Origin of the sequence: Streptacidiphilus sp. EB103A (genome assembly GCF_041261405.1) — a bacterium.
Taxonomy (GTDB): Bacteria; Actinomycetota; Actinomycetes; order Streptomycetales; family Streptomycetaceae; genus Streptacidiphilus.
In genome coordinates this window covers 625428-680776 of record NZ_JBGCAQ010000001.1, presented here as the reverse complement: position 1 = coordinate 680776, position 55349 = coordinate 625428, and the positions used below count along the sequence as shown (strand labels likewise).

The following is a 55349-nucleotide window of genomic DNA, read 5'->3' as shown; positions in this document are numbered from 1 at the left end:
CAGGTTGGGACCGAGCCGCTCCAGCAGCCCCCGCTCCAGCGCGGTGTGCACGTCCTCGTCGGCGACCGTCCCGGTGAAGGCTCTTGACCGGACGTCGGCCAGCAGTGTCTCCAACCCGTCCAGCATCCGCTGGAGTTCGTCCGCGCTGAGGTGCCCGGCCCGGTGCAGCACCTTGGCGTGGGCCCGGGAGCCGGCGATGTCGTAGGGCGCGAGCCGCCAGTCGAAGTGCACGGAGGCGCTCAGCGCCGCCAGCGCCTCGGACGGGCCGTCGGCGAAGCGGGCTCCCCAGAGCCGTACGTTGTCGTTGTTGCTCATGGTGGTAGTCCCCTCAGCGCCATGCATTGCTTAGAATAATTATGCATGCTGCCGTATGGAAATCAAACACGCCGGGGACGGGCGGGCGAGCGCTGTTCAGCCGATGTGCCATACGGCGCGGCAGGCCGCAGCGGCGAAGCCGGGCCCGAGACCGATCAGTACCCCGGAGGCGCCAGGGCCGGGCGGAGTCGCATAGAGGCGGTCGAGGACGTCGAGAACGGCCACCCCGCCGAGGTTGCCGCGCTCGCGGAGGCTCTCCCAGGAGTGCTGCAGCAGCTTGCGGTCGCAGCCCACGCCGTCCTCCAGATCGCTGAGGATGCGCGGCCCTCCCGTGTGTGCCACCCAGAAGTCGGGGGTGTCCTGTCCCGCTGAGCGCCGGTACCAGTCGAGCAGCGGAGACACCAGCTCGCCCATGGACTTCAAGGCGTCCGCGGTGGAGTCGAAGTGCTGGCCGAGGTCGTCGAGCCGGAGGCGTTGGCGTTCTGTGGTGTTGCGGAGGGTGAACTCCCAGGTGTCCTCCACCACCAGACCGGTGCCCAGCGGGGCGTCACTGACCAGGACGGCCCCGCCGGAGTCGCCGAACAGCACCTTGTAGATCATGGCTTCGATGCTGTCGTCGGAGTGCTGGTAGACCGTGCTGAGCGCTTCGGCGACGACCACCAGCACCCTGCTCCCCGGACGGGCACGCACCTGCTCCGCCGCCCGGACCAGGGCCAGGGCACCGCCGGTGCACCCGAGTTGGGTCATGGGTATGCGTCGGACGTCGGGGCGCAGCCCCAGGGCGTTGAACAGGTGCACATCCAGCCCGGGGATGGCGACCCCGGTGCTGTGGCTGGTCACGACACAGTCCACCTGGGTTGGTTCGACGCCCTGCTCGGCCAGCACCGCACGGGCGGCCTCGGCGCCGAGCGCGCAGACGTCCGCGAAGGTGCGCCGGTTGCGCGGTTCGATGGACTCGCGCCTGCCGACCTCGTCCAACGGTCGGGTGAAGCGTCGGCTCCGCACACCGGTACGACCGACGATGCGCAGGATCCGCCGCAGTTCCGCATGGTCCGCGTGGTGAGTCTGGATGTCGGCGAGGATCTGGTCGAGTTCCACCTCGTACGGAGGGAAGACGACTGCGGGTCTGCTCACGTGAACAGGCATTTCGGCCCTTCGGTCGGGGCGTCGGGAGTGGCCTTCGCAACAGCCGTGGACGCTGATTGTGCCCACAGACGCTGCCGGTTCGGCGGGCGTCCGTCGGTCACAAGGCGGCGAATCTCGGCCTTTCTCGGAGTTTCCCGGAGTCTCCGATCGATCGCGCCGCCCCGCATCACCTGCACGACGCGGGGTGGGGGCCGCCGCCACGGCCCCCACCTGCGGCTATGACGACTTGACGGTGCAGGCGGTGCCGTTGAGGGTGGCTGCGGCCGGTGGGGCGTCGGCCGTGGTCCAGCTCCCGTTGAAGCCGAAGGAGACCGATCCGCCCACGGCGATCGTCGCGTTGTAGGACAGGTTGGTCACCGTGACGGCGGAGCCGGTCTGTGCGTAGGAGCCGTTCCAGAGCTGGGTGATCTTCTGCCCGTCCGGGAAGGTCCAGACGACGGTCCAACCGTTGACGGTGCCGGTGCCGCGGTTCAGCAGCGTGACATTGGCGCCGAAGCCGCCGCTCCACTGGCTGCTGAGGCTGTAGTCGACCTCGCATGCGCCGGCCGAGGCGGTGGTGGTCGGCGTGGGAGTGGCAGTCGGGGTCGGGGCAGGCGTGGCCGTGGGAGTCGGGGTCGGGGTGGGGGTTCCTCCGGCGATGTCGCCGTACAGGATTCCCCGCCCGTTGCTGCTCACGTACACCCGGCCGTAGGTGCGCATGTCGCCGGTGATCGCCGCGCCGGTCCACCCCCACTGGTGCTGGTCGTCGTTGATCCGCACCCAGGTCGCTCCGGCATCGTCCGAGCGGAAGAGCCCGCGGACGCCGCCGACCTGCGCGCTGCTGTACAGCGCGGGGTAACTGCTGCCCGGGGCCGCCTTGCCGAAGCCGATGCTGTCGGCCTGGTCCACGGCGCCGACCCGGGTGAAGCTCGCGCCGCCGTTGGTCGAGTGCCAGAGGCCGTAAGTGCCGCCGCTCGCACCGCCGGCGAACCACAGGTCGCCCTTGACCCCCGGCAGGGCCTTGAAACGGACGTTGCCCGCGCTCGGCAGCCCGGTCCCCGCAGTCGCGGTGAAGGTGGCCCCGGCGTCGGTGCTGACGTAGAAGGTCCCGCCGGAGTAGCCGTAGAAGGTCTTGGGATCGGAGCGGTCGGAGACGACCGTGGCGCCGGCCGCGATGCCCGTCGAAGCGCTCCACGTGTTGCCGTAGCCGGTCGCGTGGTAGACCCCGGTCCCGGCCGGGCTCCACACCGTCGCGCTGCCGTCCGCGGCCAGCGCCACGGTGCCGCCGCCGGTCACCCCGCTCGGCTCGGAGGAGGCCGCGAACCAGTCCGCGCCGTCGTCGGTGGAGTAGCCGATGTGCTTCTCCGTCGAACCTGACGCGGTGTCACCGACCCGCACGATCACGCTCGGACTGGTTTCGGCGTAGTCGATCCCGGTGGAGCTGGTGAAGTTGGGCGAGGAGAAGGTCCTGGCGGGGACGGTGGTGACGTCCGTGTGCCGGAAGCCGTTGAGGTCGCCGAGGGCACTGAGCAGCGGAGCCCCGGTCGGCGGGCTGATCAGCCCGTTGACCGCGGTCTCCTCCAGGCCCTGGACCACCGGGGCGATGGTGATCTTCTTTCCGGCGTCGAAGTCGGTCAGGTCGGAGCTGCCGAACAGGGTGGCCCCGGTCCCGTACATCATCCGGTTGGAGTTGAACGGGTCGATGGCCAGGGACTCGGTCATCCAGCCGAGTTTGGGGGCCTCCTCGGGCGGCGAGGGATTGGCGTTCATGGTCAGCCAGGGCACCGAGCTCAGGTCGACGGTGTACTGGTCGACCCGGGTCGGGTAACTGGTGTAGGCCCAGAACGGCTTCCAGGTCGCGCCGCTGTCGGTGCTGCGCCAGATCTGGGTGTCCGGCCACCACGAGCTGTAGGCGGTGACCATCAGGGTGCCCGGGTGCTCCCGGTCCACGGTCAGGCCGCTGTAGCCGAAGTAGTCGTTGCTGGTGTCCGTGGACGGCACCGGGCTGACGTTGGACCAGGTCCCGGTCCCGGTGGCGTACTTCCAGACGTCGCCGTGCGCGCCGTCGTACGGGCCGCCGGTGTCGCTGTAGGTGATGAAGAGGTTCCCGCCGGAGGCGTCCAGCACCGCCTTGTGCGGGATCATGCCGGTCGGCTGCCCGGTGACGGCCGTCCAGGTCGAACCGCCGTCGTCGGAGCGGTAGATGCTGTGCGCCTTGTCGGCGACGCCGACGTACACGGTCTTCGTCACCGCGCCGACGGTGCCGCTGCCCTTGTCGAAGACCTCCCAGAGCACGCCCTCGGGGTCGCTCTGGTAGCCGGTGGTGTCGCTGGGAAGGGGCGCGTAGGGCCCGGTGTCGGGGAAGGCGCTGACCTTGGCCCAGGTCACGCCGTAGTCGGCGCTGCGCCACAGGCCGTTGCCGCTCTCGGCGCCGAAGTACAGCACCTTGTCGTTGTTGGGGTCGATGCCGAGGCGCTCGCCCATGCCGCGGCCCGGCATGTTGCCGCCGACCTTGAACGGCAGCACCGTGCGCTGCCAGGTGGCGCCCTGGTCGGCGGAGCGCAGGATGGCGCCGTCGTTGGGGTCCCAGCTGTTGGTGTAGCTGCCCGCGGCCAGGTAGACCCGCTTGGGGTCGGCGGCGTCGGTGGCCAGGCTGGCCACGCCGCTGAGGTTCCAGTCGCTCCAGCCGACCGAGTCCAGCAGCGGGATCCACCTCCCGGTCGCCGGGTCCTGCCGGTAGGCGCCGCCGACGTCGGTGCGCGCGTACACCAGTCCGGCGCGGCCCTCGTTGAAGACGATGCCGGGGACGAAACCGCCCCCGCCGATCTGCACGTTGTTCCAGCTGTACGCCTGGCCGGCGGCCGTTGCGTCGACCGCCTCCGTCCGGGCCGGGAGCGCTCCCGGCAGCAGGCCGACGACAGCCACGGCGGCGGCGGAGGTCAGCACGGTGAGCATGGATCTGGCCTTGGTGCGGAGGTGGCGCATCGGGCGGCTCCTAGGGTGCGCTGGGGTGGCCCGCCCATGAACGCAGTCGCCTGACGGTTCGTCAATCCGACGTATGGGACAAGCAAGCGCTTCGCCGCACACCAGCGGTCGAGCCGACCGGCGGACATGAAAGCTACATCGGCGGAGATTCAGGCCGACTCGCGCAGTACCAGCGTCGTCTCCATCACGACCTGCCCCTCGGCCCGCCCCAGCAGCTCCGCGACGGCCCGGGCGCCCATCTCCTCGACCGGCTGCCGCACCGTGGTGAGCAGGGGCCGGATCCGGCAGGCGACCGCGTCGTCGTCGAAGCCCACCAGGGCGACCTCCTCCGGCACCCGGATGCGCAGCCGCTGCAGGGCCCGGAGCGCCCCAGCGGCCATCAGGTCCGAGGCGGCGAAGACCGCGTCAAGACCGGGCCGCAGCTCCAGCAGCCGGATCATGGCGTGCTCCCCCGAGGCGACGGTGAAGTCCCCGTACGCGACCGTCTCCCGCCCCGGCCCGTCGGCGTCGCGCACCGCGCGGAAGTAGCCGCGCAACCGGTCGGCGCCGACCGACATGTCGGGCGGCCCGGCGATGGTGGCCACGGTGCGTCGCCCGGACCGGAAGAGGTGTCCCACCGCCCCGGCCGCACCGCCGAGGTTGTCAGCGTCCACGAACGGCAGATCCCCGGGGGCCATCGGACGTCCCAGCGACACCACCGGCACGCCGGCGGCCCGGATCAGCCGCGGAAGCGAGTCGTCGCCTCGCGGCCCCACCAGCAGCACCCCGTCCACGTGGCCCCCGCACAGATAGCGGAGCAGTGAGGGCCGCCGGGCCCGCCGGGACGCGGTCAGCACCACCAGTTCCTGCTCACCGGGGTGGAGCGCGCGCTCCACCCCGACCAGGAGCCGGGAGTAGAAGACGTCCGACCAGTAGTGGATCATGTCCTCGAAGACCACGACGGCGACGGCCCCGGTCGCCCGCGCCCCGGCGCTCTGCGCCCGCCGGCGCACATAGCCCAGCTCCTGCACCGCCGACTCCACCCGCGCCAGCGCGTCCTCGCTCACCGGCGCGGACCGGTTCAGCACCCGGGAGGCCGTGGCCATGGAAACCCCCGCCCGCTGTGCCACTTCCGCGAGGGTGGGTCGCGGGGCGGCCGGGGCGGCGGGAGAAGCAACCATCTCCGGTCCCTTCGACTGTCGGCCGCCTGTCAGGCACCCGTCACCGCGCAGTACGGAGCGTCGGGCACTGCCGACCCACTGTCAAGACTCCTGCACGGCAAGACCGTTGGCCCCACATCCGGCATCGCATCCGATTCCTGGCCGGGGCCATTCATTTCGCGACAACGAAATTCCGCCGACGCATTGGAGCAGAGATATCTATTCGCCGGCGCGAACTGACTGTCCGTGGAATTCACCGTCCGCCGGGAGCGCGCGTGACGGTCCGAGGAGGCGCCCATGGTTCTTCGTCGGCTCGACGACCCCGGGCTCAAACGGGATGATCATGAGGACGGCCCGCGACCCGAGGTGCGCCGGACACATGCTCACCATCCCCTCCCCCAGGACCTCGTGGCGCAGGGGACGCCGGTCTCCGTCATTGGTCGTGTACTCCCGGTCCCGGTTCCGGTAGATGGGGCCCGTGTCCGGGTCCGCGAGGATCTCGGCCTCCAGGCGCTTCAGTTCCTGGGACTGCGGATGCTGGCGCACCGTCGCCCTGAGCTGCGCCAGCGCGTACGGGGCCCATGCCTTGTCCCAGTCCAGGAGGATCTCCCGGGCCTGGGCGCTCAGCATCATCCAGCGCAGGATGTTCTCCGGCGGGTTCGGCGGTTCGGGCTCGGCCGAGAACAGGCCCGGAAAGTGCTTGTTCCACCTGAGCAGCCGCCAGGACGGATCGGTGATGTACGCCATGTGCTCGATGCCGTCCAACGCGGCCTGCCAGTGGCGCCCCACCCGCACCGGGGCCTGCGGGTCGAACGGCTGAAGGCCCCGCTCGACCCCGGCGTACAGGTAGAGGCAGGTCCACTCGTGCTGGTCGAGGCCCAGGAGGGTGGCGATGTCGTCCAGCAGCGCTGGTGACGGGCTGTCCATCCGGCCCCGCTCCAACCGACCGAACGTCCCGCTCGGCCAGGACCGGCTGCTGGACCACGAGCGTTGAACGAGCAGGTGGTCGACCTGGCCCTGGGACAGGCCGGTCACCCGACGCCCGCGCCGCTCCTCCCGGGGCGGGAAGCCCCAGTCGCCCGGGTCGATCCTGCTGCGCGCCCCCTTCAAAAGCCTTCCGAGCTCCCCGGCGTCCATACAGCGACAAACCCCCTCATAGCTCCGGGGTTCGTGGCGGCCCGGTCCAGTACTCAGCTTTTTATATGCAGGTAATTACATGTAAAAACCAGCACTGGAAAGATACCCGAGAATCGGACAGACTCTCCGCCGGAACTGGCACCGACCAATTCCGGAGCGACAGAAGGGGAACGCAGCCGATGAGCCAGCGACACATCCGCCGCGGGCCCCGCCGATGCGCTCAGGACTGCGCCAGCTCCAGGAGGCGGTCGGCCAGGGCGTTGCCGCCGGCCGGGTCGCGGGAGATGAGGAGGACGGTGTCGTCGCCGGCGATGGTGCCGATGATCTCGTGGATGCCGGACTGGTCGATGGCGGAGGCCAGGAACTGGGCGGCGCCTGGCGGGGTGCGCACCACCACGAGGTTGCCGGAGGCGGTGGCGGAGACCATGAGCTCGGAGGCCAGCCGGGCCAGTCGGCCCTCGTTGCCGAACTCGCCGCCGGCGGCCTGCGGGGTGCGGTCGCCGCCCTCGGCGGGGACGGCGTAGACCAGGGTGCCGTACTGGTTGCGGATCTTGACCGCGCCCAGCTCGTCCAGGTCACGGGAGAGCGTGGCCTGGGTGACCGCGAGGCCGTCGTCCGCGAGCAGCTTCGCCAACTGGCTCTGCGAGCGGATGGGCTGACGGGTCAGCAGGTCCACGATGCGCCGGTGCCGCGCGGTCCGCGTCTGCGGAAGCTGGGACACCGGCCCGGTGGCGGCCTGGTCGGGCTGGACGTCTTCGGCCATGGGTCAGTCAGCCTCTCGTACGGAGCGCAGGATGCCGGGGAGCACGGCGAGGAAGGTGTCCGCATCGCGCTCGGTGAGGATCAGCGGCGGGGCCAGCCGGACGGTGTCCGGCACGGCGGCGTTGACCAGGAAGCCGGCCCGCTGGGCGGCGGCCTGGATCTGCGCGGAGACCGGCCGACTGAGGACGATGCCGAGCAGCAGGCCCGCGCCCCGGACGTGGTCCACCAGAGGATCGCCTATCGCCTCGATGCCGTTGCGCAGCCGCTCCCCCACCTTGGTGACCTGGTCCAGCAGCCCCTCGGCCTCGATGGTGTCGAGGACCGCGTTGGCCGCGGCGCAGACCACCGGGTTGCCGGAGAAGGTCGAGCCGTGGTGGCCCGGGTGCAGCAGTTCCGCCGCGTCGCCGAAGGCCAGCGTGGCGCCGAGGGGCAGGCCGCCGCCGATGCCCTTGGCGAGGGTGACGACGTCCGGGTCGACGCCCTCGAAGGCCTGGTGGGCGAACCAGTGCCCGGTGCGTCCGATGCCGGTCTGGATCTCGTCCAGGACCAGCAGGGTGCCGGTGGCGCGGGTGATCTCGCGGGCCGCGACCAGGTAGTCGGCGGGCGGGACCACCACGCCGTTCTCGCCCTGGATCGGCTCCAGCATCACCAGGGCGGTGTCGGTGCTGACGGCCGCGCGCAGCGCCTCGACGTCGCCGAAGGGGACGTGGCTGACGTCGCCCGGCAGCGGCCGGAACGGGTCCTGCTTGGCGGGCTGGGCGGTGAGCGACAGGGCGCCCATGGTCCGGCCGTGGAAGCCGCCGTGGGCGGAGACCATGTGGGTGCGCCCGGTCAGCCGCCCGATCTTGAAGGCCGCCTCGTTGGCCTCGGCGCCGGAGTTGGAGAAGTAGACGCGTCCGGGCATGGGGTGGTCGGCTAGCGCGACCAGCCGCTCGGCGAGCCGGACGGTGGGCTCGGCCAGGAAGAAGTTGGAGATGTGGCCGAGGGTGCCGATCTGCTCGGTGACCGCCGCCACGATCGCCGGGTGGGCGGTGCCGAGGGCGTTGACGGCGATGCCGCCGAGGAAGTCGGTGTAGCGCTTGCCGTCGGCGTCCCACAGGTGCACGCCCTCGCCGCGTACCAGCGGGATGCGCGGGGTGCCGAAGTTGTTCATCAGGGTGTGCTGCCACCGCTGGGTCAGTTCCGCGTTGCTCATGCCAGTCCCCCAGTGATCACGGTCTCGGTCTCGGTCTCGGCGTCGGGCACGACCATGGTGCCGATGCCCTCGTCGGTGAAGATCTCCAGCAGCAGGCTGTGCTGCACCCTGCCGTCCAGCACACGGGCGGTGCCGACGCCCTCGCGCACGGCGCGCAGGCAGCCCTCCATCTTCGGCAGCATCCCGCTGGCCAGTGTCGGCAGCAGCTTCTCCAGCTCGTTGGCGCTGAGCTGGCTGATCACGTCGTCGCTGGCCGGCCAGTCGGCGTAGAGGCCCTCGACGTCGGTGAGCACCACCAGCATCTCGGCGTTCAGCGCGACCGCCATCGCGGCGGCGGCGGTGTCGGCGTTGATGTTGTAGACATGGCCGTCGGCGCCGCGGGCGATCGAGGAGATGATCGGGATGCGGCCGTTGTCCAGCAGCGCGTTGACCGCCCCGGGTTCGACATGGGCGATGTCGCCGACCAGGCCGATGTCCACCTGGGCGCCGTCCACCTCGGCGTAGCGCTTGACGGCGGTCATGGTGTGGGCGTCCTCGCCGGTCATGCCGACGGCGAACGGGCCGTGGTCGTTGAGCAGCCCGACCAGCTCGCGCTGGACCTGTCCGGACAGCACCATCCGGACCACGTCCATGGTCTCCGGGGTGGTGACCCGCAGGCCGGCGGTGAAGTGCGAGTCGATGCCCAGCTTCTCCAGCTGGGCGCTGATCTGCGGGCCGCCGCCGTGGACGATGACCGGGCGCAGCCCGGCGTAGCGCAGGAAGACCACGTCCTGGGCGAAGGCCGCCTTCAGCGACTCGTCGACCATGGCGTTGCCGCCGAACTTGATGACCACGGTCTTGCCGTGGAAGCGCTCTAGCCAGGGCAGCGCCTCGATAAGGGTGAGCGCCTTGGGCAGCGCGGTGTTGTTGCGGGCCTGTTCGCCCTTGGGTGCGATCTGCACGGCCGTCAGGCCCCTTCAGCTGGAGTAGGCGCTGTTCTCGTGGACGTACTCGGCGGTGAGGTCGTTGGTCCAGACCGTGGCGGTGGCCGCGCCGGCGTGCAGGTCGGCGGTGATGACGACCTGACGGTCCTTCATGCTGACCAGGTCGCGGTCCTCGCCGACGCCGCCCGACTTGCACACCCAGACTCCGTTGATGGCCACGTCCAGCGCGTCGGGATCGAAGACGGCGGTGGTGGTGCCGATCGCGGACAGCACCCGGCCCCAGTTGGGGTCCTCGCCGTGGACGGCGCACTTGAGCAGGTTGTTGCGGGCGATGGTGCGGGCCACGTCGACGGCCTCGGTCTCGGTGGCGGCGTTGACGACGTCGATGCGGATGTCCTTGCTGGCGCCCTCGGCGTCGCCGACCAGCTGCAGCGCGAGGTCGGCGCAGACGGCCCGGACCGCCTCCGCGAACGCGGCCTGATCCGGCGTCACCCCGCTTGCCCCTGAGGCCAGCAGCAGCACGGTGTCGTTGGTGGACATGCAGCCGTCGGAGTCGACCCGGTCGAAGGTGGTACGGGTGGCCGCGCGCAGGGCGGTGTCCAGCCGCTGCGCGTCCACGACGGCGTCGGTGGTGAGCACCACCAGCATGGTGGCCAGGCCCGGGGCGAGCATGCCGGCGCCCTTGGCCATGCCGCCCACGGTCCAGCCGTCGGCGTGGGTGACGACAGCGGTCTTGTGGACGGTGTCGGTGGTCTTGATGGCGACGGCAGCGGCCTCGCCGCCGTCCGCGCTGAGGGCCGCGGCGGCGGTGTCCACGCCGGGGAGCAGCTTGTCCATCGGCAGCCGGACGCCGATCAGCCCGGTGGACGCGACGGCGACCTCGGCGGCGTTGAGGCCGAGGACCTCGGCGGTGCGCTCCGCGGTGGCGTGGGTGTCCTGGAAGCCGAGCGGTCCGGTGCAGGCGTTGGCGCCACCGGAGTTGAGGATCACGGCGGAGACGGTGCCGCCCTTGACGACCTGCTCGGACCAGTGCACGGGGGCGGCCTTGACCCGGTTGGAGGTGAAGACCCCGGCGGCGGCGAGCGTGGGCCCGTCGTTGACGACCAGGGCCAGGTCCGGGGTGCCGGAGGCCTTGATGCCCGCGGTGATCCCGGCCGCGCGGAAGCCCTTCGCCGCGGTGACGCCGGCGCCGGACGCGGGAATGATGGGGCTGGTCACGGTGCGACTCCAGTCTGGGGAAGGCCGAACTCCTCGGGCAGCCCGAGGGCGATGTTCATGCTCTGGACGGCGCCGCCGGCCGTCCCCTTGGCGAGGTTGTCGATGGCGCTGATCACGGTGATGCGTCCGACGCTCTCGTCCAGCGCGACCTGGACCAGCGCGTGGTTGGAGCCGAGGACGGCGGAGGTGGCGGGCCACTGCCCCTCGGGCAGCAGATGGACGAAGGGCTCGGCGGCGTACGCCGCGGTGTAGGCGTCGCGCAGGCTGTGCCGGGTGGTGCCGGGTCGGGCCTTGACGCTGCAGGTGGCGAGGATGCCGCGGGACATCGGCGCCAGGGTGGGAGTGAACGAGACCGCGACCCGCTCGCCGGCCACTGCCGACAGGTTCTGCGTCATCTCGGGGGTGTGCCGGTGCACGCCGCCGACGCCGTACGGGCTCATGCTGCCCATCACCTCGCTGCCGAGCAGGTGCGTCTTGGCGGCCTTGCCGGCGCCGGAGGTGCCGGAGGCCGCGACCACCACCGCCTCGGGCTCGGCCAGTCCGGCGGCGTAGGCGGGGATCAGCGCGAGGGTGACGGCGGTGGGGTAGCAGCCGGGGACGGCGATCCGCTTGCTGCCCTTGAGCGCGTCCCGGGCGCCGGGCAGTTCGGGCAGCCCGTACGGCCAGGTGCCGGCGTGCGGGGAGCCGTAGAACTTCTCCCACTCGGCGGGGTCGTGCAGCCGGAAGTCGGCGCCGCAGTCGACGATCAGCACGTCCTCGCCCAACTGCGCGGCGACGGCGGCGGACTGACCGTGCGGCAGGCCGAGGAAGACGACGTCGTGACCGGCGAGGGTCTCGGCGTCGGTGGGCTCCAGGACCCGGTCGGCCAGCGGCAGCAGGTGCGGCTGGAGCTCGCCGAGACGGGTGCCCGCGTTGGACCCGCCGGTGAGGGCGCCGATCTCGATCCGCGGGTGGTTCAGCAGCATGCGCAGGACCTCGCCCCCGGCGTAGCCGCTCGCACCCGCCACCGCCGCCCGGAACGTGCCGGGCCGGGATGTGCTGGGCGCACTCGTGGGCGTGACTGCCATGACTCCTCCTCCGCTTCGGGATAACTATACGAAGGAAGGCACATTCATGCAATCAGCTATGCACTCAGCCATGCACTCGCCCGAGCGGGTCCTCCTCGCTGTACGGGCGCAGCCGCAGCGTCCGGGCGTCGTTCTCGCTGATCCGGCCCGCCTGCTCCAGCAGTTCCGGGATGCTGTCCTGGCCCAGGTGCAGAAAGCGCCCGTGCAGCAGGTCCAGCCGGCCGCGCGCCGCGTCGGCGACGGTCGACACCAGCAGTGGAATACTGCCCCAGTGCAGCATGTCGGCGAACATCGGCATGCCCGCCGTCATCTCGGTGGCCACCGCGCCGGGGCTGATGTCCAGCACGGTCACCCCGTGCGGGCGCAGCGGCCCGGCGACGTTGTCGCTCAGCCGCAGCAGGGCCGCCTTGGAGGTGGCGTACGCGGAGTAGCGCCACTCCGGGCGCAGCGCGAAACCGGAGTTGAGGTTGACCACACGGCCGCGCTGACGCTCCACCATGCCGGGCAGCACGGCCCGCATCATGTTGAAGGGCCCGCGCAGATTGGTCTCCACCACCGACCACCACTGCAGCGGGTCCGCCTCCCAGAGCGGCACCTCGGCGCGGTCGATCTGACCGGCGTTGTTGACCAGCAGCCCGACCGGGCCCAGGTCCCGCTCCACGCTGCGCACCGCCTCGCGCACCGCGCCGGGGCTGGTGACGTCGGCCGCGACTGCGACGCATTTCACACCCTGCTTCACACAGGCCCGCAGAGTGTCCGTCAGCGTCTCGCGATGGCGTCCGATCACGCCCAGGTGCATGCCTTCCTCGGCCAGGCCGAGCGCGATCTCCCGTCCGATCCCCCGGCCCGCGCCGGTGATCAGGGCGACCTCTCCTTCGAGCGTCCGCAGGGGCACCGTGGACTCCTCTCGTGGCGCCGGACTGCCATTGTTGATCACCGGGCGGCACCGGCGGCCTCGGACACGCGGGCCGTGACGGAGTAACGTCGGCTCGGTTGATCTGCGGGCTGACCAGTCAGCGGGCACGGACGGATGACGGACGAATGGACGAGAAGTGAGCGACATCGCGCGGGTAGGGGTCGTCGGCTGCGGGCTGATGGGGTCGGGGATCGCCGAGGTCTTCGCCCGGGCCGGACTGGACGTCAAGGTCTCCGAGGCGAGCGGCGAGGCCCTGGAGCTCGGTCGCACCCGGCTCACCGGCTCGTTCGACACGGCCGTCAAGCGCGGCAAGCTCACCGAGGAGGAGCGCGAGGCGGCGCTGGCCCGGATCTCCTTCACCACCGAGCTGGCCGACTTCGCCGACCGCGACCTGGTCATCGAGGCGGTGGCCGAGCGGGAGGACGTCAAGAGTGCGATCTTCCAGACCCTGGACCAGGTGGTGCAGCGGCCCGACGCCATCCTGGCGTCCAACACCTCCTCCATCCCGATCGTGAAGCTGGCCTCGGCGACCTCCCGCCCGGAGCAGGTCCTCGGCATACACTTCTTCAACCCGGCCCCGGTACAGCGGCTCGTGGAGATCATCCCGACGCTCACCACCTCGGCCGAGACGGTGACCCGCGCCGAGGCCTTCACCCGTGAGGTGCTGGCCAAGGACCCGATCCGGGCCCGCGACCGGGCCGGTTTCGTGGTCAACGCCCTGCTGGTCCCCTACCTGCTCTCAGCCGTCCGGATGTTCGAGTCCGGCGTGGCCACGGCCGAGGACATCGACAAGGGCATGGAGGCCGGCTGCGCCCACCCGATGGGTCCGCTCCGGCTGTGCGACCTCATCGGGCTGGACACCATCGTCTCCATCGCCGAGTCGATGTACCACGAGTACAAGGAGCCCCTCTACGCCGCCCCGCCGCTGCTCCAGCGGATGGTCGACGCGGGGCTCCTCGGCCGCAAATCCGGCCGCGGCTTCTACCGGTACTGAGGGCCGTGCGGCTCAGCCCGCGGCGCCGGACCACTCGCCCGGGTGGTCCACCCAGCAGACGCGTTCGGGGTCGGTGAGGTCGATGCCGGGGCGGTGCACCTCGACCAGGGCCTCGAACCGCTGCTGGCTGTCGCAGGACCGGGTGACCACGGTGCCGTCCGCGCGGACGATGCGGACCTGGCGGGCAGGCTCGTCGGGGCAGTAGCCCAGGACGTAGACGGCGCAGGTCCCGGGGTCGGCGTCTTGATCATCGCAGTCCTGATCATCGCGGTCGTCGAGGTCGTCCAGGCCGAGGTCAAGATCGAGGTCGTCGCTCATGGCCTGAGCCTCCCCCGGGATCGGCCGGCCCGCATGTCGGACGGCGGCCGTTCAGTCCTCCGGCCACTCCCCGGGGTGGCCGCCGGCCCAGTGGACCTGGGTCGGGTCGTTGAGGTCCACGTCGGGCCGGAACAGTTTCAACGCGGCCCTGAGGTCGTTCTGGGTGGAGCATGCCTCCCAGAGCGGATCGCCGCCGCCGATGCGCTGCATACGCACATGGCGGTGGCGGTCCCACGGGACCAGCGGGCTTATCTCGACGGGGTGAACGCTGAGTATCGCCATGACTACACCCTGACCCGGGACGGCCCGGCGCGCACCTCGGACGGATCCGGGGCGTCAGCCCTTGGGCCACTGCCCCGGGCTGCCCACCCAGTGCACCTGGGACTCGTCGGTGAGATCGAGGTCGGGCCGGAACATGGTCAGCGCGGCGACGAGGTCGGCGCCGCTGGCGCATGCCTCCCACACGGGCGGCGAGCCCGGGCGCTCGATGCGGACGTGGCGGTGCCGGTCGCTGGGCACAAGGGGGCCGATCTCGACCGGGTAGGTGGCGTTTCTGGCCATACCGCCAGCCTCACCCCAAGCGGCGCGGGCCGCACGTCGGGGCGTCCGGCCGGTTCACAGCCCCGACCACTCGCCCGGGTGGTCGGCCCAGTACACCTGTGCGGGGTCGTTCAGGTCGGTGCCGGGACGCTCCCGCGCCACGAAGGCCGCGAACTGGTCCTGGCTCGCGCACAGCGAGCGGACCGTGTCGCCGTCCAGGCGCACGACATGGACGTAGCGGTCGCGGTCCTCGGGGACGTAGGCGCCCACGTAGACGGGCTTGTCGGACTCCGGGTGCTCGGTCATGGGCCCAGCCTCACCCGGGGTGCGGCCGGTCGCACGTCGGCAGGGCGTTACGGTCCGACCGGCCACACGCCCAGGTCGCCGTCCCACTGGACCCGGCTCTCGTCGTCCAGGTCGACGGAGAGGCCGAGCTGGCCGAGGAACTCCTCGGCCTCGCGCCGGCTGCCGCAGGCCCGTACCGCCGGGATGCCGCCCGGGGTCGAGGCGCTGACCTGCCGGGTGCTCTGGCTCGCGTCGAGCATGCCGATGAATACCGTCGTCTCGCTCATGGCTCCACCCTCGCCCGGCGGCGCGGACCGCGCACGGCGGGCGGACAGCACCGGTCGGCTCCGGTCTGGTAGAAGTAGACGCCGCCGCAAGAAGGAGCCCGCACTGTGACCCGGCCCGCGCCCGCCGTCGAAGCCATCCGCTCCCGTTACGCCGCCGGTGACACCGACCGGTGGGAGTCGGCGGACATCGCCGTCCTGCTGGCCGAGGTCGACCGGCTGCACGCCCAGCTGGCCGGAGGCACCGTCGAGTACGCCGTGCAGGCCGTCATCGACGGACAGCCCCGGGAGATGGTCGAGTACGGCACGGAACGCGACGCCCTGGAGATCCGGCTCGAACAGCACGGCGAGGAGCAACTCGCGGACTACCGACTGGTGGTGCTGACCCGTCACATCGTCCGCACCGAATGGATCGAGCAGCCCGACACTGCAGGGATCTGAGGCTTCCGGGCTTCGCCCGTAAGAATCTGCGGTGTCTCCGCGCGTGGAACGTGTCTTCCGCTGTCCTCGCGGCTTCCGGCCTGAGAGCATACGGCTCCAGAAGCACCAGTCCGTCCGCATAGCCGCCGCTGCCTGGGCAGGCGACAAGGAGACGACTGTGGAAAGGAACTGACATGCCGTCCGTGACCATGCGCCGGAAGCGTCCGGTTACCGTCCGCACGCTCCTGTGGACCGGCCTCAACCAGGAGGAGATGCGGGAGTTCTGCGGCGGCGCGTTTCGCGTCATCGTGCCGAAGGGCCCGAGTCAGGACTCCAGGATCACCGCCGAGGTCTTCGACGAGCTCCACTCGACCTGGGTCGGGGTCTACACCGGACACCATGTGGTCCGTGGCGTCCGGGGCGAGTTCTACCCGATCGACGAGACCGTCCTCAACGAGACCTACGAGCCGGCGGACTCCGACACGTGAGCGCCCGCGCCGGGCCACATTACCCCCAGGTGACGGATGACGGGTCGCCACCCCCCGAATGCGGGATCCGGGAGCGGGACGCCCTACGCTGAGGCCATGTCAGATCCTCAACTGATCCGTATCGGGGCGCGTTCCTCCCCGATGTCACTGGCCCAGGTGGCGCGGGTACGGGCCGAACTGGCCGCCGAGCACCCCGGGATCGCCACCGAGGTGGTCCCGTTCACGACCTCGGGCGACCGCTGGTCCGGCGCGCTGGTGGAGCTCGGCGGCAAGGGCGCCTTCACCCGGGAGCTGGACGAGGCGCTGCTCGCCGGGAGCATCGACCTCGCCGTGCACTGCGTCAAGGACGTGCCCGGGGACCGGCCGGTGCCGGCCGGGACGGTGTTCGCCGCCTACCTGGCCCGTGACGACCTGCGGGACGCCCTGGTCCACCCCGGTGGGCTGACCCTGGACCAGCTCCCTGCGGGCAGCCGGATCGGCACCTCGTCCGTCCGCCGGGTGGCCCAACTCGCGCAGCGCTGGCCCGAGCTGGAGCCGGTGCCGATCCGCGGCAACGCCAACAGCCGGCTGGCGAAGCTCGATGCCGGCGACGTGGACGCACTGCTGCTGGCCGTCTCCGGCCTGGAGCGGATCGGGGCGCAGGACCGGATCACCCAGGTCCTGACGGTGGAGCAGATGATGCCGGCCGTCGGCTCGGGCACCCTCGCCCTGCAGTGCCGCAGCGAGGACGAGGCCGTGATCGAGGCCGTCGCCGCGCTCAACGACGCGGAGACGTTCCGGCAGACCACCGCCGAGCGGATGCTGCTGCATGTGCTCCAGGGCCACTGCAACTCCCCCATCGCCGCCTTCGCGACCACCGAGCACGACGGCAGGCTGTCGCTGCGGGCCCGGGTGTTCAGCGCGGACGGGAAGACCACGCTGGACGCGCACGAGTGGGACCGCAACGCGCTGGCGCTGGGCACGTCGGTGGCGGCGACGCTGCTGCGCCAGGGCGCGCACGAGGTCATCAACGCCATTCCGCACTGAGCGGGTCAGGACGGGTGGGACGGCCCGCCCTCGACGGTGAGCAGTTCCCCGCCGTCCGGTCCGTGCAGGTCGATCCGGGTCGGCGGGGTACGGCCGTGGACGGTGTAGTGGTCCCGGATCCGGGCCAGCACGCCGGGCAGGGCCGCCTCGGTGTCGGAGGAGACCGGACCCTGCTGCAGCCAGTGCAGGCACAGGGTCCAGTCCTCCGGGTTGTCGGGGGCGACGGTCCGCACCGGCTTGGCGGACACGTCGATGGCATCGAGGGCGTCGAGGATCGCGGCCATGTCGTCCGGGTGGATGCGCCCGGGGTCGTCCTCGACCAGTGCTTCGGTCATGGCCCCCACCTACCCCGCCTCCGGCGTCACATGCGCACCAGCCCCAGCGGCCGAACCTCAGTGACCGAAGATGCGCACCCCGCGGGTGCGGCGCTTGGTCAGCACCACCGGCATCGTCGCGGTGTCGCCGTCGCTCGGCTCCGTGGCGGTGCCGGCCGGGACGGTCTTCGTGGCGGCCTTGCGGTCGCGGCGCGCGGCGCGCAGTTCGGCGTTGCGGCGCCGCTCGCGGCGGGCGCCGGCCGTGGCCATCACCAGGGCTGCGCAGAAGACCAGTGCCAGCGCCATTCCGGCGAGGAATGCGCCCAGCGTGTTGACGGTGGCGAGGTGGTGATCGAAGAGGGTGGCCGAGTACTGCGGCCCCCCGTCGAGGTTGTCGGCGATCAGCACCGTGGCGAAGGCGATCGTTCCGCCCATGAGCAGCAGTCCGAGCAGCAGCATGTCACACCTCATCGGTCCGGTTGGCGGTTGGCGTCCGTTGCTGCGCGTACCCGGGATGTCACCGCGCTAACGCGACGCGACGTGATGTGACGGAACGTCAGAGCAGCCCGTGCACGCGGGCGCTGAGGCGGGTGAGGCCCAGCAGCGCGTCGATGCTGGGGGTGGGCACGCCCAGCAGGCCGCCGATCTCGCGCACCGAGCCGACCAGGGCGTCGAGTTCGAGCCTGCGCCCGGCCTGGGCGTCCTGGAGCATGGAGGTCCGGGCGACGCCGAGCTTGCGGGTGACCCGACTGCGGTCCTCGGGGCTCTGGTCGACCGGGCAGCCGATGCGTGCGCCGATCCCGGCGGCCTCCCGCATCGCGGCATGGCAGAAGCCCATGACCAGCTCGTCGTCGAGGATGAGGTCGCCGGTCGCGCCGGTGAGGGCGGAGACCGGGTTCATCGTCATATTGCCCCAGAGCTTGAACCAGACGTCCTTCTGAATGGCGGTGGACACGGTCGCGTCCAGGTCCGCGCCGCGCAGCAGCGAGACGAGTTCCTGCACCCGGGCCGACCGGGTGGTGTCGGGCTCGCCGAGGATCAGCCCGGTGCCCTTGTGATGGTGCACCAGGCCCGGCTCGGGGGTGCTGCAGCTGACGTGGACCACGCAGCCGACGACATTGCCGACGGGGATCGCGGCGGCGATCCGGCCGCCCGGGTCGACCGTGTCCAGGTGCCGGCCCTCGCAGGGGCCGCCGAAGCCCTCGAAGAACCACCAGGGGACGCCGTTGAGGGCGGTGACCACGGCGGTCTCCGGTCCGACGAGGTGGGAGAGGCTGTCCAGGGCGGAGGGCACCGCATGCGCCTTGACGGCGAGGACCACCACGTCCTGGACGCCGAGCTCGGCGGCCTCGTCGGTGGCCCGGACCGGCGCGGAGGCGACGGTCGCGCCGCCGGGGGTCTCCGCGGACTCCAGCCGCCAGCCGTGCCGACGCAACGAGGCCAGCGTCGCCCCGCGGGCGACCGCCGAGGTCTCCACGCCCGCGAGGGCGAGCCTCGCCCCGATGAACCCGCCGACCGCCCCGGCTCCCAGCACACAGATCCGCATGGGGCCGACCGTACCCCGCCGGTGTCGGCCCGGGTCAACCCCGCACGTGCTGCAGCCAGGCCGGGCGCCCGGCCAGGGTCGCCGCCGTGCGCCTCGCCTCGCGCTCGGCGAGCTCCTCGGGGGTGGCGAAGCAGTCCGGCAGCCACTCGGCGGAGCGGCCCGCGCGGGCGGCGAGGTGGCTGACATAGGCCTCGCGCTGCAATGCGGGGGTGTCCAGGCCCGGCTCGGGCTCCAGCCACTCGTCCGGGACCAGCCCGGTCACCTCGCGCAGCAGTTCGACGGTGACCAGCGGTGCCAGGGCCCGGTCCGCCCCGGCGATGTCGGGGGCGTAGCCGCCGAGGGCGTGCTCGGACATCGGGTACTTCCGGCCGATCGCCTCCGGCGCGGCCGACCAGCGGTGGTGGAAGATCAGCGCGGCGCCGTGGTCGATCAGCCACAGCCGCCGGTGCCACACCATCAGGTTGGGGCTGTGCACGGTGCGGTCGACATTGCCCATCAGGGCGTCGAACCAGACGATCCGCCCGGCCTCGGCCGGCGACACGTCGACGTCCCTGATGACCTTGGGCGCGAAGTCGCGGGCGCCCGGCAGGTAGTCCATGCCGAGATTCAGCCCGGCGCTGGCCCGCAGCAGGTCCTGCACCTCCGGGTCCGGCTCGTGCGCGGCCACCTCCGGGTCGAACCTGACCAGCACCATCTCCGGGACCGGCAGGCCGAGGCGTCGTCCCAGCTCAGCGGTGATGACCTCGGCGACCAGGGCCTTGCGCCCCTGTGCGGCGCCGGAGAACTTCACGACGTAGGTGCCCAGGTCGTCGGTCTCGACGACACCGGGGAGCGAGCCGCCGGCGCGCAGCGGCTCCAGGTAGCGCAGGGCCGTCACCTCGGTCAGTCCGCTACTCGCCCGCACCCGCTCCACCTCTCGTCCGCTCGCCGGCCCGGCGAGCAGCGGGGCCGCCCAGCCGCCGCCCAGCATCAGCTCCACCATCCGCCACTGCGCCTCCCCCAGCAGGTCAACCATGGCGGTCGGCCACCGATTCCGTCCGCCTGCCCGGCCTGGCGGTACCGGCCCCGGCGCCGCCCTCCAAAGCGTCCAGCAGGGCCACCAGCGTGGCCAGCCCGCCACCGTCCCAGACCTCGCCGGTGAAGACGTCTTCGGCGACTTCGCCGGCGGTGCGCTCCATCTCGTCCAGCCGCTCGCGTCCGGTGGGCGTCAGCGCCGCATAGGCCACCCGGGCGTCACGCGGGTCGGGCTCCCGGACGACCAGGCCGATCCGCTCCAGCGGGATCAGGCCACGGGTGACGCCGGACGCGGACAGCCCCAGCGCCTGGGCCAGGTCCACCCGGCGCATCCTGCCGCCCTCCGCCTGCCCGAGGCAGCGCAGCACGGCGAGGTCGGCGAAGCTGACGCCGTGCAGCCCGGAAAGCCGGGCGTCGAACCGCTTGACCAGTGCCGCCTGGGCTCGGACCAGGCGCAGCGACGTCTCCAGTGCCTCACTCATGCGGTCCACCGTAGCAGAAGCTTGAGCACTCAAGCATTGGCGCAGTATCGGCGCTACGCGTGGGTGCTGTCAGCTCCCGGACGTCCACCCACGGCGACGACCGCCGCCGCCCCGAGCCGACAGCCCGCCGCCGCTGCCGCCGACAGCGAGCCGCCCGCCAGCAGCGCGGCGAGCAGGCCGCCGGCGAAGGCGTCGCCGGCGCCGGTGGAGTCCAGCGGGACGACCTCGGGGGCCGGGACCGGGCCGAGCAGGGCGCCGCCCTCGGCCAGCAGCGCACCGGCGGCGCCCAGCTTCAGGGCCACCCGGCAGCCGCAGTGCGCGCTCAGCGCCCGTGCTGCGGCGGCCGGGTCGGCCTGACCGGTCAGCACCCGGGCCTCGTCCAGATTGGGCAGCAACAGGTCAACGCCACTGAACAGGACGCCGCCGAGCAGACCGAGGAAGCGTTCCGCACCGAACTCGCGCAGAAAGCCGCTGGACGCCGGGTCGACGCTGACGCCGATCCCCCGCGCACGGGCCGCCGCCACGGCGACCTCCGCGAGCGCCCGGCCCTCCGCGCCGAACAGCAGATAGCCGGAGAGGTGCAGCCGTCCCACCCCGTCCAGCAGGGAGTCCTCCCAGTCGGAGGGGCCGAGGGCGCCGCTGGCGCCGCGGTCGGTCACAAAGGTCCGCTCCCCCGCGCCGTCCACCAGGTCGATGACGACCGCCGTCGGCCGGTCCGGGTCCACCCGCAGGCAGGTCTCCACGCCGCCGCGTGCCAGCGCCTCGCGGTGCCAGTCGACCGAGTCGGCCCCGACCCGCGCCAGCAGCCGCACCTGCGCCCCGGCGTGCGCCGCCCAGGCCGCCGTGTTGGCGGCGGAGCCGCCGGGGCGGACCGCGATCCGCGCGGCGGTGTCGGTGTCCGGGCTGAGCGGCTTGGCGTGCAGCGCGACCACATCGGTGACCAGGTCGCCCAGCACCAGCAGGGCCCGGCCCCCGATCGGCTGAGCCCCCGTCAACTGAGCGCCGCGTGGCTGCGGGCGATCTGCGCCGCCAGGGCGACATTGCCGCGTACCGCGGCGAGGTTGGCCTCCAGCGAGGCGCCGTCGGTGTGCTCCGCCAGGTAGCCGAGCAGGAAGGGGGTGACCGCCTGGCCGGTGATGCCCTTGCGCTCGGCGGCGCGCAGGGCCTTGGCGAGGACCCGGTCGTGCAGTTCGGGGTCGAGCTGCTCCGCCTCGGAGACCGGGTTGCCGACGATCAGCGCGGTGAGGTCGGCGTTGAGCTGCCAGCGGGCCCGCATCAGCTGCGCCACCTGGTCGGGGGTGTCCAGCGTCCAGTCGACCGGCAGTCCGGAGCTGCGCAGGTAGAAGCCGGGGAAGTCGGCGGTCCGGTAACCGACCACCCCCACGTTCAGCGTCTCCAGGCGCTGCAGCGTCGCCGGGACGTCCAGGATGGACTTCACCCCCGCGCACACCACCGTGATCGGCACCCGGGCCAAGAGCCCGAGGTCGGCGGACTCGTCCTGCAGGGTCACCCAGTCGCGGTGCACGCCGCCGAGGCCGCCGGTGGCGAACACCGCGATCCCGGCCGAGTGGGCCAGGAAGGCCGTCCCGGACACGGTGGTCGCGCCGCTCGCCCCGAGCGCGACCGCAGGGGCCAGATCGCGGAAGCCGAGCTTGCGCATGGACTCGTCGTTGGCGACCCGCTCCAGCTCGTCCTTGCCGAGCCCGACCCTGGCCACCCCGTCCAGCACCGCGATGGTGGCCGGGACCGCCCCGGCGGTCCGGACGGTCGCCTCCAGCTCGCGGGCGACCTCCAGGTTCCGCGGGCGCGGCAGCCCGTGCGAGATGATGGTCGACTCCAGCGCCACCACCGGGCGCCCCCGCTCGACGGCTTTTCGGACCTCGTCGGACAGGCGTATCGGGGCGGGACTGGACGGCATGGGGCCTCCTGGAGCAAGAACGTTCCTGCCCTTGATCCTGTCGCCGACCGCCGCGCCTCAAACCGTCCGGTCCGAACCCACAGCACAACGGCGGCCCGCTCCCGGGATCCGGGAACGGGCCGCCGTGCTTCTTGCCGTACTGCCGCCGTGCGTCAGCCGCGCGGGCTCGCGCCGGTGCGGGCGACGGCCTCGGCGATGGCGGCCTCGCGGGCTGCGGTCGCCTCCTCCGCCGTCAGGGTGCGGTCCGTCGCGCGGAAGCGCAGGGCGTAGGCCAGCGACTTCTTGTCCGCGCCGATCTGCTCGCCGGTGTAGACGTCGAACAGCCGCAGCGACTCCAGCAGCGGACCGGCGCCGGACCGCAGCGCGGCCTCGACCTCGGCGGCAGGCACACCGGCGTCCACGACCAGGGCGACGTCCTGGGTGGCGACCGGGAAGCCGGAGATCCTCGGGCCCTCGACCTGACGGGCGCCGTCGGCCGTCAGCAGCTCGACGTCCAGCTCCATCGCGCAGGTGCGCTCCGGCAGGTGCAGCGCCTTGACGGTGCGCGGGTGCAGCTCGCCCGCGTGGCCGACCAGCCGGTCGCCCACGTAGAGGGCGGCGCAGCGGCCCGGGTGCCAGGGCGCGTGCTGGTCCTGGCGGACCGTCAGCTCGACCCCGGCGGCGGCCGCCACCGTACGGGCCGACTCGACCGCGTCGGCCCAGGTCGCGGCGCGGCCCTTGCCCCACCAGCCGTCGGGCTCGCGGTTGCCCGCGAGGACGGTGGCGACCCGGCGCGGCTGGCGCGGCAGCGCGGCGTCGAGCTGCGCGACCTCCTCGTCGGTGGGACGGCGGTCGACCGGCAGCCGCGGCGCCTTGAACAGCGACTGCGGGTCGGTGCCGTCCACCCGGAAGGCCAGGCCCTGCTCGAACAGCGCCACGTCCGTCGCGCCCCGGCCGACATTGCGGCGCAGCGCCGCCAGCAGGCCCGGCAGCAGCGTGGTGCGCAGCGACGGCTCCTCGTCGGAGATCGGGTTGGCCAGCTGCACCGTCTCCCGGCGCGGGTCGTCGGCGTCGAGCCCGAAGGCGTCGAGTACGGCCTCGCCGATGAACGGGTAGTTCAGCACCTCGACATAGCCGGCCCCGGCCAGCGCCAGGCCGGTGCGGCGGCGCAGCCGCTGGGACTCGGTGAGGCCCTGGCCCGCGGGCGGCGTCGGCAGCGTGGAGGGCAGCTCGGCGTAGCCCTCCAGCCGGATGACCTCCTCGGCGAGGTCGTTGGGGTCGGTCAGGTCGGGCCGCCAGCTCGGCGGGGTGACCACCAGCACGTCCCCGCCGACCACGGTGCAGCCGACCTCCTGGAGCCGGCGCACCACGGTCTCGCGGCCGTACTCCTGCCCGGCCACCCGGTCCGGGTGGTCCGCGGCGATGGTGATGCTGTGCACCGGGTGCGGCGCGGCGATGTCGGTGACCCCGGCCTCGGCGGTGCCGCCGGCGACCAGCACCAGCAGGTCCACGGCACGCTGCGCGGCGGCCTTGCCGGCCTCCGGGTCCACGCCGCGCTCGAATCGCTTGGCGGCCTCGGAGGGCAGCTTGTGGCGGCGCACGCTGCGGGCGATGACGACCGGCGCGAAGTGCGCGGCCTCGATGACGACCTCGGTGGTGCCGCTGACCAGGCCGGTCTCCGGGTCCTCGACCGCGGTGGCGATCTCGGTGCCGGCCCCGCCCATGACCCCGGCCAGGCCGATCGGCCCGGAGTTGTCGCAGATCAGCAGGTCCTCGGCGGCGAGGGTGCGCTCGACGCCGTCCAGGGTGCGCAGCTTCTCGCCCGCGCGGGCGCGGCGCACGGTGATCGCGCCGTCGATCCGGCTGCGGTCGTAGGCGTGCAGCGGCTGGCCGAGCTCCAGCATCACGTAGTTGGTGATGTCCACGGCCAGCGAGATGGGGCGCATCCCGGCCTTCTGGATCCGGCGCTGCAGCCACAGCGGGGACAGCGCGGTCGGCTCGATGCCGATGACGCTGCGGGCCACGAAGCGGTCGCAGCCCGCCTGGTCCTCGACCTTGACCAGCGGGCCGTAGGCGTTGGCCGGGGGGACGTCCAGCAGCGCCGGGTCGCTCAGCGGCAGGCTGTAGGCGATGGCGGCCTCACGGGCGACGCCGCGCACCGACAGGCAGTAGCCGCGGTCGGCGGTGACGGCGATGTCCAGGACCTCGTCCACCAGCTCCAGCAGCTCGATGGCGTCGGTGCCGGGCACGTACTCGGCCGGCAGCACGATGATGCCGTCGTGGTCGTCGCCCATGCCCAGCTCGCGGGCCGAGCAGATCATGCCCTCGGAGGTGTGGCCGTAGGTCTGCCGCGCCGAGATCGGGAACGGGCCGGGCAGCACCGCGCCGGGGAGCACCACGACGACCTTGTCGCCGACGGCGAAGTTGCGGGCGCCGCAGACGATGTTCTGCGGCTCGCCGGTGCCGTTGGCGTCGCCGACGTCGACCTGGCAGTAGCGGATGGGCTTCTTGAAGCCGGTGAGCTCCTCGATGGCCAGCACCTTGCCGACCACCAGCGGGCCCTTGAGGTCGCCGCCGAGCTGCTCGACGGTCTCGACCTCCAGCCCGGCCCGGACCAGCCGGTCGGCCACGTCGCGGCCGGTCTCGCCTGCGGGCAGGTCGACGTACTCCCGCAGCCAGGAAAGCGGGACGCGCATCAGATCTCCATCCCGAACGGAAGGGTGAAGCGCACGTCACCCTCCACGATGTCTCGCATGTCTTCGACGTTGTGGCGGAACATCAGCAGTCGCTCGATGCCGAAGCCGAACGCGAAGCCGCTGTACCTGTTGGGGTCGATGCCGCAGGCGATCAGCACCCGCGGGTTGACCATCCCGCAGCCGCCCAGCTCGATCCAGCCCTCGGAGGAGCAGGTCCGGCAGGGGCGGTCCGGGTTGCCGACGGACTCGCCGCGGCAGTGGAAGCACACCATGTCCATCTCGGCGGACGGCTCGGTGAAGGGGAAGTAGTTGGGGCGCAGCCGGGTCTTCATGCCCTCGCCGAAGAGCGAGACCACCATGTGGTCCAGGGTGCCCTTGAGGTCGGCCATGGTCAGGCCCTCGTCCACGGCCAGCAGCTCGATCTGGCTGAAGACCGGGGTGTGGGTGGCGTCCAGCTCGTCGGAGCGGAACACCCGGCCCGGGCAGATCACGTAGATCGGCGGCTCGGAGGCGGCCAGCATGGAGCGGATCTGCACGCCGGAGGTGTGCGTCCGCAGGACTACCGAATCTGCGTCCTTGAGGAAGAAGGTGTCCTGGGTGGAGCGCGCCGGGTGGTCCGGGCCCATGTTGAGGGCGTCGAAGTTCAGCCACTCGGCCTCGACCTCGGGGCCCTCGGCGATGGCGTAGCCCATGGAGGTGAAGATGTCGCCGAGCCGCTCGGAGAGGGTCGTCAGCGGGTGCCGGGCGCCGCGCGGGGCTCGGTCGTACGGGAGGGTGACGTCCACGGCCTCCTCGGTGAGCACCCGGGCGTCCCGCTCGGCCTCCAGGACGACGCGGCGCTCGGCGAGGGCCTTGTTGACGGCTCCGCGGGCCTGGCCGACCCGCTGGCCGGCCTCCTTCTTGGCCTGCGGCGGCAGCGCGCCGATCTCACGGTTGGCCAGGGACAGCGGGGAGCGGTCGCCGGTGTGGGCGACCTTGGCCTCCTGCAGCGCGGCGAGGTCGGCGGCGGCCTCGAACGCGGCCAGCGCCGCGTCCCGCAGGCGCTCGATCTCTTCCGGCTTCAACGCCTCGACCTCGACCGGATCGTAGGACTTGTTCGGTGCGGACATCCCTCTTCTTCCCATGCTCCTGCGTGGTTCAGCGCACGGCGCCAAAGGCCGAGTCTACTGAGGTTCTGGAGTCGGCAGCGCCCGCGTGCTCTCCGAGGCGGCCCGGGGACGTACCGGTCAGGCTGGGACGTACCGGTCAGGCCATGAAGTCGGGGATGCCCGCGGGCAGGATAAATCGGAACCTGGCCCCGCCCTCGGGCGCCCGGTCCACCGCGATGCTGCCGCCGTGGGCCTCGACGATGCCCTTGACGATGTAGAGGCCCAGGCCGGTGCCGCCGCGCTTGCTGCCGCGCCAGAAGCGGGTGAAGACGCGCGGGATGGACTCCTCGGGGATGCCGGGGCCCTGGTCGCTCACCGTCACCGCCGTCCCTTCGCGCAGCTGGCCGGAGGCGAGGACCGCCTTGTCCGGTTCGACCTCGATGGTGACAGTTCCCTCACCGTGGCGCACCGCGTTTTCCAGCAGGTTGCCCAGCACCTGGTCGAGCTTGTCTGCGTCCGCCCACAGCGGCGGCAGCGGCTCGTTGACCCGGATCACAAAGCGCTCGGGGGCGACCCCGGCGGCGATCTTGCCCTCCACGTGGCGGCGCAGCGCCAGCGGCAGGTCGACCTTCTGGCGGCGGATCTCCAGCCGTCCGGCGTCGATCCTGGAGATGTCGAGCAGCTCGGCGATCAGCCGGGTGACCCGGTTGGCATCGGCGTCGACGGTCTCCAGCATCAGTTTCTTCTGGTCGTCGGTGAACCGCTCCCACTTCTGCAGCAGGGTCGCGGTGAAGCCCTTGACGCTGGTCAGCGGGGAGCGCAGCTCATGGGCGACGGTGGCGATCAGCTCGGCGTGGCTGCGCTCGGTACGGCGCCGGGCCTCGGTGCCGCGCAGCGCGACCACCACCCGGCGCACCGGTCCGGTGCCCTCGCGCAGGTAGCGGGCGGAGACCAGCACCTCGCGGCCGCCGGGCAGCAGCAGATTGCGTTCGGGCTGTCCGGTGCGTATCCGCAGCCCGCCGTACGGGTCCAGCAGCGGCCACCAGCGGCGGCCCTCCAGGTCCTCTAACGGCAGGGCCTCGGCCAGCGGGCGGCCCAGGGCCTGCTCCCGGCTGATCCCGCTGATCCGGGCGGCCGCGGAGTTGAAGCAGACGACCACCCCGTCGGCGTCCGCGACGACCAGCCCGTCCGGCAGGTCCTCCGGATCGAGGCCCGGCGGGACAGCGCGGGTTGACGCACGGACCTGCCGCGTGTCGGTCATGTGGCCGCCCTCCCCTCCGGATGCCGCCGTGGTCACCCTAGCGAATCCGGTGCTAGGTACGGCACCCGGTGGGGCCACGCTGTGCGCGGGCTGAGGCGTAGAGGCACACGGCGGCGGCGGTCGCGAGGTTGAGGCTCTCGGCGTGCCCGTGGATCGGGACCCGGACCACCTCGTCGGCCAGGGCCCGGGTGGACTCGGGCAGGCCCCAGGCCTCGTTGCCGAAGACCCAGGCGGTCGGGCCGCCCAGGGTGCCGTCGTCGAGCTCCTGGTCCAGGTCGCGCTTGCCGGCGCCGTCCGCCGCCAGGATCCGCACCCCGGCCGCGCGCAGTCCGGCCACGGCCTGCTCAACCGGCACCCCCACGGCCACCGGCAGGTGGTAGAGGCTGCCGACGGAGGCGCGGACGGCCTTGGGGTTGTAGAGGTCCACCGAGGCGTCGGTGAGCACCACCGCGTCGGCCCCGGCGGCGTCGGCCGTGCGCAGCACCGTCCCGGCGTTCCCGGGGTCGCGGACATGGGCCAGCACCGCGACCAGCCGGGGGCGGGCGGCCAGCACCTGCTCGAAGGAGGTGTCCAGGAAGCGGCAGACGGCGACGATGCCCTGCGGGGTGACCGTCTGGCAGACCGCCTCGATCACCTCGTCGGAGGCGGTCAGCACCGGCACCCGGGCGGCCCTGGCGTCCGCCAGCAGCTCGGCATGGCGCTCGGCGGCCTCGGGTGTGGTGTAGATCTCGACCACGGCGTGCTCGCCGCCCGGCAGCGTCCCGTACGCCACGGCCTCACGGACGGCCTGCGGGCCCTCGGCGACGAAGCGGCGCTCCTTGCCGCGCTGGGCCCGGCGGGACAGCCGGCGGGCGGCGGTGACCCGGGGCGAGCGCAGTGAGGTCAGCTCGGGGGCGGGGAAGGGCTGCTGGGGCATCGCTCGCTCTCACTTCGGCAACAGGATCGCCAACCGGAACGGACCCGCAAGGGGAGATCCCCCTACGGGTCCGTTCTCGGAAAGACGCTTGCGGCGACAGAGTCCGACGGAGTCGGCTCAGGCGGTCGCTCAGGCGGCGACGCGGGGCGCGTTGACGTCGGCCGGGAGGGCCTTCTGCGCGACCTCGACCAGCGCGGCGAACGCGGTGGCGTCGTGCACGGCGAGCTCGGCGAGCATCTTGCGGTCGATCTCGACGCTGGCCAGCTTCAGGCCCTGGATCAGCCGGTTGTACGTCATGCCGTTCGCACGCGCCGCAGCGTTGATGCGCTGGATCCACAGCTGACGGAAGTCGCCCTTGCGCTTCTTCCGGTCGTTGTAGTTGTAGACGAAGGAGTGGGTGACCTGCTCCTTGGCCTTGCGGTACAGGCGCGAACGCTGGCCGCGGTAACCGCTGGCGCGCTCGAGGATGACCCGGCGCTTCTTGTGGGCGTTTACTGCCCGCTTGACGCGTGCCACGTTGTTACTCCTTGGTGAGGACCACGGTCTGTCTCACGCGGTCCGGTTACGAATGGGTCGAGGGGATCGGCTGCGCGGGGCGCAGGATCACTTGCCGAGAAGCTTCTTGACCTTCTTGGCGTCAGCCGGGGAGACCTCGACCGTGCCGGCAAGGCGACGGGTCAGCGTGGACGCCTTGTGCTCGAGGTAGTGACGACGGCCGGCGCGCTGGCGCAGCACCTTGCCGGAGCCAGTGATCTTGAAGCGCTTGCTGGCACCGGAGTGCGTCTTGTTCTTCGGCATGTCGCCGTACTCTCCTCGTCGGTCCGCTCCCGCCCTGCGCCAGGGCGCGAGCGGGAGCGCTTGTGTCTCAGGGCCCTCCGGCGGGTGCCGGTGGGCCGGGTGTGGATGCGGCAGCCTACTTGGCTGCCACCTCCGAAGCGTCCGAGACCTCGTCGCCGACGGGGGCGTCGACAGTCTCTTCCGCGGCCTCGGGGACTGTGTTCTCAAGGGTCGTGGCCACCGCGGACTCGGCTGCCTCCTGCGGCGCCTGTTCGGCGGCGGGGGCCTCGTCGTCCTCGGCGGGACGGCCCTGGCGGTCGGCCTTGCGGGCGGCTGCCGCCTCGCGGGCCTCGGCCATGGCCTCGGTCTTCTTCTTGTGCGGGCCCAGAACCATGATCATGTTCCGGCCGTCCTGCTTCGGGTTGGACTCGATGAAGCCCAGCTCCTCGACATCCGACGCGAGACGCTGCAGCAGCCGGAAGCCGAGCTCGGGGCGGGACTGCTCACGACCACGGAACATGATCGTGATCTTGACCTTGTCACCCTGCTTGAGGAACCGGACGACGTGACCCTTCTTGGTGTCGTAGTCGTGCGGGTCGATCTTCGGGCGGAGCTTCATCTCCTTGATGACCGTGTGCGCCTGGTTCTTGCGCGCCTCACGGGCCTTCAGGGCGGACTCGTACTTGAACTTGCCGTAGTCCATGAGCTTGCACACCGGCGGCCGGGCGGTCGCCGCGACCTCGACCAGGTCCAGGTCGTACTCCTGCGCAAGTTCCAGGGCCTTGGCAAGCGGCACGATGCCGACCTGCTCGCCGCTGGGACCGACGAGTCGCACCTCGGGGACGCGAATCCGGTCGTTGATGCGGGGCTCGGTGCTGATGGATCCTCCTCGGTTGCACCTCGTGGCTGCCGACGGCAGTCACGTGAACAGCGGACTTTTCACCGCCACACAGGACTTCATTCGTACCGCGGTGGGGATGCGCCGGGCGCAGCACCGCGGGCACGAAAAAAGCCCCGCATGACACACAGGCGGGGCTCCACGGAAACCGGGCGCGCAGCCGCGGAGCACATGTCCGCGATACGCGCTGAGCGATGCCGCATCCCTTGGCAGGACGGGCACCACCGGACCGGAACCCGACGACCCTGGGGTCGATGCGGGTGGGAGGAGACTCCACTTGTGGGCCGGGTACGGTGCCGTGTGCCTGAAGGATTTCCCCTCGGGCATGGCAGTACCTGGCCGGTCAGTGTCCAACCATAGCAGCGTTCGGCCCTAGCGCAGAATTCCCCGGCGCGGGGGCGTTTTGGGTGCGCCCCCCAGTGATCAGGCAGACTGCGGTGCAGACATCCGTGTTCGACCGGTGAGACGAGTATCCATGAGCAGCCAGCCGGAGAGCCCTGAGGCTCCCGAGAACCCCGACTTCGACGATCTGACCCGTGACATCGCGGACGTGCCGGCGGTGGAGGTCATCACCACGGTGGCGGTGCACCTGATGAGCGCGGCGGCGGTCAACCTGGGGCTGGCCGAGGACGGCGAGAAGCACAAGGACCTGGACGAGGCCCGCAAGCTGATCACCGCCCTGGCCGGGCTGGTCACCGCCGGCGCCCCGGAGATCAGCAACTTCCACGCCGCGCCGCTCCGGGACGGGCTGAAGTCGCTGCAGCTCGCCTTCCGCGAGGCGTCACTGGTCCCGGACGAGCCGGGGACCGGCCCGGGCGAGAAGTTCACGGGGCCGGTCTACGGATAGCCGCGGCGGGTCTCGACGGGCGAAGCTTCGAAATGGCTGGGCGTCAGCGGGTGTAGAGGGGTGTGGCCGGCTCCGCGGAGGACGGGGGGACGACCGCGAGGTCGAGCCCGCGGTCCAGGCGGATGCGCAGCAGGTCGTCGGCGGCGAGGGCGGCCGCCAGCCGCTGGACCGCCGCGGTGAGCTCGGCGGGGTCCGTCGCCGGGTCGGGGATGAGCGCGAGCGTCGCGTCGGCCCGTTCGCTCGGCATCAGATGGGCGCGCAGCACGGCCGGGTACGGGACCAGCAGCCCGCGCACCGCCTCGGCGACCTCCGGGTCGCGCAGCGGTTCGATCCTGGCCCGCCGCTCCGCGACGGCACGCATCGCGGCGCCCGAGAGCTCGTAGAAGGCCGGCCCGGCCAGGTCGATGAGCAGCGCGTCGGCCTGCTCCGACCAGGCGGCCTGGACCGCCTGATGGGCCGGGACCGGGGCCGGGCGGGCGTCGGAGCGCCAGCGGGCGAGGGCCTCCAGCGAGGTGAAGGCCGGCAGTCCCCTGCGCCCGTCCGGGGCCTGGACGGTCGGGACCGCCATGTCGCTGGACTTCTCGTGCTTCAGGCCGTCCGCGCCGGTCTCGGCCTCGCCGAGGATCGCCACGATCGGCACCATCAGCCGGGCGCCGACCAGGGCCGCCAGCAGCTCCTGCTCGGTCTCGGGCGAGGGCTCGGCCGCCTGTCGGGCGAGGGCCGCCGCGAGGCGGGGGTCGGCCGAACCGTCGTCGCCCGCGAAGCCCGGGTCGGGGATGTTCTTACGCTGCACCCGGCGAGCCTAGTCGACCGGACGGACCGCCCCGGACCGGGCCGCACCCGCCCTACCAGCCGATTCCACGCTTTCTCCCAGGCCACGCGTAGGCGCGATGCCTACGGTGCGGGACCATGTCGACGAGAAGTACGGACGAGCCGCAGGAACATGAGCAGGGGCAGGAATCAGGCGGGCGCCTGGGCCTGCTGCGGAGCCGGGCCGCGATCGGCGCCGCCGTGCTGCTGGTCATCGCGGTGGCCGCCACGACCACGGTGCTGCACGGGCACCAGGCGACGGCGCAGGGCGCTGCCCTGGTCCCGGTGGGCTCGTCGTCCTCGGACGGCTCCTCGGATTCCGCCTCGGCCTCGGCGCCGGCGCCGGTAGTGTCGGAGTCCGCCGCAGCGTCCGCGACCGCGTCGGCATCGGCATCCGCGAAGGCATCGACGAAGGCATCGGCCGAGGCGTCGGCGAAGCCCTCGGCGACCAGCTCGGAGGCAGCGATGGACCAGCTCAAGAAGGCGGCGTCCGCCGCCGACGGCTCAGTAGCCGTCGCCGCCACGGACCTGACCACCGGGGCCGCGCTCGACTACGGCGACACCGACCACGCCTTCGTCACGGCCAGCATCGCCAAGATGGACATCCTGGCCGCCCTGCTGCTCCAGGCCCAGGACGACGACACGACGCTGACCTCCTCACAGCGCTCGCTCGCCACCCGCATGATCGAGAACAGCGACAACACCGCCGCCGACAGCCTCTACAAGGCCATCGGCGAGAGCAGCGGTCTGGACGCCGCCAACAAGCGCTTCGGCCTCACCGACACCGAGGCCGGCTCGGGGCTGTACTGGGGGCTCACCACCACCAGCGCCGCCGACCAACTGCGGCTGCTGCGGCAGGTGTTCACCAGTTCCTCGGAGCTGACTCCCGCCTCGCGCAGCTATGAGCAGGGGCTGATGAGCCAGGTCGAGACCGACCAGCGCTGGGGCGTCAGCGCGGCGGCCACCGGCTCCGACTTCGCCCTGAAGAACGGCTGGCTGCCGCGCTCGACCACGGGGCTGTGGGTGATCAACAGCGTCGGCCGGGTGTCCCGCAACGGCCATCTGCTGCTGATATCCGTGGTCTCCGACGGCAACACCACCGAGGCGGGCGGGATCTCGCTGGTGGAGTCGGTGGCGAAGGCCGCGGCCGAGGTCCTCCGGGGAACCTGAGCCGGACTCATGCCCGCCCGGCCAACCCCCTACCGACAGGTAGCGACGGTGTGGCAGGCTTCCGGCATGGTGACACCTTCCGCTGACCGCACGCGCTACGACCGTGCCACGGCCCAACTCGACGCCCCGCTGGCGATCGTGGACCTCGAAGCCTTCGACGCCAACGCCGAGGACCTGGTCCGACGCGCCGCGGGCAAGCCGATCCGGGTGGCCAGCAAGTCGGTACGGGTCCGCGCGCTGCTGGAGCGGGTGCTGCGGATGGACGGCTTCCAGGGAATCATGAGCTTCACCCTGGCCGAGTCGATCTGGCTGGCCAGGGCCGGCTTCGACGACATCCTGCTCGCCTACCCCTCCGCCGACCGGGCCGGCTACGCCGAGCTCGCCGCCGATCCCAAGCTGGCCCGGGCGATCTCGGTGCTGCTGGACGACCCTGCGCAGCTCGACCTGATCGACGCGGCGCGCGGCGCGGGAACCGAGGAGATCCGGGTCTGCCTGGAGCTGGACACCGCACTGCACCTGCTCGGCGGCAGGATCCGGATCGGGGCGCGGCGCTCGCCACTGCGCACACCGGAGGCGCTGGCCGGGTTCGCCCGGCTGGTGCAGCAGCGGGACGGCTTCCGGGTGGTCGGGCTGATGGCCTACGAGGGGCATATCGCGGGCGTGGGCGACAGCATCGCCGGGCGTCCGTTCCGCTCGCGCATGGTGCAGCTGATGCAGCGCACGGCCCGCGCCGAACTGGCGCAGCGCCGGGCCGAGGTGGTGCGCGCGGTGCGCGAGGTCGCGGAGCTGGAGTTCGTCAACGGCGGCGGCACCGGCAGCGTGGAGAGCACCGTCGCGGAGGACGCGGTGACCGAGGTCGCCGCCGGGTCGGGCCTCTACGTCCCCCGGCTGTTCGACAACTACCGGTCGTTCCACGGACGTCCGGCCGCGCTGTTCGCCCAGCCGGTGGTGCGCCGCCCCGGTGTGGGCGTGGTGACCGTGCTCGGCGGCGGCTACCCGGCCTCGGGCGCCGCGGGCGCGGACCGCTCCCCCGTCCCCTATCTGCCGCAGGGGTTGCGCTACGACTCCCAGGAGGGCGCCGGGGAGGTGCAGACCCCACTGCTGGGCTCGGTGGCCGACGACCTGCTGATCGGCGACAAGGTGTGGTTCCGGCACGCCAAGGCCGGCGAGCTGTTCGAGCGCTTCGCCGAGGTGCAACTGATCGAGGGCGCCCAGGTGGTCGAGACCGTGCCCACCTACCGCGGTGAGGGCCGGACCTTCCTCTGAGCATGCCAGATGGCTGTGCCCCCGCCGACCGGTCGGCGGGGGCACAGCCATCTGGCATGCCTCGTCAGGAGTTGCTGGTCCCGCTGGAGGTACCGGCGGAGGAGCCGGAGACGGTGGCGTCCTTGATGCCGCTGACGATGGTGTCCATCACCGACACGTCGGGGGCCTTGGCGGCGATGTCGAAGCCCAGGTGCAGGGCCACCAGGCTCTTGTTGTCGCTGGTCGGGAAGACCACGGTCTCCACCGTGCCGTTGTTGCCGACCTTGGCGTCGACCTTCCAGCGGATCAGGTAGCCCGAGCGTCCGGCAACGGTGACCGCCTGGGACTCCAGCTGGGTGTGGCCGGTGATGGTGCCGTAGGCGTCCTTGACCGCGCCCGCGATGTCGGCCTCGGCGGCGGCCTGGGCGCCGGCGCTGACCGAGGCCTTGAGCGTGGTGGTGTTGGCGCCGCCGAGGGAGCAGGTGGAGGTGGAACCGGCGCAGGTGTAGGAGCCGATGGTCAGGGCGGCGTAACCGCTCTGGGTGGTGCCGCCGGTCCAACCGCTGGGAATGGGAAGGGATATGCCGTCGACGATGTCGTAGGCGGTGGTGCTGCTGGTGCCGGTGCCGCCCGTGCCGCCGGACGAACCGCCGGTCGAGCCACCGCCGCCGGTCGAGCCCGAGCCCCCGGAGGAACCCCCCGAGCCGCCCTCCCCGAACAGTCCGCCGCTACCACCGCCGGGGGCGGTGCCGTTGCCCGGCGTGGACACGGCGGCCTTGGTCGTACCGCTGTCACGGCCGTCCATGATCAGGTAGGTGGTCAGGCTGCCGACGCCGAGACCGAGCAGCGCCGCCACCGTCCCGGCCACCACCGTGGCCCGCCGGGGGCGCGAGCGCTGCTTCGGGACGTCGGTCTCGACGGTCAGCGGTTCGTCCGTCTTGGTGCTGACGGTCCATTCGGTGCCGTTCCACCACCGCTGTCCGGGGTTGGTGGGATCGGCGGGCTTGGGGTCCGGGTACCAGCCGGCCGGGGTTGTCGTACTCACAGGCGCAATCTAAGGGTTGTTGGATAAGCATGTGGTCAATCGCCTGTGAGGATCAGCTGAGAATGGGATGAGGCGCCGCCTACAGCGGGGTGACGTAGGCGCCGCCGATGCCGCCGTCGACCAGGAACTCATTGGCCGTCATGAAGGAGGAGTCGTCGCTGGCGAGGAAGGCCACCGCGGCGGCGATCTCCTCGGGGCGGGCGAAGCGGCCGAGCGGGATGTGCACCAGGCGGCGGGCGGCCCGCTCCGGGTCCTTGGCGAACAGCTCGCGCAGCAGCGGGGTGTCCACCGGGCCGGGGCACAGGGCGTTGACCCGGATCCCCTCGCGGGCGAACTGCACGCCCAGCTCGCGGGACATCGCCAGCACCCCGCCCTTGGAGGCGGTGTAGGAGATCTGCGAGGTGGCGGCGCCCATCAGGGCGACGAAGCTGGCGGTGTTGATGATGGAGCCCTTGCCCTGGCGCTGCATGTAGGGGAGGGCGGCCTTGCAGCAGAGGTAGACCGAGGTGAGGTTGACCTCCTGGACCCGGCGCCAGGCGTCGATCCCGGTGGTCAGGATGGAGTCGTCGTCGGGCGGGGAGATACCGGCGTTGTTGAAGGCGATGTCGACGCTGCCGTAGGTGTCGAAGGCGGCCTTGAACAGGGCGTCGACCTGGTCCGCGTCGGTGACGTCGACCCGCACGAACAGCCCGCCGACCTCCTCGGCCGCCGCCTTGCCGGCGATCTCGTCGATGTCTCCGCAGACGACGTGCGCGCCCTCGCTCGCCAGTCGGCGGGCGGTGGCCAGGCCGATGCCGCTGCCCGCGCCGGTGATCACGGCGGTGCGGCCGACCAGGCGGCGGCAGACGCTCTCGGTCGTTTCGTTGCTCATGTGCGCTCTACTCCTCGGTGGCGAAGAAGACGTTCTTGGTCTCGGTGAAGTGGGCAAGGGCGTCCGGGCCCAGCTCGCGGCCCAGTCCTGACTCGTTGAAGCCGCCGAAGGGCGTCCAGTAGCGGACCGAGCTGTGCGAGTTGACGGACAGGTTCCCGGCGTTGACGCCGCGGGCGAGGCGGACGGCCCGGCCCAGGTCGCGGGTCCACAGCGAGCCGGAGAGGCCGTAGCGGGTGGCGTTGGCCAGCCGCAGCGCGTCGGCCTCGTCGGTGAAGGGCAGCACCACGGCGACCGGGCCGAAGATCTCCTCGGTGGCGGCGCGGCTCTCCGGGTCCTCGGGGGCCAGCAGAGTCGGCGGGCACCAGAAGCCGGGCCCTGACGGCGCCTCGCCCTGGGCCAGGATCTTCTGGTCGGGCGTCAGGTAGGAGCGGACCCGGTCCCGCTGGAGGGCCGAGATCAGCGGGCCCATCTCGGTGGCGGCGTCGGCCGGGTCCCCCACGGTGACGGCGGCGACGGCCGGGGCGAGCTCGGCCAGGAAGTCGTCGTAGACCTCGCGCTGGACCAGGATCCGGGTGCGGGCGCAGCAGTCCTGTCCGGCGTTGTCGAGGAAGGACATCGGGGCGCTGGCGGCGGCCCGGGAGAGGTCGGCGTCGGCGAAGACGATGTTGGGGCTCTTGCCGCCCAGCTCCAGGGTGACCCGCTTCAGCTGCCCCGCGCAGCGGGACATGATCTCCTTGCCGACCGGGGTGGAGCCGGTGAAGACGATCTTGCGCACGCCGGGGTGGTCCACCAGGGCCTGCCCGGTGACCCGGCCGTGGCCGGGGAGCACCTGGAACAGGTGCTCCGGCAGTCCGGCGGCGAGCGCCAGTTCGGCCAGCCTGAGCGCGGTGAGCGGGGTGGTCTCGGCGGGCTTGAGCAGGACCGCGTTGCCGGCCGCCAGCGCCGGGGCGAGGCCCCAGGCGGCGATGGGCATCGGGAAGTTCCATGGCGCGATCACCCCGACCACGCCCAGCGGCTCGTGGAAGGTGATGTCCAGGCCGCCGGCCACCGGGATCTGCCGCCCGGTCAGCCGTTCGACCCCACCGGCCGCGTATTCGAGCAGGTCACGGACGTTGCCGGCCTCCCAGCGGGCGTTGCCGAGGGTGTGCCCGGCCTCGCGCAGCTCCAGCTGCGCCAGTTCTTCCGCCGCATCGTCCACCGCGTCGGCGAAGCGGCGCAGCAGCCGGGCCCGGTCGCCGGGGGCCAGGGCGGCCCAGCGGCGCTGCGCGGCGGCGGCGCGGGTGACGGCGACGTCCACCTGCTCGGGCGTGGTGACCGGGACGGTGGCGAGTACCTCCTCGGTGGCGGGGTTGAGGACCGTGAGGTGGTCGGTCAGGTGGTCGGTGGTCACTTGGGGCGGCTCACATTCGCTCGAAGGAGCGGAACCGCTCCCAGTCCGTGACGGCGGTGTCGTAGGCGTCCTGCTCGACCTCGGCCATCCGCAGGTAGTGCTGGACCACGTCGCTGCCGAAGGCGGTCTCGGCGATCTTGCTGCCCGCCCACAGCCCGGCGGCCTCGCGCAGGGTGGCCGGCAGGTGCTCGTAGTCGGCGGAGTAGGCGTTGCCGGAACAGGGCTCCGGCAGTTCCAACTGCTGCTCGATGCCGTGCAGCCCGGCGGCGATCATCCCGGCGACGGCGAGGTAGGGGTTGACGTCCCCGCCGGGGGCCCGGTTCTCGAACCGCAGCGAGGGGCCGTGGCCGACCACCCGCAGCGAGCAGGTGCGGTTGTCGCGGCCCCAGGCGACGGCGGTGGGCGCGAAGGAGCCGGGACGGAAGCGCTTGTAGGAGTTGATGTTCGGGGCGTAGAGCAGCGTGAGTTCGCGCATCGCGGCCAGCTGGCCGGCCAGGAAGTGGCGCATCAGGGTCGACATGTCGCCGTCCTCGCCGGCGCAGACGGACTTGTTCCGTTCGTCGCGCAGCGAGAGGTGGATGTGGCAGCTGTTGCCCTCGCGCTCGTTGTACTTGGCCATGAAGGTCAGCGACATGCCCTCCTGGGCGGCGATCTCCTTGGCCCCGGTCTTGTAGACGCTGTGCTGGTCGCAGGTGGTGAGGGCGTCGTCGTAGCGGAAGGCGATCTCGTGCTGGCCCAGGTTGCACTCGCCCTTGGCCGACTCAACCACCATCCCGGCGGCGCCCATCTCGTTGCGGATCCGGGCCAGCAGCGGCTCGATCCGGGCGGTGGCCAGCAGCGAGTAGTCGGCGTTGTACTGGTTGGCCGGGGTCAGCTCGCGGTAGCCGCTCTTCCAGGCGTCCTCGAAGCTGTCCCGGAAGACGATGAACTCCAGCTCGGTCCCGGCCCAGGCGGTGAGGCCGTGCTCGGCGAGGCGGTCCAGCTGGCGGCGCAGGATCTGCCGGGGCGAGGCGGGGACGGGCGTGCCGTCGTGCCAGGCGAGGTCGGCGGTGACCAGGGCGGTGCCGGGCTGCCAGGGGGTGCGGCGCAGCGTGGCCAGGTCGGGGACCAGGGCGAAGTCGCCGTAACCGGTGTCCCAGGAGGCCATCGGGTAGCCGTCGACGGTGTTGAGCTCGACATCGACGGCCAGCAGGTAGGCGCACCCTTCGGCCCCGTGGGCGAGGGTGTCGTCAAGGAAGAAGCCGGCCGCGAAGCGCTTGCCCTGGAGCCTGCCCTGCATGTCGGTGAAGGCCACGGCTACGGTGTGGATCTCCCCGGAAGCGACCAGGCGACGCAGGTCCTGGACACTGAGCGGGGGTTGACGTTCGGTCACGGGCGGGCCTCCGACTGCTTTCGATTGCTTTTCGAATGGACCGGCGGTCGAGCAAGCCAAAGGTATAGCCTTGTACCAATGAAAGGGAAGGGGGCTCGATGAGCGGGACTGCGGCGAGTACCCGTCCGACCGGCGCCGATCCGCTGGCCGCGGCGCTGCGGCCGGTGCGGTCGGGGAACACCTTCGAGGAAACCGTTCAGCGGGTGCTCCAGCTGATCCGGCTCGGACTGGTGCCCGTCGGTGAGCGGCTGCCCCCGGAACGGGAGCTGGCGGAACGGCTCCAGGTCAGCCGGGTGACGCTGCGCGAGGCCCTGAAGGTGCTCCAGGACACCGGACTGCTGGAGATCAGACGCGGCCGCTACGGCGGCGCCTTCGTCCGGCACGCCGAGCAGGACGCCCCCTCGGGCGACGGCGCGGAGCTGCGCCGCCGGGCCGGGCTGCTGGGCGACCGACTGGAGGACACCCTGCTCTTCCGTGAGGTGCTGGAGGTCGGCGCGGCCGAGCTCTGCGCCGCGCGAGCAATAGCCGGCGAGGACGAGAAGCGGCTGCGGGACTGCCTAGCCGCCACCGCCGTGGCCGGGCTCGACGACTACCGCAGGCAGGACACCCGGCTGCACCTGGCCATCGCCGAGCTCAGCGGCTCGGTCTCGGTGGCCGCCCAGTACGCCGCGGTCCGCTCGACCGTCAACGAGCTGCTCGACTGCATCCCGCTGCTGCCGCCCAACCTGGAACACAGCGAACGGCAGCACACCGAACTGGTCGCCGCGATCCTCGGCGGCGAGCCGGAGCGCGCCCGCGAGGTGATGCGGGAGCACCTGGCCGGGACGGCCGCGCTGCTGCGCGGCTTCCTGGCCTGACCGTCGACTTGAACATCACCTTGAACATCGCCTGACTTTCCATGACCCGCAGGACTCCGAAAATCGGGAGGCTGGACCCATGAACCGTCCGCTCATCGGCGTGACGACCTATCTCGTCCCGGCGGTCTGGGGGGTGTGGACCGAGAGCCAGGCCGCGCTGCTGCCGGTCCAGTACAGCGCCCAGGTCCAGCGGGCCGGGGGCGTCGCCGCGATGCTGCCGCCCGGCGACCCGGCGACCGCCGACGACGTGGTGGCCCACCTCGGCGGGCTGCTCATCAGCGGCGGCCCCGACGTCGACCCGGCCAGGTACGGGGCGCCGCGCGACCCCCGCACGGACCCGGCGCCGACCGAGCGCGACGCCTGGGAGCTGGCGCTGATCGCCGCCGCCCTGGAGCAGGACCTGCCGCTGCTGGGGATATGCCGGGGCATGCAGCTGCTGAACGTCGCCTGCGGCGGCGACCTGGTCCAGCACCTGCCCGACCTGGTCGGGCACGAGGGCCACGCGCCCACCCCCGGCGCCTACGGCGCCCACCCGGTGCTCCCGGTCCCGGGCACCCGGCTGGCGGCGCTGCTCGGCGAGGGCCCCCTGGACGTGCCCACCTACCATCACCAGGCGGCGCACCGCCTGGGCGCGGGGCTGACCGCGAGCGCCCACCACGCCGACGGCACGGTGGAGGCGGTGGAGCGCGCGGACGGCTTCACGCTGGCCGTGCAGTGGCATCCGGAGCAGGGCACGGACCTGCGGCTGTTCGAGGCACTGGTCCAGGCCGCGACCGACAGAGCCGCGATCACCGAAGGGGCTGGCGTGTACACGGCACCTGTCCCAGGATGATCCCATGCCTGACGACTCCGCATCCCTTCCCCCCGCGCCGCGCAGCGCGTTCCACGATCTGGGGGCGTTCATCGCCCTGCCCCGGATCAACTCCCTCACGCTCTCGCCCGGCGGCGACCGGCTGATCGCCTCCGTCGCCGAACTGGCCGCCGACGGCGCCCGCTACGTCACCGCGCTGTGGGAGGTCGACCCGGCCGGGCAGCGCCCCGCCCGCCGGCTCACCCGCTCCGCCAAGGGCGAGTCCGCGCCGACGTTCCGCCCGGACGGGACCCTGCTCTTCCTTTCCGCCCGTCCGGACACCGATCCGGCGAAGGACGCTCCGGCCGAGGAGGAGGCCGCGCTCTGGGCGCTGCCCGCCGGGGGCGGCGAGGCATACCGGCTGCTCGGCCGCCCCGGCGGCGTCGAAGCCGTAGTGACGGCGCGTCAGTCCGACCGGACCGCCGTCGTCGCCTCGCTGCTGCCCGGCGCGCAGGACGTCGAGTCCGACGCCAGGCTGCGCAAGGCCAGGAAGGAGGCCAAGGTCAGCGCGATCCTGCACGAGGAGGCCCTGGTCCGGTTCTGGGACCACGACCTCGGCCCCGCGCACCCGCACACCTTCACCCTGCCCAAGGTGTCTCCTGGGGCGCCCGCCGAGGCGGTGCCGGTGGACTGCGGTCCGCTCGGCCGGAGCGGGGAGACCCCGACGCTGTCGCCGGACGGCGCGCTGCTCGCCCACACCCTGGAGATCTCCGACGAGCCCGACCGGATCCGGTCCGCCGTCGCCATCGTGGACGCGGCCACCGGCAAGCGACTGCGGCTGATATCGGCAGCCGACGCCCAGTTCGGCGAACCGGTCTTCGCCGCCGACAGCCGCACCGTGGTGTGCGGGCGGGAGACCCTGTCGACGTTTGAGGAGAGCTACGAGGTGACCCTGTGGTCCTTCGACGCCACCGACGAGCAGGACCAGGGGCACGACCTGCTGCCCGACCTCGACCTCTGGCCCGCGCAGGGCGTCCCCTCCCCCGCCGGCGGCGCGGTGTTCTTCACCGCCGACCAGCTCGGCCACTGCCCGGTCTTCCGCCTCGACACCGCCGAAGGGACCGTCACCAGGCTCACCGCCGACGGCAGTTACACCCACCTCTCGGTCGCACCGGACGGCAGCACGCTGTACGCGCTGCGCGCCGCGATCGACGCGCCGCCCACGCCCGTCCGGCTCGACAGTTCCACCGCCGACCAGCAGCCCACCGAACTCCCCTCCCCGGGACCGGTCGGCGCGCTCCCCGGCAGCCTCACCGAGGTCACCACGGTCGCCGAGGACGGAACGCCGCTGCGCTCCTGGCTGGTGCTGCCCGAGGCGGCGAGCGCCCAGACCCCGGCCCCGCTGCTGCTCTGGGTGCACGGCGGTCCGCAGGGCAGCTGGAACTCCTGGACCTGGCGCTGGAACCCCTGGGTCGCCGCGGCCGCCGGCTACGCGGTCCTGCTGCCCGACCCGGCCCTGTCCACCGGCTACGGCCAGCAGATGCACCGGCGCGGCTGGCAGGACTGGGGCGGCAACCCGTACCGGGATGTCATCGCACTGACCGACGCCGCCCTGGAGCGCTCCGACCTTGACGCCTCGCGCACCGCGATGATGGGCGGCTCCTTCGGCGGCTACATGGCCAACTGGATCGCCACCAGCACCGACCGCTTCAAAGCCGTCGTCACCCACGCGAGCCTCTGGAACCTGCACTCCTTCGCCGGGACCACCGACGCTCCGCACTTCTGGCGGCGCGGCTTCGGCGACGTGCTGAAGACCACCGAGCGCTACGAGAAGTCGTCACCGCACCTGCGGGCGGCCGAGATCAGCACCCCGATGCTGGTGGTCCACGGCGACCGCGACTACCGGGTGCCGATCGGCGAGGCCCTGGGCCTGTGGACCGACCTGGTGCGCTTCGGCGTCCCGGCCAAGTTCCTCTACTACCCGGACGAGGGGCACTGGATCCTCAAGCCCAACAACGCCAAGGTCTGGTACGCCACCGTGCTGGCCTTCCTGGCCCACCATGTGCTCGGCGAGCCGTGGCGCCGCCCCGACCTGCTGTGACCGGTCGTCAGTAGGTCACCCCGGTGAGGTTCTCCGACACCGCCCACAACCGCTCCTGCGCGGACCGGTTGTGGGCCGGCGCGGCGGAGGCCTTGAGGACCGGGAAGCCGCGCAGCTCGAACGGGCCGTCGGGGCCGTAGTAGTGGGCCCCCATGGCGAGCGGGTCGGTGGCGGCGCGAAGCGTCGGCAGTGCGCCCTGCTCGACCGACTGGGCGAGCGGGGCGGCCAGCAGCGTGTTCAGCGGCTGCAGCGGGGCCGGGATGTGCCGGGTGAGCTCGGTCGTCGTGTAGCCGGGATGGGCCGCGAGCGCGATGGTCTTCGCGCCGGAGTCGGCCAGCCGACGCTGCAGCGCGTACATGAACATCAGATTGGCCAGCTTGGACTGGGCGTAGGCGCCCACCCTGCGGTAGTGGCGCTCGGACTGCAGGTCGTCGAAGTCGAGGCCGCGGCGCGCCATCTTGTGGGTGAGGCTGCTGAGCACCACCACCCGGGAGCCCTCGGTGTCCCGCAGCAGGTCCAGCAGCAGTCCGGTGAGTGCGAAGTGGCCCAGATGGTTGGTGCCGAACTGGAGCTCGAAGCCGTCGGCGGTGCGGCGGTGCGGCGGATGCATCACCCCGGCGTTGTTGATCAGCAGGTCGAGCCGGTCGAAGCGTTCGTGCGCCTCCGCCGCGGCCGCCCGGACCGAGTCGAGCGAAGCCAGGTCCAGCGAAAGCAGTTCGGTACGGCCGCCGATCGCCGCCGCGGCCGCCTTCGCCTTTCCGGGGTTGCGGCAGGCCAGCACGACGGTGGTGCCGCGCTCCGCGAGCACGGCGGCGGTCCGCAGGCCCAGGCCGGAGTTGGCCCCGGTGACCAGGGCGGTCCGCCCGGTCTGGTCGGGGACGTCGGCGGTGGTCCAGGCCATGCGGTGCTCCCTGTGCGATAGATCGTGCGCGCTGCGCAGCGAGCCTGATGCGCCCCCGACGCGCTGTCAAGAATCGGCGGAACCGGCGGTTGTCGTACCCGTGCGGCATGATGCGACGCATGACCGCACCTTCGTCCGCGACCCCGCCCCGGCTGATGCTGCTGGACACCGCCAGCCTCTACTTCCGTGCCTTCTTCGGCGTGCCCGACTCGGTCCGCTCCCCCGACGGGCAGCCGGTCAACGCCGTCCGGGGCCTGCTGGAGTTCATCACCCGTCTGGTCCACGACCACGCCCCGGACCATCTGGTCGCCTGCTGGGACGCGGACTGGCGGCCGCAGTGGCGGGTGGAGCTGATCCCCACCTACAAGACCCACCGCCTCGCGGCCGAGCCCGAGACCGAGGGCCAGGAGGAGGTCCCGGACACCCTCTCCCCCCAGGTCCCGGTGATCGCCGCCGTCCTGGACGCCCTCGGCATCGCCCGCGTCGGCGTCCCCGGCTACGAGGCGGACGACGTGATCGGCACCCTGACGACCCGCCACCCCGGCCCGGTCGACGTGATCACCGGCGACCGGGACCTGTTCCAGCTGGTGGACGACGTGCGCGGGGTGCGGGTGCTGTACCCGATCAAGGGCGTGGGGACGCTGCAGATCACCAACGACGCGCTGCTGGTGGAGAAGTACGGCGTGAACGGCTCCCAGTACGTCGACTTCGCCGTCCTGCGCGGCGACCCCAGCGACGGGCTCCCGGGTGTAGTCGGAATCGGCGAGAAGACCGCCACCAAACTCATCGCCCAGTACGGCGACCTCGCCGCCATCCAGGCCGCAGCCGCCGACCCGGACAGCAAACTCACCCCCGCCCAACGCAAACGCCTCATCGAAGGCACCGACTACCTCGCCGTCGCCCCCAAGGTCGTCAGCGTCGCCACCGACGCCCCCCTCCCCACCTTCGACCCCGCTCTTCCACGCGAACCCCTCGACCCGGTCACCCTCGAAGAACTCTCCGACCGCTGGGGCCTCGGCACCCCGCTCACGCGCCTCCTCGACACCCTCGCCGACGCCAAGTCGCAGAGCTCGTGACACGATCTTGTCGACAACGGCCATGTGTCCAGAAAGTCGCGTGACCGGTTCTGGATCAGACACGGTCCTACTCCTCCGGCTCCCAGGCGCGGAGCAGGTCGAGCAGCCCTGCGTCTCCGTCAACGTGCAGGGAGTCGGCCGGGATACGGTCGTACATGTAGAGGACCAACTCACTGGCCGTGCCATGGATGGAGGCGCCGGCTGCGTGCGAGTCCTCGCCGGTCGCGGCAGTGGGCGCGGGGATGCGGGTGGAGCGTGCGCCGTCGCTGTCGACCGTGAGGCGCCAGGAGCGGCCCTCGGCGGCGTGCAAGTCGAAGGCGGTGGGCTTGTGCGGCCAGGCGATGCGCGTCGCGACGCAGGTGAACAGGAACTCCTCGACACCGTCGAGGGCGATCTCGGCCGGCAGCGACTGCGGGGCGCCCGCGGCGAGCCGGGCGTCGTAGGTGTGCACCGCGCTCTCCTGGACCCGGTGCCGGGCGACTGCGCCGGAGGTCCGCGGCGTCTGCAGGGCACTCCACCACGCCCAGCAGCCGGCGTCCGGGCCCGCCTCCCGCAGGGCGCTCAGCAGAAGCTGCGTCGACGCGGCCAGCCATGCCAGCTGGGCCTCACGCTCCCGCGGCACTTCCAGAGCGGCGCGCGCAGCGGCGGCCTCGGCCGGGGGAGCGTCGGCGGGCCCCGCGCCGACGATGGCGGCCCAGAAACGGTCTCCCCCACCCAGGTGCTTCACCAGATCCAACAGCGTCCACCCGGGGCAGGTCGGCACCGGTGCGTCGAGACTGGGCGCGGTGGCGACCGCGGCGCGGAAGGCGGTCGACTGTTCATCGATCAGTCGCAGCAGGTCAGGGAACTCACGATTCTTTTCCACGCCGGATGTCTATCACCGTGCTCCGGTGATCGGACAGCGATTTTCACAGCCTGCGGGTGATCACCGGCGGCCGCGGCCGTCCCGCCCCGGCCGGACAGTGGGTCGGGGCGGCACGGCGACTGCTCACGGCCGGCGGAACACGAAGCTGAAGTCCTGTGTGCAGCGACCGGTCAGCCCCTGGTCGGAGGTGATCCGTCCGGCGGCGATGTGCTTGGTGACCTCGGCACGTGACAGCGCCAGGCCCGTCGCGATGACTGCCGTCGTCCTGAGCGGGATGCACTGCGCGAAGCGGACTCCGACGTCGAGGATGTCGGCCTTCGGCAGCTCGTCGGGCCGCATCTTGATGGTCCAGGCGTCGGTCCAGTCGAGTGTGACGTCGTTGCGGTGCGCCAACTGAGGATCGGTCAGCAGTTTCGCCGCGAGTTCGGGAGAGTCGTCACGGAAGCCGCTGAGCACCGCAGGCTCGATGGCGCGAACGTGGACGCGCTCCAGCACGGTCAGTTTGACCGTCCGGTCGCACCGGACGCACCGCGCCAGCAGCCAGATGTCGAGAAGCTTGTGGTGTGCGTTGACACGGAACCGTCCTTGGGTTCGATATGCCGTCGAGGGGCAGGTCCGGCATCGGCGCCGGATGGTCGGAAAGGTCGTCGGGCGTACGAGCCACTCTGTGGTGGCGCGCAGGGGGAAGGTGATGTCGTGCACCTGGGAAGGCCGATCTGCTTCGAGATCCTCGTTGCGAGATGGGCGCGGCACGGACGGATGGCCGTGGCGCCGGATCGATCAGCGGGTGCCACGTGGTGGGCAGCCGGACGGATGACCTGCCGAGGGCACGCTGAAGCAGACCGTCAGCGCAATGGCGCTGCGCGGCCCGGGGCCCGTCAGGGCGCGGCATGCCTCCTCGGCGCGGTGAACGTCTCAGCTGTTGTACAAGGGGACCGTCCTCGACGGAGCGTGCGGAAGCGCCGGTCGGCGGTCCTTGGGGGTGACGGCCAGAGGCTAACGTCGGCCGCCCGGGCCGCGCCACCGAAATTGTCTCTGCTGTAGTTCGCCGGACATGCCACGGCCCCACCCGCACGTCAGGCGGGGCCGCCTCGCCGAGGCTCCGCGGAACCGCTCGGCAGCCTCCAGACGTATCCGCTCCCGCGCCGTTGTCGGTGCCTGCGGCTAACGTGGCCGTGTGCCTGAATGAAGGAAGTCGGGAGGACAAGCCATGTCACACGTACGGATCCACAACTTCTCCGTCTCGCTGGACGGCTTCGCCACGGGAGAGGGGCAGAGCCTGGAGGCGCCGTTCGGGCATGCCGGGACGCGGCTGCACGAGTGGTTCTTCGGCACCCGCACCTTCCAGGAGATAATCGGCGAGAAGGGCGGCGAGACCGGAGTGGACGACGCAGTCGCCCGCACCTGGGACACGGGCATCGGCGCGGAGATCATGGGGCGCAACAAGTTCGGGCCTCAGCGCGGGCCGTGGGAGGACGAGAGCTGGCGTGGGTGGTGGGGCCCGAACCCGCCGTTCCACACGCCGGTCTTCGTGCTCACCCACCACCCACGCCCTTCCGTCGAGATGGAGGGCGGCACGACCTTCCACTTCATCGACGCGACGCCGCAGGAGGCGCTCCGTCAGGCGCGCGAGGCCGCGGGCGGCCTGGACGTGCGGGTCGGAGGCGGGCCGAGCACCGTCCGCGCGTTCCTGGCCGCCGACCTGATCGACCACCTCCACGTCGCCGTCGTCCCGATCCTGCTGGGCCGCGGCGAGCGCCTCTGGGACGGCCTCGAAGCCATCGAGGCCCGCTTCCACACGGAGTCGGTGACGACCCCCAGCGGCGTCACCCACGTGACCTTCACCCGGGCCGAGCGCCCGACGGACTAGCCCGGAGACATCAGCTAGCCGTCAACGGCCCTGGAGGGACTTGACGTTGTCGCCGAAGGTCCAACCCAGTGAACCGTCCCAGTTGACCGACCACGTCATGAGGCCCTTCAGCGCACCACCGAAGGCGTTCCACGACTGGCCGACCAGGCTCGGCGTCATGTAGCCACCGCCCGCGCCGGATTGGGCCGGCAGGCCGGGCACCTGCTTGTCGTACGGCACCTTGATCGTGGTGCCCTGGATGACCAGGCCGTTGTTCAGGCATGTGGTCTGTGCTGTGAAGCCCTGGACCGTACCGGCCTGGTAGGAGTCGCCGGAGCAGCCGTACATGCTGCCGTTGTAGTACTGCATGTTCAGCCACCACAGCCGCCCGTTGTCGGCGTACTTCTTGACGATCGGAAGGTAGGCGCCCCAGATCGACCCATAGGTGACGCTCCCACCGGTGACGTATGCGGTCTCGGGGGCCATCGTCAGGCCGAAGCCCGCGGGCATCTGGGCCAGCACACCGTCGATGATGCGCTCCAGGTTGGCCTGGGAGGCGGACAGGGTGTTGATTTGGCCGCTTCCGGTCAGGCCGGTCTCGATGTCGATGTCGATTCCGTCGAAGTTGTACTTCTTGAGGATCGGGACGACGGTTGCCACGAACCGGTCGGCGACGGCACTCGAGCTCAGGTCGATGCCGGCGGCGGCACCGCCGATCGACATCAGGATCGTCGCTCCGGCCGCCTTGGCCTGGCACATCTCGGCCGGGGTGGCGACCTTGACGTTGGTGTCCATACCGTCCTGCCACTCGACGGTGCCGTCCGAGAGGATCACCGGGAAGGCGGCGTTGATGACGTTGTAGCCGTGCGCGGCGATCCGGCTGTCCGTGATGGGGATCCAGCCCAGGCCGGGGTGGACGCCGTTCAAGGCGCCGTCCCAGTTCTCCCAGTAGCCCTGCAGGACCTTGCCCGACGGCCTGGGCTTGGTGGCGCAGGTCGCGCCCGGCGGCGTTGTGGTGGGCGGAGCGGTGGTGGGCGGGGCGGTGGTGGGCGGGGCCGTCGTGGGCGGGGCCGTGGTCGGTGGGGCCGTGGTGGGCGGGGGGCTGCCGCCGGGGCCGGTGAGCGACACGTCGTCGGCGTAGTACGCGGGCTGCGCGTACCAGCCGTGCAGGTAGACGGTCACCGAGGTGGTGTTCGGCCCGGTGGTGAAGCCGACGCTGAGCTGGCTGTATGACGGGCTGTTCGGCGTCCAGGTGGACGGGTCACTGGTGCCGCCGGTGCCGGTGGCGCCGAGGTAGACGTAGCTTCCCTGGACGTAGGCGCTCAACGTGTACTGGGAGTTGGGCTGCACGCCGATGGTCTGGGTGCACTGGGCGTCGTCCTGGCCGGTCGGCGTGGCCTTGAGCGCGGAGGCGCCGGAGTGGACCGGGCTGCTGACGGCCGCGCCGGAGCCGCTGGAGCAGGTCCAGCCGGAGAGTCCGCTCTCGAATCCGGAGTTGACCACCAGGTTGGTGGTGGCGGCCCCGGCCGCGCCGGAGCCGGCCACGACGATGCCGGCACCGATGACGGCGACAGCGCTCACCCCGGCGAGGGAGCGCCTGAGGACGGTTGGTCCGCGCCTGGCGCGGCTGGTCCGGTTCACCTGCGAGGGGGCCGGGCCAGGGCGGAATTCGCCCGACGGATGTGCCCTACGCGACTTCCGACGGAACATGCTGTGCTCCCTTCGCGCCGAGCGCCATAGACATGACAGACGCGTGGGGGCGTGACGCCCGGCCCTGGGTGAGATGGGGACATGTGGGGCTGTACCGGACCGGAGCGTAGAAGGGACGGCGAGGGCTCGTCAATAGGTCTGGACCAATAGGCGAGCGGAGAGACCAACCGGTAGAACCGATCGCTCAGAACGACGTGAGGATGCGGACGCGGTCGGCGGTCGATGCGCCGGTACGGCCGGTGATCGCCGCAGCGGCGCGCAGACCGCGGCCTCGGCCGGCTCGCGGGGGACCGGCCCGGATGGCCGTAGGGCACTGCGATCGGTTGTTCCGGGGTCAGGACGTGTATGCCTGGAAGGCGGAGAGTTGGGCAGCCGGCCAGCCGGTATTGCCGGTGAAGGTCAGCCGCAGGTACCGGGCGCGGGTGCCGGACGGGAGGGTGACCGTCACGGTGTTGCCGGTGGCGGGGTCGAAGGTGTGGCCCGCCGAGGCGGACAGGGTGGTGTAGCTGGAGTTGTCAGTGCCGGCGAGCACCGCGAAGGTCTCGGTACGGGTCGACCAGGCCGTGGCCGGGGGCAGCCTGAGGACCAGCCGGCCCACCGCACGGGTCGTGCCGAGGTCCACCGTCAGGCTCTGCGGAAAGGCGTTGTCGGTGCTCTCCCAGTAGCTGTTGGCGTCTCCGTCGACGGTGTTGGACGCAGTGAGGTTCTGGGTGTGTCCGGTGTCGGACGTCGCCGCGTGCAGCGCCAGGTCGGTGGTGGTCGGCGGAGCGGTGGTCGCCGGGGAGGTGGTCGGCGGGGCCGAGGCCGGAGGGGTGCTGCTGCCCGGGGCGGGCCCGGTGGGGGGCAGTGAGGTCGGCGCCGGGATCGAGGTCAGCGTGGGCGAGGTGCTCCAACCCGAGTTCCCGCTCCCCCGGTTGATGGCGAAGGTGCCCGCGGTGTTGTTGGGGTAGCCGTAGTCGTAGCTGCCCGCGACCTTGACGTTGGCCGCGGTCAGCCCGCTGACCTGGGCGGAGCCGGTGGTCTCGGCCTGGAACACCGTGGTGCCGGTCCAGTTGACGGTGTTGTCGGTGAAGTTCAGGCCGCTGACGGCGTAGCCGGAGCCGCCGCCGGAGACCATCTCGAACGCCTCGTAGGGGCTGTAGTCGACCGTGTTGCCGCTGATGTTCACGGTGGCATGGGAGAAGGCCGAGTTGTAGGAGTCGAAGCGGACGGCGCCCATCGCGTGGCCCCAGTTGGGGTTCAACGCGCCGGTCCGGACCAGGGTGTTGTCGGAGACCGTGGTGGTCCCGGAAAGCGGGGTGAACGGGGTCAGGAACGCCTGGTCGGAGATGGCGATGCCGCTGCCCAGCGCGTTGGTGTCGGCGATGGTGTTGCCGGTGACTGCGTTGCCGGAGCCGCCGTAGACCGCGATGCCGTTGGCCAGGGTGGGCTGGACGATGGTGTTGTTGCTGAGCGTGTTGCCGGTGTCGGGGGCCGGCATGGACCACAGGGCCAGCCCGTCGTCCCCGGTGTTGCGCAGGAAGTTGTTCTTGACCGCGTTGTTGCCGGCGTTGCCGTTGAAGTTCAGGCCGTCCGCGTCCGTGGAGAGCACGATGCTGTTCTGGACGGTGATCCCGTTGTTGCCGTGCTGGAGCCAGAAGCCCACATTGGTGTCCTGGATCCACAGCCCGTCGACGTCGGAGCCGTTTCCGAGCGAGCCGTTGACGGCGTTGGCGCTGCTGTCGTCGTGGCGGCCGACCGTGGAGCCGAGGATCGCGAAGCCGCTGAGGTTGACCGGGCCGGGGACCGCCGAGCCGTTGTTGATGAACTCGTTGGTGGCCAGCTGCGAGTACCAACTGCCGGCGCCGACGATGGTGGCCTTGTCGACCTGCAGCGCGGAGGTGATCCGGAACGTGCCCTGGGGTATCCACACCGGCACACCTGCCGACGCGGCGGCGGCGATGGCGGTGCGGAAGGCGTTGGTGGAGTCGCCGTTGCCACCGGCGTCCGCGCCCTTGCTGACCACCGAGACGGAACCGGCGGGCTGGGCCGCCGGGGCGGCGACGTCGAAGAAGTCGGCGACGTCGACGGTGTAGGGCAGGGCGGTGTCGCCCGGGTCCACCTGGAACTTCACGGTCGACCCGGCCGCCACCGAGGAGGGCAGCCGCAGTCGGACGTCGTCGTAGAGCTTGTGGGTCCTGCTGCCGGCGATGTTGCCGGTGCTGATGTAGCTGTAGGCGGAGGTGAGCGACAGCTCGGTGCTGACCTTGGTCCCGTTGACGTAGACCGACAGCTTGCCGGAGGCGCCCTTGGGGACGGCGTAGTGCAGGTCCAGCGCGTTGGCCGGGGCGGTCAACGTGAACTGCACGTACTGGCCCTGCCCGGTGAGCTGCACGGCCTGTCGGCCGGAGGCCTCGGTGGCCAGGTCGCCCTGGGTGTAGTCGGGCCCGATCAACTTGCCGTTGGTGCTCGCCCGCGCGCCCTCGGCCTCGTACTCGGTCATGCCGGGGACGACGGCGCCGCTCGCGCTCGCGGCGGCCGCGGCGGCGGGTTTCGCGGGAGCGACCGCGGCACCGGCCGACTCCCAGGGCGCGGCCAGCAGCAGCCCCGTGGCGGCTGCGGCCAGTGCGGTCACCCCGGCCAGCGCCTTGGCCCGCCCGCTGGTTCGGTACTTGTGGCGTGAGGCGCCGGAGCCGGGCCCTGCGCCCCGCCCGTCGTATCTGCTTTCGGTCATGCCTGGGGAGGGCGCCCGCTCGGCGTCGCCATAACACTAATTCCAGGCGGTCTGCTGACGGGGACACGAGCGATCCGGCGGTCACGGCGGTGGGGGTAGGGTCGGGAACGCACGACCCGGTCAGCCATGGAGAGCACAGATGACAGTCACGATCAGCAGCGCCGCCAACCCGCTCGTGAAGCGGGCCAGGCTGCTCGCTGACCGGAAGCACCGGCGCCGCGAGGGTGCGTTCGTCGTCGAGGGCCTTCAGCCGGTGTGGCGCGCCGTCGAGGCGGGCTGGGAGATCGAGTCGCTCATCGTCGCACCCGACCTGCTGACCGGCGCATCGGCGCAGCGCATGGTCGAGGAGCAGGAGCGCTCGGGCGTGTCCGTGGCGCGGCTCAGCGCGGACCTGTTCAAGCGCCTCGTCGACCGCGACGGCCCCGGTGGCCTCGCGGCCATCGTGCGAAGCCGCGCCGACGACCTGTCCACCCTGACGGTCCACCCCGGCGCGGTCTTCGTCGCACTGCACCGGATCAGCAATCCGGGCAATCTCGGCACGATCATCCGCACCGTGGACGCGGTGGGCGGAGCGGGCGTCATCCTGATCGGGGACACGGTGGACGCCTTCTCCCCGGTCGCGGTCAAGGCCAGCATGGGTTCGCTGTTCGCCGTCGACGTGGTGCACACGCCCGGGGCCGACGAGTTCTTCTCCTGGGCCTCCAGGCAGAGCGTGACCGTCCTCGCCACCTCGGGCACCGCGGACCAGGACCACTGGGACGCGACGTACGAACCCCCGTTGGCCTTCCTGTTCGGCAGCGAGCGGGAAGGACTGCCGGAGTCCATGCTGGCGGGCGCGGACAGCCGACTGCGGATCCCCATGGTGGGTACCGCGGAATCACTGAACGTCGGCGTGGCCGCCTCGGTCATGCTCTACGAAGCGCGGCGGCACACGGTCCGCGGCGGGCGCTGACGTCGGCCTACCAGCCGTTCTTGTGCGCCCGCGCCTCGTACAGCAGGACGGACGCGGACACCGACACGTTCAGCGAGTCGGCCGACCCCAGCATCGGGATTCCCACCCGCTGGAAACCGGCTTCGTACCACGGCTGGGAAACGCCGTAACGCTCACTGCCGACCACCAGCGCCGTCCGCCCCCGGTAGTCCAGCTTCCGGTAGTTGACGCTGTCGTCGGTGTCCGCGATATAGACCTTGAACCGATTCCGCTTGAGCCAGGCGATGGCGTCGCCGGCCTCGTCGAAGTCGAGGGACGGGACCTTGATGCTCATTCCCTGGCTGCTGCGCAGAACCTTCGGATGGGTCATCCGCGTCCGACGGTTCGTCATCACCAGGCAGTCCGCCTGGCAGGCGTCCATGGTGCGCAGCAGCGTGCCGAGGTTCCCGGGGATCTCCAGCGCGTCCGTCACCAGCACCAGCGCGTCATCACCGAATCCAAAGGTCGCCGGGTCCCAGTCGGGCAGCTGGGCGATCGAGAGCAGCCCGTCCGGATTGGGCCGCTCGGCCAGTCGCGCCAAGGTCTTCTCGGAGATCCGATAGGCACGCCGGGCGCGGTCCACGAGCTGTCCCGCCCGCTTGTTCGCCTCGTCCGAGTAGGCGGCCTCGGGGCACCACAGGAATGTCTCCACCGAGACGCCGGTCTCCAGAACGATGTTGCTCTCGAACAGTCCTTCGGCGACGAAGGTGCGGCGCGGGATACCCGTGCGGTTGTTCTGGATGTCCCGGACGAGGCTCGCCGCCGGATGCTGTAGGCCGATCTGCTGAAGTTCCATGCCGCCGCTCGTGTGTCGCCCGTGAAATGGTCTCAGCAGACGATACCCGGGGCAGCGGTGCAGGCCGGGAGTTGAACTTCGGCGGCGCCGGGGCCGACACTGGGCCATGGGCCCGTACCGGATCTTTCTCGTCGCCGCCGCGCTGCTGCTCTGCTCCGCCTGCGCGGCCCAGCCCGGCTCGCCCACTCCCGCTCCGTCTCCCACGGCGACCAGGGTCGACCCTGTCGAGGAGTGCACGAGCTCGGTCGCGTACTGGGTGCGCTACCTGCTCACCCCCGGCAGCGACATGGGCCTGGACTACCAGGAGATGGGGCTCTCCGGCGGCGAGAACGACATCGTCCAGGTCCTGCTCCCGGCCTCGGGGAGCACCGCGAAGCGTCAGGGTCTGCCCGCCGCCCAGGCCTACGCGCTGCAGCAGGCCCGCCCGCGCTGCCGCTCCTACCTCGCCCGGCTCGCGGCCTCCCCCAGCTCCGCCCCCGGCTGGCCGCGGTAGCGGGCGTGCCGTTCGTCGTGCGGGGAGCCGGGCGGTGCGGCAGGGTGGACGAGCAGGAGCCGCAGCAGTAGCCCGCCCAGAACGGAGTCCGCCATGACCGACCACACCTACCGGGTCACCGAGATCGTCGGAACCTCGTCCGAGAGTGTCGACGCCGCCGTGCGCAACGCGGTCGCCCGCGCCTCGCAGACCCTGCGCGGCCTGGACTGGTTCGAGGTGACCCAGGTGCGCGGCAGCATCGTCGACGGAGCCGTCAGCCAGTTCCAGGTGGGGCTGAAGGTCGGCTTCCGCCTGGAGGACCCGGACGCGTCGTAACGGGCTGGGGAGCAATAGGGGGCCGCCCCGGCGAACGGGACGGCCCCCCGGACGACGCCCGGGACGACGCCCGGTCAGACGGACTTCTGGTAGGAGCGGAAGGTCCGCAGCGACAGCCAGACCGCGAAGGCCGCCAGCAGCAGCGTCCAGCCGCCGTGGCTGAGCACCGACCACCAGTCGGGATGGGCCGACATCGCGGCGCGGCTGCTCTCCAGCGCCCAGTTGACCGGGTTGAACCTGGCCACCACCTGCATCCAGTGCGGCATCAGGGCCGGCGGCATGAAGGCCGAGGAGAGGAAGGTCAGCGGCAGCAGCAGGAAGGTGTTGATGCCGATGATCGACTCGCGCTGGCGCACCAGCATGCCCAGGGCGTTGGAGAAGGCCCCGAAGACGGTGCCGAGCGCCGAGGAGACCAGGACCAGGATCAGCAGGCCCAGCACCCCGCCGGGGTAGTGGGCGCCGCCGGCCCGGCCGAGCAGGATGATGATCAGCGACTGGATCGCCGTGGTGACCGACTGCGCCACCACGTTGGCGTTCATCAGCGCGCTGCGGCGGACCGGGGTGATCAGGAAGCGGTTGAGCGTGCCCCGGTCGATCTCCTCCAGGGTGCCCATCCCCGCCCACATGTTGGCGGAGACCGCGCTCATCACGATCACCCCGGGGACCAGGTAGTCGAGGTAGCTGCCGGTGCCGAAACCGGGCAGTTAGACCACCTTGCGGAACAGCGCGCCGAACAGGAACAGCCAGATCACCGGCTGGACCAGGGTGATGACCAGATAGGCGGGCTGGCGGGCGAAGGCCGCGAACTGGCGCTGCGTCATGAACCAGGTCTGGGCGAGGCCCTCGGCGAGCCCGGGTCCGGCGGCCGCGGTGCGGGTGGTGGTGCTGCTCATCGCGAGGCTCCTTCGGCGTCGGCGAAGCTGCGTCCGGCATAGCGGAGGTAGACGTCGTCCAGGGACGGGCGGGCGACGGTGACGGCGGCCACCGGGCTGCCTGCCTGGTCGAGCGCGGCCAGCACCGCGGGTACGGCCGCGGCGCCGTCGTCGGCGCGGGCGCTGACCCGCCGTCCGTCCACGGTGATCTCGCGGATGCCGGGCACCCGGCCCAGCGCCTGGTAGATGTCCAGCGCGTCACCGC

57 protein-coding genes and 2 pseudogenes (2 of these 59 cut by a window edge) are annotated in these 55349 nt (G+C 71.8%); 15 read left to right on the top strand and 44 right to left on the bottom strand.

The features are described from left to right. From argH to ABH941_RS03030, 11 genes are all read right to left on the bottom strand, one after another. Positions 1-315: the 5' portion of an argininosuccinate lyase gene (gene argH, locus ABH941_RS03080; RefSeq protein ID WP_370126956.1), read on the bottom strand. Its footprint begins 1110 nt before the window's first position; 315 of the gene's 1425 nt are visible here — the first part of the coding sequence; the start codon lies at positions 313-315; the stop codon falls past the left edge of the window. A 96-nt stretch (positions 316-411) separates the two neighbouring features. Further along, positions 412-1449, bottom strand: coding sequence for a type III polyketide synthase (locus ABH941_RS03075; RefSeq protein WP_370126955.1), 1038 nt, complete (start codon positions 1447-1449; stop codon positions 412-414). Between the two features lie 228 nt (positions 1450-1677). Further along, a complete protein-coding gene (locus ABH941_RS03070; protein WP_370126954.1) occupies positions 1678-4425 on the bottom strand; it encodes a cellulose binding domain-containing protein in 2748 nt (915 codons plus the stop codon). 149 nt (positions 4426-4574) lie between these two features. Further along, positions 4575-5585: a LacI family DNA-binding transcriptional regulator gene (locus tag ABH941_RS03065; protein WP_370126953.1), complete on the bottom strand. Its 1011-nt coding sequence runs from the start codon at positions 5583-5585 to the stop codon at positions 4575-4577. Between the two features lie 198 nt (positions 5586-5783). Continuing rightward, positions 5784-6674 carry an XRE family transcriptional regulator gene (locus tag ABH941_RS03060; protein WP_370126952.1) on the bottom strand — a complete coding sequence of 297 codons (891 nt, stop codon included), beginning with the start codon at positions 6672-6674 and terminating at the stop codon, positions 5784-5786. 247 nt (positions 6675-6921) lie between these two features. Next, positions 6922-7464, bottom strand: a complete 543-nt coding sequence (locus tag ABH941_RS03055; protein ID WP_370126951.1) for an arginine repressor — start codon at positions 7462-7464, stop codon at positions 6922-6924. 3 nt (positions 7465-7467) lie between these two features. Next, positions 7468-8658, bottom strand: coding sequence for an acetylornithine transaminase (locus tag ABH941_RS03050; protein WP_370126950.1), 1191 nt, complete (start codon positions 8656-8658; stop codon positions 7468-7470). Further along, positions 8655-9599: an acetylglutamate kinase gene (gene argB / locus ABH941_RS03045; protein ID WP_370126949.1), complete on the bottom strand. Its 945-nt coding sequence runs from the start codon at positions 9597-9599 to the stop codon at positions 8655-8657. Before argB ends, ABH941_RS03050 begins: the two co-directional genes overlap by 4 nt. A gap of 15 nt (positions 9600-9614) precedes the next feature. Further along, complete coding sequence (gene argJ, locus ABH941_RS03040; RefSeq protein ID WP_370127073.1) at positions 9615-10784, bottom strand: bifunctional glutamate N-acetyltransferase/amino-acid acetyltransferase ArgJ; 1170 nt, start codon at positions 10782-10784, stop codon at positions 9615-9617. Between the two features lie 11 nt (positions 10785-10795). Then, a complete protein-coding gene (gene argC / locus ABH941_RS03035; RefSeq protein ID WP_370126948.1) occupies positions 10796-11866 on the bottom strand; it encodes an N-acetyl-gamma-glutamyl-phosphate reductase in 1071 nt (356 codons plus the stop codon). A gap of 64 nt (positions 11867-11930) precedes the next feature. Next, positions 11931-12761, bottom strand: a complete 831-nt coding sequence (locus ABH941_RS03030) for an SDR family NAD(P)-dependent oxidoreductase (RefSeq protein ID WP_370126947.1) — start codon at positions 12759-12761, stop codon at positions 11931-11933. A gap of 157 nt (positions 12762-12918) precedes the next feature. Here ABH941_RS03030 and ABH941_RS03025 point away from each other — a divergent pair, with 157 nt between their 5' ends. Continuing rightward, positions 12919-13776 carry a 3-hydroxybutyryl-CoA dehydrogenase gene (locus tag ABH941_RS03025; protein ID WP_133997547.1) on the top strand — a complete coding sequence of 286 codons (858 nt, stop codon included), beginning with the start codon at positions 12919-12921 and terminating at the stop codon, positions 13774-13776. Between the two features lie 12 nt (positions 13777-13788). Here ABH941_RS03025 and ABH941_RS03020 read toward each other — a convergent pair whose 3' ends face one another. Genes ABH941_RS03020 through ABH941_RS03000 form a run of 5 tightly spaced genes read right to left on the bottom strand, consistent with a single transcriptional unit; the run spans position 13789 to position 15206 of the window. Then, positions 13789-14094 carry a hypothetical protein gene (locus ABH941_RS03020; RefSeq protein ID WP_370126946.1) on the bottom strand — a complete coding sequence of 102 codons (306 nt, stop codon included), beginning with the start codon at positions 14092-14094 and terminating at the stop codon, positions 13789-13791. Positions 14095-14145: 51 nt separating this feature from the next. After that, positions 14146-14376, bottom strand: a complete 231-nt coding sequence (locus tag ABH941_RS03015) for a hypothetical protein (protein WP_030265321.1) — start codon at positions 14374-14376, stop codon at positions 14146-14148. Positions 14377-14430: 54 nt separating this feature from the next. Next, positions 14431-14655 (bottom strand): hypothetical protein, encoded by a 225-nt coding sequence (locus ABH941_RS03010; RefSeq protein ID WP_370126945.1) that lies wholly within the window; start codon positions 14653-14655, stop codon positions 14431-14433. A 54-nt stretch (positions 14656-14709) separates the two neighbouring features. Next, positions 14710-14940: a hypothetical protein gene (locus ABH941_RS03005; protein ID WP_370126944.1), complete on the bottom strand. Its 231-nt coding sequence runs from the start codon at positions 14938-14940 to the stop codon at positions 14710-14712. Between the two features lie 47 nt (positions 14941-14987). Then, complete coding sequence (locus tag ABH941_RS03000; RefSeq protein WP_370126943.1) at positions 14988-15206, bottom strand: hypothetical protein; 219 nt, start codon at positions 15204-15206, stop codon at positions 14988-14990. 105 nt (positions 15207-15311) lie between these two features. Between ABH941_RS03000 and ABH941_RS02995 the strand changes: the two genes are divergently transcribed. The 3 genes from ABH941_RS02995 (at position 15312) to hemC (ending at position 17137) form a co-directional block, all read left to right on the top strand. Beyond that, positions 15312-15644, top strand: a complete 333-nt coding sequence (locus ABH941_RS02995) for a hypothetical protein (RefSeq protein WP_370126942.1) — start codon at positions 15312-15314, stop codon at positions 15642-15644. 173 nt (positions 15645-15817) lie between these two features. Continuing rightward, complete coding sequence (locus tag ABH941_RS02990; RefSeq protein WP_370126941.1) at positions 15818-16111, top strand: hypothetical protein; 294 nt, start codon at positions 15818-15820, stop codon at positions 16109-16111. A 96-nt stretch (positions 16112-16207) separates the two neighbouring features. Then, positions 16208-17137: a hydroxymethylbilane synthase gene (gene hemC, locus ABH941_RS02985; protein WP_370126940.1), complete on the top strand. Its 930-nt coding sequence runs from the start codon at positions 16208-16210 to the stop codon at positions 17135-17137. Positions 17138-17142: 5 nt separating this feature from the next. On the opposite strand, the gene ABH941_RS02980 is transcribed toward hemC, so the two are convergent. The 14 genes from ABH941_RS02980 to infC all read right to left on the bottom strand — a co-directional run bounded on the left by ABH941_RS02980 (position 17143) and on the right by infC (position 30047). After that, the gene (locus ABH941_RS02980; protein WP_370126939.1) at positions 17143-17472 is read right to left on the bottom strand and encodes a hypothetical protein; all 330 of its coding nucleotides are present in this window, start codon (positions 17470-17472) and stop codon (positions 17143-17145) included. Between the two features lie 57 nt (positions 17473-17529). Then, complete coding sequence (locus ABH941_RS02975; RefSeq protein ID WP_370126938.1) at positions 17530-17910, bottom strand: hypothetical protein; 381 nt, start codon at positions 17908-17910, stop codon at positions 17530-17532. Between the two features lie 97 nt (positions 17911-18007). Continuing rightward, the gene (locus ABH941_RS02970) at positions 18008-18997 is read right to left on the bottom strand and encodes a 2-dehydropantoate 2-reductase (protein ID WP_370126937.1); all 990 of its coding nucleotides are present in this window, start codon (positions 18995-18997) and stop codon (positions 18008-18010) included. 34 nt (positions 18998-19031) lie between these two features. Then, a complete protein-coding gene (locus ABH941_RS02965; protein WP_370126936.1) occupies positions 19032-20012 on the bottom strand; it encodes a HipA family kinase in 981 nt (326 codons plus the stop codon). Beyond that, positions 20005-20493 carry a MarR family winged helix-turn-helix transcriptional regulator gene (locus ABH941_RS02960; protein ID WP_370126935.1) on the bottom strand — a complete coding sequence of 163 codons (489 nt, stop codon included), beginning with the start codon at positions 20491-20493 and terminating at the stop codon, positions 20005-20007. The genes ABH941_RS02965 and ABH941_RS02960 overlap by 8 nt, the downstream gene beginning before the upstream one ends. A gap of 53 nt (positions 20494-20546) precedes the next feature. Next, the gene (locus tag ABH941_RS02955) at positions 20547-21488 is read right to left on the bottom strand and encodes a carbohydrate kinase family protein (RefSeq protein ID WP_370126934.1); all 942 of its coding nucleotides are present in this window, start codon (positions 21486-21488) and stop codon (positions 20547-20549) included. After that, entirely contained in the window at positions 21485-22411 is a 927-nt protein-coding gene (locus tag ABH941_RS02950) for a pseudouridine-5'-phosphate glycosidase (protein ID WP_370126933.1), read from the bottom strand. Before ABH941_RS02950 ends, ABH941_RS02955 begins: the two co-directional genes overlap by 4 nt. A gap of 152 nt (positions 22412-22563) precedes the next feature. Beyond that, positions 22564-25086 (bottom strand): phenylalanine--tRNA ligase subunit beta, encoded by a 2523-nt coding sequence (gene pheT, locus ABH941_RS02945; protein WP_370126932.1) that lies wholly within the window; start codon positions 25084-25086, stop codon positions 22564-22566. Next, a complete protein-coding gene (gene pheS, locus ABH941_RS02940; protein WP_370126931.1) occupies positions 25086-26195 on the bottom strand; it encodes a phenylalanine--tRNA ligase subunit alpha in 1110 nt (369 codons plus the stop codon). The genes pheT and pheS overlap by 1 nt, the downstream gene beginning before the upstream one ends. Before the next feature lie 136 nt (positions 26196-26331). Then, positions 26332-27435 carry an ATP-binding protein gene (locus ABH941_RS02935; protein ID WP_370126930.1) on the bottom strand — a complete coding sequence of 368 codons (1104 nt, stop codon included), beginning with the start codon at positions 27433-27435 and terminating at the stop codon, positions 26332-26334. 52 nt (positions 27436-27487) lie between these two features. Next, positions 27488-28351, bottom strand: coding sequence for a TrmH family RNA methyltransferase (locus ABH941_RS02930; RefSeq protein WP_370126929.1), 864 nt, complete (start codon positions 28349-28351; stop codon positions 27488-27490). Positions 28352-28480: 129 nt separating this feature from the next. Next, a complete protein-coding gene (gene rplT / locus ABH941_RS02925) occupies positions 28481-28867 on the bottom strand; it encodes a 50S ribosomal protein L20 (RefSeq protein WP_030265265.1) in 387 nt (128 codons plus the stop codon). Between the two features lie 87 nt (positions 28868-28954). Beyond that, the gene (rpmI, locus tag ABH941_RS02920) at positions 28955-29149 is read right to left on the bottom strand and encodes a 50S ribosomal protein L35 (protein ID WP_030265264.1); all 195 of its coding nucleotides are present in this window, start codon (positions 29147-29149) and stop codon (positions 28955-28957) included. 115 nt (positions 29150-29264) lie between these two features. Continuing rightward, entirely contained in the window at positions 29265-30047 is a 783-nt protein-coding gene (gene infC, locus ABH941_RS02915; RefSeq protein ID WP_370127072.1) for a translation initiation factor IF-3, read from the bottom strand. A gap of 454 nt (positions 30048-30501) precedes the next feature. On the opposite strand from infC, the gene ABH941_RS02910 reads away from it, so the two are divergent. Next, on the top strand, positions 30502-30873 hold the full coding sequence (locus tag ABH941_RS02910) for a DUF1844 domain-containing protein (protein ID WP_030265259.1): 372 nt from the start codon (positions 30502-30504) through the stop codon (positions 30871-30873). A 43-nt stretch (positions 30874-30916) separates the two neighbouring features. On the opposite strand, the gene ABH941_RS02905 is transcribed toward ABH941_RS02910, so the two are convergent. After that, on the bottom strand, positions 30917-31666 hold the full coding sequence (locus ABH941_RS02905; RefSeq protein WP_370126928.1) for an SseB family protein: 750 nt from the start codon (positions 31664-31666) through the stop codon (positions 30917-30919). A 116-nt stretch (positions 31667-31782) separates the two neighbouring features. Between ABH941_RS02905 and ABH941_RS02900 the strand changes: the two genes are divergently transcribed. Both ABH941_RS02900 and ABH941_RS02895 read left to right on the top strand, forming a co-directional pair. Further along, positions 31783-32853: a serine hydrolase gene (locus ABH941_RS02900; protein WP_370126927.1), complete on the top strand. Its 1071-nt coding sequence runs from the start codon at positions 31783-31785 to the stop codon at positions 32851-32853. A gap of 66 nt (positions 32854-32919) precedes the next feature. Continuing rightward, on the top strand, positions 32920-34119 hold the full coding sequence (locus ABH941_RS02895) for an amino acid deaminase/aldolase (protein WP_370126926.1): 1200 nt from the start codon (positions 32920-32922) through the stop codon (positions 34117-34119). Positions 34120-34183: 64 nt separating this feature from the next. Here the strand turns inward: ABH941_RS02895 and ABH941_RS02890 are convergent, their stop codons facing one another. The 4 genes from ABH941_RS02890 to ABH941_RS02875 form a co-directional block, all read right to left on the bottom strand. Further along, complete coding sequence (locus tag ABH941_RS02890) at positions 34184-35143, bottom strand: DUF2510 domain-containing protein (RefSeq protein WP_370126925.1); 960 nt, start codon at positions 35141-35143, stop codon at positions 34184-34186. A 79-nt stretch (positions 35144-35222) separates the two neighbouring features. Then, entirely contained in the window at positions 35223-36014 is a 792-nt protein-coding gene (locus tag ABH941_RS02885) for a 3-oxoacyl-ACP reductase (RefSeq protein ID WP_370126924.1), read from the bottom strand. A gap of 7 nt (positions 36015-36021) precedes the next feature. Continuing rightward, positions 36022-37389 carry an aldehyde dehydrogenase gene (locus ABH941_RS02880; protein WP_370127070.1) on the bottom strand — a complete coding sequence of 456 codons (1368 nt, stop codon included), beginning with the start codon at positions 37387-37389 and terminating at the stop codon, positions 36022-36024. 25 nt (positions 37390-37414) lie between these two features. Beyond that, positions 37415-38776 (bottom strand): glutamine synthetase family protein, encoded by a 1362-nt coding sequence (locus ABH941_RS02875; protein WP_370126923.1) that lies wholly within the window; start codon positions 38774-38776, stop codon positions 37415-37417. 98 nt (positions 38777-38874) lie between these two features. Between ABH941_RS02875 and ABH941_RS02870 the strand changes: the two genes are divergently transcribed. From ABH941_RS02870 to ABH941_RS02860, 3 genes are all read left to right on the top strand, one after another. After that, positions 38875-39633, top strand: a complete 759-nt coding sequence (locus ABH941_RS02870; protein ID WP_370126922.1) for a FadR/GntR family transcriptional regulator — start codon at positions 38875-38877, stop codon at positions 39631-39633. 79 nt (positions 39634-39712) lie between these two features. Next, a complete protein-coding gene (locus ABH941_RS02865; RefSeq protein WP_370126921.1) occupies positions 39713-40465 on the top strand; it encodes a gamma-glutamyl-gamma-aminobutyrate hydrolase family protein in 753 nt (250 codons plus the stop codon). 4 nt (positions 40466-40469) lie between these two features. After that, entirely contained in the window at positions 40470-42524 is a 2055-nt protein-coding gene (locus ABH941_RS02860; RefSeq protein ID WP_370126920.1) for an alpha/beta fold hydrolase, read from the top strand. 7 nt (positions 42525-42531) lie between these two features. Here ABH941_RS02860 and ABH941_RS02855 read toward each other — a convergent pair whose 3' ends face one another. Then, positions 42532-43425 (bottom strand): oxidoreductase, encoded by an 894-nt coding sequence (locus tag ABH941_RS02855; RefSeq protein ID WP_370126919.1) that lies wholly within the window; start codon positions 43423-43425, stop codon positions 42532-42534. A gap of 119 nt (positions 43426-43544) precedes the next feature. On the opposite strand from ABH941_RS02855, the gene ABH941_RS02850 reads away from it, so the two are divergent. Continuing rightward, the gene (locus tag ABH941_RS02850) at positions 43545-44501 is read left to right on the top strand and encodes a 5'-3' exonuclease H3TH domain-containing protein (RefSeq protein WP_370126918.1); all 957 of its coding nucleotides are present in this window, start codon (positions 43545-43547) and stop codon (positions 44499-44501) included. Positions 44502-44568: 67 nt separating this feature from the next. Here the strand turns inward: ABH941_RS02850 and ABH941_RS02845 are convergent, their stop codons facing one another. Together ABH941_RS02845 and ABH941_RS02840 are read right to left on the bottom strand one after the other, a co-directional pair. Further along, entirely contained in the window at positions 44569-45366 is a 798-nt protein-coding gene (locus ABH941_RS02845; protein WP_370126917.1) for a maleylpyruvate isomerase N-terminal domain-containing protein, read from the bottom strand. Positions 45367-45489: 123 nt separating this feature from the next. Continuing rightward, positions 45490-46068, bottom strand: coding sequence for a DUF1062 domain-containing protein (locus ABH941_RS02840; protein ID WP_370126916.1), 579 nt, complete (start codon positions 46066-46068; stop codon positions 45490-45492). 508 nt (positions 46069-46576) lie between these two features. On the opposite strand from ABH941_RS02840, the gene ABH941_RS02835 reads away from it, so the two are divergent. Beyond that, the gene (locus ABH941_RS02835; protein WP_370126915.1) at positions 46577-47236 is read left to right on the top strand and encodes a dihydrofolate reductase family protein; all 660 of its coding nucleotides are present in this window, start codon (positions 46577-46579) and stop codon (positions 47234-47236) included. Positions 47237-47257: 21 nt separating this feature from the next. Here the strand turns inward: ABH941_RS02835 and ABH941_RS02830 are convergent, their stop codons facing one another. The 3 genes and pseudogenes from ABH941_RS02830 to ABH941_RS02820 form a co-directional block, all read right to left on the bottom strand. Then, positions 47258-48343 (bottom strand): chitinase, encoded by a 1086-nt coding sequence (locus ABH941_RS02830; RefSeq protein ID WP_370127069.1) that lies wholly within the window; start codon positions 48341-48343, stop codon positions 47258-47260. Between the two features lie 39 nt (positions 48344-48382). Further along, positions 48383-48925: pseudogene (locus ABH941_RS02825) on the bottom strand (carbohydrate binding domain-containing protein); the annotation flags it as partial. Positions 48926-49259: 334 nt separating this feature from the next. Further along, positions 49260-51638, bottom strand: a complete 2379-nt coding sequence (locus ABH941_RS02820; protein ID WP_370126914.1) for a discoidin domain-containing protein — start codon at positions 51636-51638, stop codon at positions 49260-49262. 139 nt (positions 51639-51777) lie between these two features. Between ABH941_RS02820 and ABH941_RS02815 the strand changes: the two genes are divergently transcribed. After that, positions 51778-52590 (top strand): TrmH family RNA methyltransferase, encoded by an 813-nt coding sequence (locus ABH941_RS02815; RefSeq protein ID WP_370126913.1) that lies wholly within the window; start codon positions 51778-51780, stop codon positions 52588-52590. A gap of 7 nt (positions 52591-52597) precedes the next feature. Here the strand turns inward: ABH941_RS02815 and ABH941_RS02810 are convergent, their stop codons facing one another. Continuing rightward, complete coding sequence (locus ABH941_RS02810) at positions 52598-53404, bottom strand: TrmH family RNA methyltransferase (RefSeq protein ID WP_370126912.1); 807 nt, start codon at positions 53402-53404, stop codon at positions 52598-52600. A 106-nt stretch (positions 53405-53510) separates the two neighbouring features. On the opposite strand from ABH941_RS02810, the gene ABH941_RS02805 reads away from it, so the two are divergent. Beyond that, complete coding sequence (locus ABH941_RS02805; RefSeq protein WP_370126911.1) at positions 53511-53897, top strand: hypothetical protein; 387 nt, start codon at positions 53511-53513, stop codon at positions 53895-53897. Between the two features lie 93 nt (positions 53898-53990). Continuing rightward, complete coding sequence (locus tag ABH941_RS02800) at positions 53991-54212, top strand: dodecin (RefSeq protein WP_370126910.1); 222 nt, start codon at positions 53991-53993, stop codon at positions 54210-54212. 74 nt (positions 54213-54286) lie between these two features. Here the strand turns inward: ABH941_RS02800 and ABH941_RS02795 are convergent. Next, a pseudogene (locus ABH941_RS02795) lies at positions 54287-55105 on the bottom strand (ABC transporter permease). Then, positions 55102-55349, bottom strand: the final stretch of a protein-coding gene (locus ABH941_RS02790; RefSeq protein WP_370126909.1) for an ABC transporter ATP-binding protein. It continues 814 nt past the right edge of the window; only the last 248 of its 1062 coding nucleotides appear in the window; its start codon lies off the right edge, out of view — the gene reads right to left on this strand; its stop codon occupies positions 55102-55104. The pseudogene ABH941_RS02795 and the gene ABH941_RS02790 overlap by 4 nt, the downstream one beginning before the upstream one ends.

Bases quoted from the DNA above. Each gene is read 5' to 3' on its own strand.
- ABH941_RS03070 (WP_370126954.1), bottom strand. From the start codon at position 4,425: ATGCGCCACCTCCGCACCAAGGCCAGATCCATGCTCACCGTGCTGACC.
- ABH941_RS03065 (WP_370126953.1), bottom strand. From the start codon at position 5,585: ATGGTTGCTTCTCCCGCCGCCCCGGCCGCCCCGCGACCCACCCTCGCG.
- ABH941_RS03055 (WP_370126951.1), bottom strand. From the start codon at position 7,464: ATGGCCGAAGACGTCCAGCCCGACCAGGCCGCCACCGGGCCGGTGTCC.
- ABH941_RS03050 (WP_370126950.1), bottom strand. From the start codon at position 8,658: ATGAGCAACGCGGAACTGACCCAGCGGTGGCAGCACACCCTGATGAAC.
- argC (WP_370126948.1), bottom strand. From the start codon at position 11,866: ATGGCAGTCACGCCCACGAGTGCGCCCAGCACATCCCGGCCCGGCACG.
- ABH941_RS03020 (WP_370126946.1), bottom strand. From the start codon at position 14,094: ATGAGCGACGACCTCGATCTTGACCTCGGCCTGGACGACCTCGACGAC.
- ABH941_RS03015 (WP_030265321.1), bottom strand. From the start codon at position 14,376: ATGGCGATACTCAGCGTTCACCCCGTCGAGATAAGCCCGCTGGTCCCG.
- ABH941_RS03010 (WP_370126945.1), bottom strand. From the start codon at position 14,655: ATGGCCAGAAACGCCACCTACCCGGTCGAGATCGGCCCCCTTGTGCCC.
- ABH941_RS03005 (WP_370126944.1), bottom strand. From the start codon at position 14,940: ATGACCGAGCACCCGGAGTCCGACAAGCCCGTCTACGTGGGCGCCTAC.
- ABH941_RS03000 (WP_370126943.1), bottom strand. From the start codon at position 15,206: ATGAGCGAGACGACGGTATTCATCGGCATGCTCGACGCGAGCCAGAGC.
- ABH941_RS02990 (WP_370126941.1), top strand. From the start codon at position 15,818: ATGCCGTCCGTGACCATGCGCCGGAAGCGTCCGGTTACCGTCCGCACG.
- hemC (WP_370126940.1), top strand. From the start codon at position 16,208: ATGTCAGATCCTCAACTGATCCGTATCGGGGCGCGTTCCTCCCCGATG.
- ABH941_RS02980 (WP_370126939.1), bottom strand. From the start codon at position 17,472: ATGACCGAAGCACTGGTCGAGGACGACCCCGGGCGCATCCACCCGGAC.
- ABH941_RS02975 (WP_370126938.1), bottom strand. From the start codon at position 17,910: ATGCTGCTGCTCGGACTGCTGCTCATGGGCGGAACGATCGCCTTCGCC.
- ABH941_RS02970 (WP_370126937.1), bottom strand. From the start codon at position 18,997: ATGCGGATCTGTGTGCTGGGAGCCGGGGCGGTCGGCGGGTTCATCGGG.
- ABH941_RS02965 (WP_370126936.1), bottom strand. From the start codon at position 20,012: ATGGTTGACCTGCTGGGGGAGGCGCAGTGGCGGATGGTGGAGCTGATG.
- ABH941_RS02960 (WP_370126935.1), bottom strand. From the start codon at position 20,493: ATGAGTGAGGCACTGGAGACGTCGCTGCGCCTGGTCCGAGCCCAGGCG.
- ABH941_RS02950 (WP_370126933.1), bottom strand. From the start codon at position 22,411: ATGCCGTCCAGTCCCGCCCCGATACGCCTGTCCGACGAGGTCCGAAAA.
- pheT (WP_370126932.1), bottom strand. From the start codon at position 25,086: ATGCGCGTCCCGCTTTCCTGGCTGCGGGAGTACGTCGACCTGCCCGCA.
- pheS (WP_370126931.1), bottom strand. From the start codon at position 26,195: ATGTCCGCACCGAACAAGTCCTACGATCCGGTCGAGGTCGAGGCGTTG.
- ABH941_RS02935 (WP_370126930.1), bottom strand. From the start codon at position 27,435: ATGACCGACACGCGGCAGGTCCGTGCGTCAACCCGCGCTGTCCCGCCG.
- ABH941_RS02930 (WP_370126929.1), bottom strand. From the start codon at position 28,351: ATGCCCCAGCAGCCCTTCCCCGCCCCCGAGCTGACCTCACTGCGCTCG.
- rpmI (WP_030265264.1), bottom strand. From the start codon at position 29,149: ATGCCGAAGAACAAGACGCACTCCGGTGCCAGCAAGCGCTTCAAGATC.
- ABH941_RS02910 (WP_030265259.1), top strand. From the start codon at position 30,502: ATGAGCAGCCAGCCGGAGAGCCCTGAGGCTCCCGAGAACCCCGACTTC.
- ABH941_RS02900 (WP_370126927.1), top strand. From the start codon at position 31,783: ATGTCGACGAGAAGTACGGACGAGCCGCAGGAACATGAGCAGGGGCAG.
- ABH941_RS02895 (WP_370126926.1), top strand. From the start codon at position 32,920: ATGGTGACACCTTCCGCTGACCGCACGCGCTACGACCGTGCCACGGCC.
- ABH941_RS02885 (WP_370126924.1), bottom strand. From the start codon at position 36,014: ATGAGCAACGAAACGACCGAGAGCGTCTGCCGCCGCCTGGTCGGCCGC.
- ABH941_RS02870 (WP_370126922.1), top strand. From the start codon at position 38,875: ATGAGCGGGACTGCGGCGAGTACCCGTCCGACCGGCGCCGATCCGCTG.
- ABH941_RS02865 (WP_370126921.1), top strand. From the start codon at position 39,713: ATGAACCGTCCGCTCATCGGCGTGACGACCTATCTCGTCCCGGCGGTC.
- ABH941_RS02860 (WP_370126920.1), top strand. From the start codon at position 40,470: ATGCCTGACGACTCCGCATCCCTTCCCCCCGCGCCGCGCAGCGCGTTC.
- ABH941_RS02855 (WP_370126919.1), bottom strand. From the start codon at position 43,425: ATGGCCTGGACCACCGCCGACGTCCCCGACCAGACCGGGCGGACCGCC.
- ABH941_RS02850 (WP_370126918.1), top strand. From the start codon at position 43,545: ATGACCGCACCTTCGTCCGCGACCCCGCCCCGGCTGATGCTGCTGGAC.
- ABH941_RS02835 (WP_370126915.1), top strand. From the start codon at position 46,577: ATGTCACACGTACGGATCCACAACTTCTCCGTCTCGCTGGACGGCTTC.
- ABH941_RS02820 (WP_370126914.1), bottom strand. From the start codon at position 51,638: ATGACCGAAAGCAGATACGACGGGCGGGGCGCAGGGCCCGGCTCCGGC.
- ABH941_RS02815 (WP_370126913.1), top strand. From the start codon at position 51,778: ATGACAGTCACGATCAGCAGCGCCGCCAACCCGCTCGTGAAGCGGGCC.
- ABH941_RS02810 (WP_370126912.1), bottom strand. From the start codon at position 53,404: ATGGAACTTCAGCAGATCGGCCTACAGCATCCGGCGGCGAGCCTCGTC.
- ABH941_RS02805 (WP_370126911.1), top strand. From the start codon at position 53,511: ATGGGCCCGTACCGGATCTTTCTCGTCGCCGCCGCGCTGCTGCTCTGC.
- ABH941_RS02800 (WP_370126910.1), top strand. From the start codon at position 53,991: ATGACCGACCACACCTACCGGGTCACCGAGATCGTCGGAACCTCGTCC.